The 57,671-nt window shown below is 43.2% G+C and carries 38 protein-coding genes and 1 pseudogene (2 of these 39 running past the window's edge); 22 read left to right on the forward strand and 17 right to left on the reverse strand.

Annotated features, from left to right (window positions below; translation table 11 throughout):
• A protein-coding gene (locus KKZ03_RS00555) for a UDP-2,3-diacylglucosamine diphosphatase (protein WP_243219246.1) crosses the window boundary here: on the forward strand, positions 1-311 show its end. It extends 415 nt beyond the left edge of the window; only the last 311 of its 726 coding nucleotides appear in the window; its start codon lies beyond the left edge, outside the window; the stop codon is at positions 309-311.
• A gap of 382 nt (positions 312-693) precedes the next feature.
• Positions 694-2,619: a PQQ-dependent dehydrogenase, methanol/ethanol family gene (locus KKZ03_RS00560; protein ID WP_243219253.1), complete on the forward strand. Its 1,926-nt coding sequence runs from the start codon at positions 694-696 to the stop codon at positions 2,617-2,619.
• A gap of 637 nt (positions 2,620-3,256) precedes the next feature.
• On the opposite strand, the gene KKZ03_RS00565 is transcribed toward KKZ03_RS00560, so the two are convergent.
• The 3 genes from KKZ03_RS00565 to gcvT all read right to left on the reverse strand — a co-directional run bounded on the left by KKZ03_RS00565 (position 3,257) and on the right by gcvT (position 8,551).
• Positions 3,257-4,138, reverse strand: a complete 882-nt coding sequence (locus KKZ03_RS00565; protein WP_243219254.1) for a hypothetical protein — start codon at positions 4,136-4,138, stop codon at positions 3,257-3,259.
• Positions 4,139-4,568: 430 nt separating this feature from the next.
• On the reverse strand, positions 4,569-7,463 hold the full coding sequence (gcvP, locus tag KKZ03_RS00570) for an aminomethyl-transferring glycine dehydrogenase (protein ID WP_243219257.1): 2,895 nt from the start codon (positions 7,461-7,463) through the stop codon (positions 4,569-4,571).
• A gap of 5 nt (positions 7,464-7,468) precedes the next feature.
• Entirely contained in the window at positions 7,469-8,551 is a 1,083-nt protein-coding gene (gene gcvT, locus KKZ03_RS00575) for a glycine cleavage system aminomethyltransferase GcvT (RefSeq protein ID WP_243219259.1), read from the reverse strand.
• Between the two features lie 360 nt (positions 8,552-8,911).
• Here gcvT and KKZ03_RS00580 point away from each other — a divergent pair, with 360 nt between their 5' ends.
• Positions 8,912-9,733 carry a nucleotidyltransferase domain-containing protein gene (locus KKZ03_RS00580; RefSeq protein WP_243219260.1) on the forward strand — a complete coding sequence of 274 codons (822 nt, stop codon included), beginning with the start codon at positions 8,912-8,914 and terminating at the stop codon, positions 9,731-9,733.
• Between the two features lie 754 nt (positions 9,734-10,487).
• Positions 10,488-13,274 (forward strand): metallophosphoesterase, encoded by a 2,787-nt coding sequence (locus KKZ03_RS00585; RefSeq protein ID WP_243219263.1) that lies wholly within the window; start codon positions 10,488-10,490, stop codon positions 13,272-13,274.
• 93 nt (positions 13,275-13,367) lie between these two features.
• On the opposite strand, the gene alr is transcribed toward KKZ03_RS00585, so the two are convergent.
• Together alr and dnaB are read right to left on the reverse strand one after the other, a co-directional pair.
• A complete protein-coding gene (gene alr, locus KKZ03_RS00590; protein ID WP_243219266.1) occupies positions 13,368-14,519 on the reverse strand; it encodes an alanine racemase in 1,152 nt (383 codons plus the stop codon).
• The gene (gene dnaB, locus KKZ03_RS00595) at positions 14,516-15,913 is read right to left on the reverse strand and encodes a replicative DNA helicase (protein WP_243219267.1); all 1,398 of its coding nucleotides are present in this window, start codon (positions 15,911-15,913) and stop codon (positions 14,516-14,518) included. Before dnaB ends, alr begins: the two co-directional genes overlap by 4 nt.
• Positions 15,914-16,490: 577 nt before the next feature.
• Between dnaB and KKZ03_RS00600 the strand changes: the two genes are divergently transcribed.
• Together KKZ03_RS00600 and KKZ03_RS00605 are read left to right on the forward strand one after the other, a co-directional pair.
• Entirely contained in the window at positions 16,491-17,756 is a 1,266-nt protein-coding gene (locus KKZ03_RS00600) for a dicarboxylate/amino acid:cation symporter (protein WP_243219268.1), read from the forward strand.
• A 226-nt stretch (positions 17,757-17,982) separates the two neighbouring features.
• Complete coding sequence (locus KKZ03_RS00605) at positions 17,983-19,269, forward strand: dicarboxylate/amino acid:cation symporter (RefSeq protein WP_243219269.1); 1,287 nt, start codon at positions 17,983-17,985, stop codon at positions 19,267-19,269.
• A gap of 478 nt (positions 19,270-19,747) precedes the next feature.
• On the opposite strand, the gene selD is transcribed toward KKZ03_RS00605, so the two are convergent.
• A complete protein-coding gene (selD, locus tag KKZ03_RS00610) occupies positions 19,748-22,015 on the reverse strand; it encodes a selenide, water dikinase SelD (protein WP_243219270.1) in 2,268 nt (755 codons plus the stop codon).
• Positions 22,008-23,093: a tRNA 2-selenouridine(34) synthase MnmH gene (mnmH, locus tag KKZ03_RS00615; RefSeq protein ID WP_243219272.1), complete on the reverse strand. Its 1,086-nt coding sequence runs from the start codon at positions 23,091-23,093 to the stop codon at positions 22,008-22,010. Before mnmH ends, selD begins: the two co-directional genes overlap by 8 nt.
• A gap of 236 nt (positions 23,094-23,329) precedes the next feature.
• Between mnmH and KKZ03_RS00620 the strand changes: the two genes are divergently transcribed.
• Positions 23,330-24,253: a hypothetical protein gene (locus tag KKZ03_RS00620; protein ID WP_243219273.1), complete on the forward strand. Its 924-nt coding sequence runs from the start codon at positions 23,330-23,332 to the stop codon at positions 24,251-24,253.
• A 341-nt stretch (positions 24,254-24,594) separates the two neighbouring features.
• Here KKZ03_RS00620 and KKZ03_RS00625 read toward each other — a convergent pair whose 3' ends face one another.
• The gene (locus tag KKZ03_RS00625) at positions 24,595-24,885 is read right to left on the reverse strand and encodes a hypothetical protein (protein ID WP_243219274.1); all 291 of its coding nucleotides are present in this window, start codon (positions 24,883-24,885) and stop codon (positions 24,595-24,597) included.
• 1,333 nt (positions 24,886-26,218) lie between these two features.
• A complete protein-coding gene (locus KKZ03_RS00630) occupies positions 26,219-26,626 on the reverse strand; it encodes a hypothetical protein (RefSeq protein WP_243219275.1) in 408 nt (135 codons plus the stop codon).
• A gap of 687 nt (positions 26,627-27,313) precedes the next feature.
• On the opposite strand from KKZ03_RS00630, the gene KKZ03_RS00635 reads away from it, so the two are divergent.
• The 8 genes and pseudogenes from KKZ03_RS00635 to KKZ03_RS00665 all read left to right on the forward strand — a co-directional run bounded on the left by KKZ03_RS00635 (position 27,314) and on the right by KKZ03_RS00665 (position 39,333).
• Complete coding sequence (locus KKZ03_RS00635) at positions 27,314-28,336, forward strand: carboxynorspermidine decarboxylase (protein WP_243219276.1); 1,023 nt, start codon at positions 27,314-27,316, stop codon at positions 28,334-28,336.
• A gap of 28 nt (positions 28,337-28,364) precedes the next feature.
• On the forward strand, positions 28,365-29,357 hold the full coding sequence (locus KKZ03_RS00640) for a zinc-dependent alcohol dehydrogenase family protein (RefSeq protein WP_243219277.1): 993 nt from the start codon (positions 28,365-28,367) through the stop codon (positions 29,355-29,357).
• A 348-nt stretch (positions 29,358-29,705) separates the two neighbouring features.
• Positions 29,706-32,081 (forward strand): penicillin-binding protein 1B, encoded by a 2,376-nt coding sequence (gene mrcB / locus KKZ03_RS00645; protein ID WP_243219281.1) that lies wholly within the window; start codon positions 29,706-29,708, stop codon positions 32,079-32,081.
• Positions 32,082-32,098: 17 nt separating this feature from the next.
• Complete coding sequence (gene lolA / locus KKZ03_RS00650) at positions 32,099-32,728, forward strand: outer membrane lipoprotein chaperone LolA (RefSeq protein WP_243219285.1); 630 nt, start codon at positions 32,099-32,101, stop codon at positions 32,726-32,728.
• Between the two features lie 135 nt (positions 32,729-32,863).
• A complete protein-coding gene (locus KKZ03_RS00655) occupies positions 32,864-34,162 on the forward strand; it encodes a replication-associated recombination protein A (RefSeq protein ID WP_243219287.1) in 1,299 nt (432 codons plus the stop codon).
• 139 nt (positions 34,163-34,301) lie between these two features.
• Positions 34,302-34,436: a DUF2905 family protein gene (locus tag KKZ03_RS21930; protein WP_371744916.1), complete on the forward strand. Its 135-nt coding sequence runs from the start codon at positions 34,302-34,304 to the stop codon at positions 34,434-34,436.
• A 344-nt stretch (positions 34,437-34,780) separates the two neighbouring features.
• Positions 34,781-37,870 carry a type I polyketide synthase gene (locus KKZ03_RS00660; protein WP_243219289.1) on the forward strand — a complete coding sequence of 1,030 codons (3,090 nt, stop codon included), beginning with the start codon at positions 34,781-34,783 and terminating at the stop codon, positions 37,868-37,870.
• Positions 37,871-37,972: 102 nt separating this feature from the next.
• Positions 37,973-39,333: pseudogene (locus KKZ03_RS00665) on the forward strand (IS4 family transposase).
• 9 nt (positions 39,334-39,342) lie between these two features.
• Here the strand turns inward: KKZ03_RS00665 and KKZ03_RS00670 are convergent.
• The 3 genes from KKZ03_RS00670 to KKZ03_RS00680 all read right to left on the reverse strand — a co-directional run bounded on the left by KKZ03_RS00670 (position 39,343) and on the right by KKZ03_RS00680 (position 46,664).
• Positions 39,343-40,173, reverse strand: a complete 831-nt coding sequence (locus KKZ03_RS00670; protein WP_243219291.1) for a hypothetical protein — start codon at positions 40,171-40,173, stop codon at positions 39,343-39,345.
• Between the two features lie 998 nt (positions 40,174-41,171).
• Positions 41,172-43,919 carry a pyruvate, phosphate dikinase gene (gene ppdK, locus KKZ03_RS00675; protein WP_243219293.1) on the reverse strand — a complete coding sequence of 916 codons (2,748 nt, stop codon included), beginning with the start codon at positions 43,917-43,919 and terminating at the stop codon, positions 41,172-41,174.
• Positions 43,920-44,354: 435 nt separating this feature from the next.
• Complete coding sequence (locus KKZ03_RS00680; RefSeq protein WP_243219297.1) at positions 44,355-46,664, reverse strand: DNA translocase FtsK; 2,310 nt, start codon at positions 46,662-46,664, stop codon at positions 44,355-44,357.
• 208 nt (positions 46,665-46,872) lie between these two features.
• On the opposite strand from KKZ03_RS00680, the gene trxB reads away from it, so the two are divergent.
• The 4 genes from trxB (at position 46,873) to infA (ending at position 49,617) form a co-directional block, all read left to right on the forward strand.
• Positions 46,873-47,826: a thioredoxin-disulfide reductase gene (gene trxB / locus KKZ03_RS00685; protein WP_243219298.1), complete on the forward strand. Its 954-nt coding sequence runs from the start codon at positions 46,873-46,875 to the stop codon at positions 47,824-47,826.
• A gap of 94 nt (positions 47,827-47,920) precedes the next feature.
• On the forward strand, positions 47,921-48,616 hold the full coding sequence (gene aat, locus KKZ03_RS00690) for a leucyl/phenylalanyl-tRNA--protein transferase (RefSeq protein WP_243219300.1): 696 nt from the start codon (positions 47,921-47,923) through the stop codon (positions 48,614-48,616).
• Positions 48,613-49,314: an arginyltransferase gene (locus KKZ03_RS00695; RefSeq protein WP_243219302.1), complete on the forward strand. Its 702-nt coding sequence runs from the start codon at positions 48,613-48,615 to the stop codon at positions 49,312-49,314. The genes aat and KKZ03_RS00695 overlap by 4 nt, the downstream gene beginning before the upstream one ends.
• Positions 49,315-49,398: 84 nt before the next feature.
• Complete coding sequence (infA, locus tag KKZ03_RS00700) at positions 49,399-49,617, forward strand: translation initiation factor IF-1 (protein ID WP_243219304.1); 219 nt, start codon at positions 49,399-49,401, stop codon at positions 49,615-49,617.
• 56 nt (positions 49,618-49,673) lie between these two features.
• Here the strand turns inward: infA and clpA are convergent, their stop codons facing one another.
• Both clpA and clpS read right to left on the reverse strand, forming a co-directional pair.
• Positions 49,674-51,938, reverse strand: a complete 2,265-nt coding sequence (gene clpA / locus KKZ03_RS00705) for an ATP-dependent Clp protease ATP-binding subunit ClpA (protein ID WP_243219306.1) — start codon at positions 51,936-51,938, stop codon at positions 49,674-49,676.
• A 13-nt stretch (positions 51,939-51,951) separates the two neighbouring features.
• Entirely contained in the window at positions 51,952-52,275 is a 324-nt protein-coding gene (gene clpS / locus KKZ03_RS00710) for an ATP-dependent Clp protease adapter ClpS (protein ID WP_243219312.1), read from the reverse strand.
• 224 nt (positions 52,276-52,499) lie between these two features.
• Between clpS and KKZ03_RS00715 the strand changes: the two genes are divergently transcribed.
• From KKZ03_RS00715 to purB, 3 genes are all read left to right on the forward strand, one after another.
• A complete protein-coding gene (locus KKZ03_RS00715) occupies positions 52,500-52,967 on the forward strand; it encodes an NUDIX hydrolase (RefSeq protein WP_243219314.1) in 468 nt (155 codons plus the stop codon).
• The gene (mnmA, locus tag KKZ03_RS00720) at positions 52,960-54,075 is read left to right on the forward strand and encodes a tRNA 2-thiouridine(34) synthase MnmA (RefSeq protein WP_243219317.1); all 1,116 of its coding nucleotides are present in this window, start codon (positions 52,960-52,962) and stop codon (positions 54,073-54,075) included. Before KKZ03_RS00715 ends, mnmA begins: the two co-directional genes overlap by 8 nt.
• A 73-nt stretch (positions 54,076-54,148) precedes the next feature.
• Complete coding sequence (purB, locus tag KKZ03_RS00725; RefSeq protein WP_243219320.1) at positions 54,149-55,513, forward strand: adenylosuccinate lyase; 1,365 nt, start codon at positions 54,149-54,151, stop codon at positions 55,511-55,513.
• Between the two features lie 53 nt (positions 55,514-55,566).
• On the opposite strand, the gene KKZ03_RS00730 is transcribed toward purB, so the two are convergent.
• From KKZ03_RS00730 to KKZ03_RS00740, 3 genes are all read right to left on the reverse strand, one after another.
• Complete coding sequence (locus KKZ03_RS00730) at positions 55,567-56,571, reverse strand: cytochrome-c peroxidase (protein WP_243219322.1); 1,005 nt, start codon at positions 56,569-56,571, stop codon at positions 55,567-55,569.
• 222 nt (positions 56,572-56,793) lie between these two features.
• The gene (locus KKZ03_RS00735) at positions 56,794-57,024 is read right to left on the reverse strand and encodes a TIGR02450 family Trp-rich protein (protein WP_243219324.1); all 231 of its coding nucleotides are present in this window, start codon (positions 57,022-57,024) and stop codon (positions 56,794-56,796) included.
• A protein-coding gene (locus KKZ03_RS00740; RefSeq protein WP_243221715.1) for a TIGR01777 family oxidoreductase crosses the window boundary here: on the reverse strand, positions 57,017-57,671 show its 3' portion. The gene runs 248 nt beyond the window's last position; 655 of the gene's 903 nt are visible here — the last part of the coding sequence; the start codon falls outside the window, past its right edge; it ends in the stop codon at positions 57,017-57,019. Before KKZ03_RS00740 ends, KKZ03_RS00735 begins: the two co-directional genes overlap by 8 nt.

The raw sequence follows: 57,671 nt of genomic DNA on the forward strand, positions 1-57,671 counted from the left end.
GGCAACAGTCCGTCTTATCAAAACCGCTCCTGCTAAGGCTATTGGTTGCTCGCTGGTACCGTATCCGTAGCTATTTTCATAAACGCAAAAAATCTCAAAGTATCATGGACGTCAATCAGGATACCGTAATTAAAGTGATGCATGAGCACCAAACTTTACGCTTGATTCATGGCCATACGCACCGCCCTAACATTCATAACTTTGAAATAAACGGACACTCTGCTCAACGCTTTGTGTTGCCTGCATGGAGTAAAGATGCTGGCGGCTTATTATGCTGGAACAGCAAAGGCTATCAACTGGAAAGCATTTAAAAAAAACCGGCTCACTCAGTTAAAATACAAAATCAGTCAAGCCGTTTATATCACGATAATCCCATCTTAAAGGTAGCCAAAAACCGACCTTGAAATAGTTGACTTTGAATTATTATGCATTAAGTTAACAGTTGAAAAAATAGTATCTCAGGTGCGTGGTTAAAGAGCAGACAAACCTGATTACTAGCGTATTTTGCCTTGGCTCTTCAACATCGAGTCTTTTAAAAGTTGACTTTTTAGGCAAAATCATTAAATCTAGTCGCTTGGCGTGAAAAATTCCTGCCTTTTAGGATCGAAGAATCACCCAAAAAAACTAATATTAGTCTTAAAAAATCATAATCAGTATTTTGTCTAATTAACAGGGTACCAGGAGAACTATAATATGAAGAAGCCTTTAAAAAATTGGCTACTTGCTTCAAGTGTAGCGGCATTATTAGCTGCACCAGCAATTTTAACTGCTAACAGTAATGTTGAAGCCCTTACCAAAGATCCAGCTAACTGGGCCACTTGGGGTGGAGATTACGCAGGTACTCGTTACAGTACAATTGATGATATCAATGTTGACAACGTAAAGAACTTGCAACCTGCATGGTCTTTTTCAACAGGTGTTTTACGTGGCCACGAAGGTGGACCATTGGTTATTGATGATATTATCTACATCCAAACGCCTTTTCCAAACACGGTTTACGCACTTAACCAAAAAACCCAGTCTGTTATTTGGGAATACACACCAACACAAGATGCTGATGTAACTGTTCCAGTTATGTGTTGCGATACTGTGAATCGTGGTTTGGCTTATGGTGATGGCAAGATTTTCTTGCAACAAGCTAATACTGTTTTAACCGCACTAGACGCCAAAACCGGTAAACGAGTTTGGAGTGTACAAAACGGTGACCCTAAACTTGGTATGACCAACACTAACGCACCGTTAGTTGTTAAAGATACTGTGTTAACCGGTATTTCCGGCGGTGAATTTGGTGTTCGTGGCTTTTTGGCTGCTTATGACATCAAGACTGGTAAATTGAAATGGAAAGGTTACAGTGTTGGTCCTGATAAAGACATGCTGATAAACCCAACCAAAACAACTACTTGGGAAAACGGTAAAGTCACCCCGGTTGGCGCAGAATCAAGCTTAAAATCTTGGGAAGGCGACCAATGGAAAATTGGCGGCGGTACAACTTGGGGCTGGACCAGTTACGACTCTAAATTAAACTTGATCTATTACGGATCAGGCAATCCATCAACATGGAACCCAACACAACGTCCGGGTGACAACAAGTGGTCCATGTCTTTATGGGCACGTGATGCTGACACTGGCGAAGTTAAGTGGGTCTATCAAATGACACCACATGATGAGTGGGACTTTGACGGTATCAATGAAACGGTTCTGGTTGACCAAGAAGTTAAAGGTAAAATGCACAAAACCATCGTGCATTTCGACCGTAACGGTTTTGGCTATACCCTGGATCGTGAAACAGGTGAATTGTTGGTTGCCGAGAAATTTGATAAGTCAGTTAATTGGGCATCACACGTCGACATGAAGACCGGTCGTCCAGCAGTGGTAGCAAAATTCAGTACTGAACAAAACGGCGAAGACGTTAAATCAGAAGGCGTTTGCCCTGCTGCGTTAGGTAGTAAAAACCAACAACCGGTTTCTTACTCACCACAAACCGGCTTGTTCTACATTTCAGCCAACCATTTGTGCATGAACTACGAACCTTTCGAAGTGACTTACACAGCCGGTCAGCCTTATGTTGGTGCAACGTTGGACATGATGCCTGCTGGTGCGGATGTTTTGACCGGAAAACCTGACAATACCACCAACTTGGGTCAGTTCACTGCATTTGATGCCAAAACAGGTAAAATTGCCTGGTCAAACAAAGAACCCTTCTCGGTTTGGTCCGGTTCATTGGCTACTTCAGGCGGCGTCGTATTTTACGGCACACTGGAAGGTTATTTGAAAGCAGTTGATGCTAAAACAGGTAAAGAATTATATAAATTCAAAACACCTTCCGGCATCATCGGCAACGTTAATACCTGGAAATACGAAGGCAAACAATATATCGGTGTTCTTTCCGGTATTGGCGGCTGGGCAGGTATTGGTATAGCTACTGACTTTGGTAGAATGTTGGAAGAAGCACAAGCCAAGGCTGCTGCAGAAACCGATCCAGAGAAAAAAGCGGCATTGGAAAAAATAGCTGTGAAAATATCACAAGAAGGCTTGGGTGCCAACGGCGCTTACGCAAGCTTGGCATCTTTCACAAAACAAGGTGGTACGTTCACTGTGTTTACATTGCCTAACAAATGATTTATCTGATTTTTTAGATTGATTATTAAAGCCCTGGTTAGTCATTAACCAGGGCTTTTTTTTGCCTGTTGTTTACTATAATACTGTCAATTTTTAGCCCGTAGACCGAAATATGCCTTTTTTGGGCATCAGCGAAAACAAGCATTTTCGATATACCTCACAATATTGTTGATTAATGATTCCAAGCCAATGATCACCAGATTTGTAAGAAATAAAACAATTTTTATTTCATTCTGGTTACGCTTACAGATACCTTCTTAAATGATGTGGTTGTATGACACTTGAGGATATTTAATTTTTAATCCGACCCTAACACTTTCTGACTGTTTGGGTACAACAAAAGGAATTCCTCGCGTTAGCCGATCCTGCCAAGTCGTGCGTATTTAAACCGCTCTCGATTACCAGAAACGGCTGGAACAGCAGAATATCATTTTGAATTTAGACTTCAATTCAGGCGCCAGTACACAGTCAGCATTGATATGTCGGGTAAAATTAGCGCTAAAAACCCGAAATTACTGATATAGCACCAACATAATCAGATTGACTGAATATTAGTCAACAACAACCTTGGCAGCCTGGATGCTAGTTTTGTAGTTATAATGTCACCCCAGGATATAGATAGCGGGCATTGTTCGGACTAAAAAGCTTTGTTGATTGAAACAGTGACTTCATTAGTTATAAAGGATTGTTTTGTTTGAAGATAATTTGTTCCAACACTTGTCTCACCAGAAACGGTATTCGTAAAAGCTCCTGAATAATTAGTGGTTTTTTGTGCAGTAACCCCAAGAGAATAATTGACATCTACGAACCACGATTTGTTAATGTAATATGAACCACCCAGCTCAAAGGCTCCGCCCATTACCCATTCCGTTGATGAGTAATTAGCTGGAGTACCAGTAATACTGATTATTGTCGGTGGTGGTATATAGGCGTAGCCAACATTTCCATTTATATTTGTTTGTATTTGATAAGCAGCGGGGCCAGCTCCAAAATAAATACGACTATTGCCAAAAGATTTTCCAAAGAAAGCGAGTAGTCCTAGCTGGCTATTAACACTCGTTTTAAGGGAGTCGATTGTTTCAAAACCAGTAAAAGGCGTTACTGCACCATCAGGAACCGCAACATGGTAACCAACTTGTGGCACTACCACATTCTTCTGATTTGAAGTTGTGCCAAAGTAGCGGTACAAGAATTTCGAACCCCATAACCAATCACTATCACCGAAGTGTTGGAAATACCCAACTTGTCCAATAGGTGCAAATGTACTTTGATTGTTGCTCCAATTGCCGGTGCCATCTTGAGCTGTACCTATTGATACCAAGCTACCTGTAGTGGCGTCATAGACATTTGAATCGCCTTTGGCCCAAGTACTCTGAGTTAAATCTGCATTACCATAACCTCCACCTATACCTACGAAAAAAGCTGATTTTGCCGGAGCATTTTCGTCATCAGCCATTAATGGAGTTGTCAAAGTACTTAAAGAGAATGCAACAAGTGCACTCAAATGGATATTGTTCATTTTGGAATGCCTATACATAAGTTGTTGAAAAAATTAAGTGTGAGAAATAATTGCTCTTAATTATTTTTCATAGGATATACACTAATCGATTATGATTCAATCAATTGAAATGCTAATAACGTAAATTTCAACTAAACCGCTAAAGTACTTCTCAAAAAATTAAAAACTGCGAGACACACGAGTAAAATCATGCATAAATGTGGTTCATGGAAAACATAACCCTATCACCAAGCAGTTAACCTCATCAACCTGCCGCCTGATGCGGCTGCACTAAACCGGACAAACATATTAAAATAACCTGAAATACAGGAAGTGTGTCGAAAATAAGTCAAGATGCAGCTAAAATCTGCTTAACTTTGTGCCCGGAAAAGTATTGATACATCACTGCGCTTGGGTGTTCTTATTTCGTCCTACACCCGGATCGTATTAATCACTCATAATCCGATAACGGCGGACAACTGCACACCACATGCCGATCCCCATAGACATTATCAATACGGCCAACGGGCGGCCAGTATTTATCATCATGCTGATGATTATCAGGGAAAAAAGCCTGTTGTTTCGAGTAAGGCAGCGTCCATTCTTCCAACAATAACCGGTGGGTATGCGGCGCGTTATGCAGCACATTATTTTCAGTATCGGCACTACCCTCTTCAATGGCCTTAATTTCCTGACGTATTGAAATTAACGCCGCACAAAAACGATTAATCTCGGCTTTACCCTCACTTTCTGTCGGCTCAATCATCAACGTATCAGCAACCGGAAACGACACGGTGGGCGCATGAAAACCATAATCAATCAAGCGCTTGGCAATATCTTCAACCGTTATGCCACAGGATTTTTTAAAAGCATGGCAATCGATAATACACTCATGAGCAACCCAACCATTTTTGCCGGTATATAAAATTGGATAAAAAGCTGCCAGACGTTTGGCAATATAATTGGCATTTAAAATCGCCGTTAAAGTAGCACGCTTTAAACCTGCGGCCCCCATCATGGCGATATAAGCCCACGAAATGGTATAAATACTGGCAGATCCCCACGGTGCAGCAGATACGGTGCCGATAGTGCCATGCCCGCCTTTGGCAGGATTAACGCCCTCAACGACCGGATGATCAGGCAAGAAAGCCGCCAGATGTGCGCCGACTCCAATCGGACCAACACCCGGGCCACCACCGCCATGCGGAATACAAAATGTTTTATGCAAATTAAGATGGGCAACATCCGCGCCAATTTTGCCCGGACGACTTAAACCCACCAAAGCATTAAAGTTGGCACCATCCAGATAAACCTGTCCGCCATGCTGATGAACAAGATCACAAATTTCCCTGAAGGCTTCTTCAAAAACACCATGCGTAGACGGATAAGTAATCATTAAAGCAGCTAGCGTATTTTTGTATTCCGCCAGTTTTGCGTGTAAATCATCCAGACTGATATTGCCGTTTTCATCGCAGGCAACCACCACTACGTCAAGACCGGCCAGCGTTGCACTGGCAGGATTGGTGCCATGTGCAGAAGCCGGTATCAGGCAGATAGTGCGCTGCGTCTGACCTGAGACCTCATGATATTTACGGATCACCAGTAAGCCGGTGTATTCACCTTGGGAACCGGCGTTGGGTTGCAGTGAAAAAGCATCAAAACCGGTCAGATCACATAACATTTCTTCCAGTTCGGCAAACATTTGCTGATAACCATGAGTCTGGTACAACGGCGCGAACGGATGCAAGCCGTTAAATTCATGGTAAGAAATAGTTTGCATTTCAGTGGCTGCATTCAGCTTCATCGTACAAGAACCCAACGGTATCATGGAACGATCCAACGCTATATCGCGCCGCGCCAGTCGGCGCATATAACGCATCATTTCCGTTTCCGAATGATAGCGCTCAAATACCGGATGTTGCAGAATTTTATCGCTACGTAATAACCGTTCCGGGATGCAGTCAATGATACCGGCATCAAGACTGTTAATATCTGGAAGGCCTGCCGTAGCCGAGGCAAAAACCTGCCAAACATCTCTTAAATTTTTTCGTGTCGTAGTTTCATCTAACGAAATACCTAAGTGGTCTGCGCCAATGATACGAAAATTAATGATGGCTTCCTCGGCATTTGCAGCAAAACGTTTGGCCCTATTAGGCACATAAATCACCAGCGTATCAAAATAACAATCACTGACAACCGTATGGCCCAACTGCGTTAATCCCGCTGCCAAAATTTGCGTGTAGCGATGCACGCGACCGGCAATCAACCGCAAACCTTCGGCACCGTGATAAACCGCATAAAATCCGGCGATAACGGCAAGTAAAACCTGCGAGGTACAAATATTGCTGGTCGCTTTATCCCGGCGAATATGCTGCTCGCGGGTTTGCAACGCCAGTCGCAGCCCAATCTCGCCGTGACTGTCTTTGGATACGCCAATAATCCGACCCGGAATCGCGCGTTTATAAGCCTCCCTGGTGGCAAAAAAAGCGGCATGCGGCCCGCCATAACCCATAGGTACACCAAAGCGCTGAGAACTGCCGACCACAATATCAACACCAAAGGCCGCCGGTGGTTTTAGTAATACCAGACTTAATAAATCCGCCGCCACCGTAATCAGCGCACCTTTGTCATGCGCCATGACCGTCATGTGGCCAAGGTCTTTTATTTCTCCGGTAGTACCCGGATATTGTACGATCAGGGCAAAAAAATCCTGCTGTTCCAGCTCATGACAAGGGTCACCAACAATAACGTCATAACCTAATGAACGGGCGCGGGTTTTAATAACAGCCAGTGTTTGCGGGTGGCAATGCTGATCGATAACAACATTATTGGACAAACTTTTCGACAAGCGCCGCGACATGGTCATTGCTTCTGCCGCCGCCGTTGCTTCATCAAGTAAGGAGGCATTGGCCAGCTCCATGCCGGTTAAATCGATAATCACCTGCTGAAAATTTAACAATGCCTCCAGCCTGCCCTGACTAACCTCGGCCTGATAAGGCGTATAAGCGGTGTACCAACCAGGATTTTCCAGCACATTACGCTTAATCACCGCCGGCATCACCGTGTCGTAATAACCCATACCAATCATTGAGGTAAACACTTTATTACGGCCGCGCATATCACGCAAAAGTTTGATAACCGCACGCTCACTGATCGTTTCGGTAAGTTTTAACGGCTCATGATTAAGAATATTGGCAGGAATGGCTTGCTCGATAATATCATCCAGCTCGGTTAAACCCAGCTCAGTGAGCATTTCCTGAATTTGCTGTGGATTGGGACCAATATGACGCTGAATAAAATTACCGCGCATTTCTAACTTGTCCAGACTAACACGAGAGATTGGCATAGTGTTTACCTAAGGTAGCGGTGGGGAATAAAAGGCAATTTTGTTACTGTAACCGGAATCTTTCGCTCCCGTACCAAGGCGTACAAAGTATTGCCCAGAGTGGCGGCGTTACGCTCAAGCAGTGCCATGGCAACGGGTTTACCCAAACTGGGAGAAAAACTGCCACTGGTCACAATACCAAGCGCCTGATCGTCGTTATTAACAACAACACTGCCCTCTCTTACCGGTATTTTGCTTTCGACCAGCAAGCCGGTACGGATTTTTTCAGGGCCGTGCTGCAACTGTTGTAAAATTTTATCCGCGCCGGGAAAGTGCTTGTGGCCTTTTTTAAATAGCCATTGCAACCCGGCTTCAACGGGCGTGATGGCTTCATTAAGTTCATGTCCATAAAGACATAAACCCGCTTCCAGCCGCAAGGTATCGCGGGCGCCCAAACCAACTGCCTCAACGTCTTCTTCTGCAAGTAACCAACCAGCCAGTTGCTCGGCATCTTGATTGGCGACTGAAATTTCAAAACCATCCTCACCGGTATAACCGCTACGGCTAATGCTACAAGCCAGCCCGTTAATGGTGGCTGCACAAGATTGCATAAATAATAATCCCGCAGCTTCCTTTGAAAATTTGGCCATTACGCTGGCAGCAGCCGGGCCTTGAAGCGCTAATAAAGCCTGATCAGGCAAGTCTTTAAACGTACATCGACCGAATAAGCGATTTTTTAACCAGCTAAAATCCTTATCTTTACAGGCAGCATTAACAATAATCATCAACCCGGCCTCAACACGGGTAATGATAATGTCATCGATAATACCGCCCTCATTATTGGTTAAGACGGTATATTTTTGGGCTCCCATGTTAAGCCCGGTAATATCACTGGGCGTTAACTGCTCAAGCTCACTGGCTGCGTTATCGCCTAAAATCAGGCATTGCCCCATGTGGGAAATATCAAAAAAACCCGCATGGCTGCGGCAATGCAAATGTTCATGAATAATACCCTGGCCATAGTGCACAGGCATTTGATAACCGGCAAAAGGCACCATTTTGGCACCCAGCTTAAGATGAAGATCACAAAGCGGCGTCTGTTTTAACATGGCAGTTATTTATCTCGGCAGATAAGTAAGGATCTTTAGTGTAACGCTGAAAAAATGTTAAGCCAAGCTGGTTAAAAACATTATTCACCACGAAGACACGAAGTACACGAAGAAAAACAATTACTTTTATCGATGCCGGTCGGGATTTGTAACCCACGTCACGCTTGGAATTTAGCCGTAGGATGTGCTGAGGAATGAAGCGCATCGTTTGTCATTGGTAGTTATTCACCTCCTCCTTTAAACAAGGGGGATTGAGGAAGATTTATCTAATAAAATCTCCCCTGTCCCCTCTTTTTCAAAGAGGGGACTGAATAATGTAAAATACAAAGTCATGACTCTATAACTTACTACCCTCACTCTATGATTCCTGCTGACGTTCACACTGAAATTATGCATCGTTTGGCTAAAACCGAGCACGAACAAGGTGTACGAATTTTACTGGCGGTTGAATCAGGCAGCAGGGCCTGGGGCTTTGCCTCTGCCAATAGCGATTTCGATGTGCGTTTTATTTATGCCAGGCCAACGGCTTGGTATCTTGCAGTAGATCTTGAAGAACGGCGTGATGTGATTGAATACGCCATCACCGATGATATTGATCTCAATGGCTGGGATGTGCGAAAAACGTTACGCCTGTTATGGAAATCAAACCCCACTATTGTGGAATGGCTGCAATCGCCATTTATCTATAGCGAAGTTGGTGGCTTTACACAAAACGCCAGAGCATTATTGCCTACAGTGTATTCGTGCGCAAGCGGGATTTATCACTACCGCAACATGGCAAAAACCAACTACCGTGGTTATTTACGTGCTGACTTGGTACCACTCAAAAAATATTTTTATGTGCTGCGCCCGTTATTATCGGTACGCTGGCTGGAGCGCTATGGTACTCCTGCCCCGATTGAGTTTTCCAGGTTACTGCACCTGATTGAAGGAGAGCCTGAGTTACTGGCTGATATAGCAATCTTGCTTGAAAAGAAAAGCGCATCGGCAGAGTTGGGGCTGTCAAAACCCTTTGCCGGTATCAATGCATTTATCGTCGCTGAATTGGAACGTCTGGAAGCTATGGTGCCCATACATAGGCAAAAGCCGGAACCACTTGGTCAACTTAATGCCTTGTTCCATGCCACGTTAGACGAAGCGCTTTCTAAATCAGAAACCAACCTAAATAGCCAAACTGATTAAGACAATAACAGAAGGTTTTGGAACGGCAGAGGCGTAAAACTCTCCGGTAATGAGCGCTATCCAAAAAACAGATAGCAATCAGAATTTTGATAAACTTTAGATACTAAAGTATTAATGCAAGCATCGGTCGTATTATCAAATCCGTAGGCTAAAAGGGTTTGCCTGAACCAGTTATGTATATGGTGACAGGCACTGAATAGTACCTGATCAGGTAACAGCCACTGTGCTATAAAAACTACCACCATCAAACAGACTGTCACCAAAGACAAAAATATTATTGATCGACATCGCAGATGACAATATTAGAAATAATACGGCCGGAAGAAAAATACAGCAGTTCATTATATTTTGCTTAAAAACAGCCATTTTGATTTTGTAATAAAAATAAGCCAACGAGCGTTGCATGAATTTTGTAAAAATAACTTTTCAAAACCGATAAAGTTTTAAGGAGTTAACAAATAACTTAATTGAACCCACGTCTTAATTTTAAATTAATAGCACAATACAGGAATATTGCTGGTGATTATCATCATCCACCTCAAGACTTCCCCAAACAGTCATCTTTTAAGTGTGTAGGTATTTGTACGAATAGACAAGCGTATGTTTCTTAGTAAAATTTATTATAGCAATGGAATGCGCTAAATTAATTTTTGCTATTGAGCCGGCCTCATCCATTCATATAATCAAACCCAACCTTAACACCACTTCGTCTTCACTCAGGGTATGGTTATCACTTTCTTAAGGAGAAATAGCCATGACTACCATTACCTCAAAAGACTTGGAAATAGTCCGTCCCAATATGGGCAGTCCATTAATTATTGTCCCCAACGGGCTACTGGATTTTGAAATCACTGTCGCCTACTTCATTCCTTGGGAAAAGCCGGAAAAAAAAGAACTTCCAAGCTATCAAGAAGTGTTGGCGCTTATGAAAAATGATCCACCGCAAATCGAATGGGGAGGAAAAAGGTTAACACTAAACGTACTGTCCGTTTATGGCCTGTTTCGTCACCCGAAATATACCGATGATTACGCTAACGTCAAACATGCTGAAACATCGGCCCAGCAACAATACCATGATGGCTTTCGCTGGGAAATGCGCGCCCGTGTTGGCTTGCCACAAACGTCAATACTGGAGCTGAAAGCTGCATTTGGATGGCCATCGTTACTGAATCTCCGCTGGGGAAAAGTAAAGTATCATGCGCTTTATGTACACGAAACATTAACAACCAATAACAAATTTACAATCCTGCACATCACCGATACGCATATCGCGCAACGCAACGACAAGATACCCGAAATACTCTCGACTGTGCGTAATATCAGGGAATGCGAGGATCTATCCAACCGTTATGTTAACTTTAATGACAATTTACGGGCACTCATCAAGGAAGCCAATAAAAGAGCCAAGGCCGGGGAAAATGTTCTCGTGATCCTGACGGGTGATATTATCGATCATTATCACGATGGCTGGATTGATGGCGTGTTTGTTTGTGGACAAGGCAATGACCCCAAAGATAAACGTAGCGAGGTATTTGGTTCGTCCTGGGGTTATTCCAATGTCTCGAAATTTATAGAAATTATCCTCGCCAAAGATCAGCAAGGAGAAGCTTTGAACTGCCCGCTACTCGTGGTTCCCGGTAATCATGATTATCTGATGAACGAAGTGCTGTTAAACATGCATTTTACCGCCGAAGGCTGGATGAAACTGGCGGCAGATATTTTGGGAAAAACCATATCTATTAATAAGAACTCGGCTTCCTCTTTTGGCTTGACTGATAATGAGGGACGAGAATATGACTATTTCTCATTTCCTGGTTATGATAAAAGGAGCAAAGCTGACAGACAAACCTTTAAAAGCAACATTCAGCATAACGATTGGCGCGCGACTATCTCAAATTATTGGCCTTATTGGCTTGCAAAACCAAAATCATGGCAGTTTAGTCAATATCTGCACCAAGTCAGTTACGATCTGGAATTTAATTACCATCTCGGCAATCACCAATTACTTCTGCTTAATACCGGAAACGATCGTTATCCACGATTTGAGGAATTTGCCGGTATTGAATCCACACCGGAATGGGCGTCCGATTATATTCATAATGGCCCCCACAGTCGCGGCATTACTACCAGACACTTGGAAATGACTAAAGAGGCTCTGGACTCAGCATCAAAAGAAGGTCTACTACTGATTTTTCTCCATGCTCCGCTAATGAGCCTGGAGAAAGATGAAACAACCGGTATAGAAGTGCTTTATGAAGACAATCATGCAAAAGCAAAGAAACCCACAGAACAGGAAAAGGGTAATGAAGTTAGCCATAAGCTTGTAGAGTTATACGGTACCGACTGGAAAAAATTACAAGCGAAGGGTTTTCCACTTTTCGGAACAAAATACTTCAAGAAAGGTGAACGAGATCCATGCCTTAACTTTAGCAGTTCAGACGGCGAAGTAGTCAAATTTCTGGATAGTCTTTGTCGGGTTACTGGCGAACCAACCGGCACGCCAACTCTGGTATTCTCGGGACATACGCATAAAGCCCACGAGTTTAGGATTGAAAAAATAGATGATGTCAGCACCCCGAATTCAAAAAATTTCTATTATTATACGGATACCTATTGTCATAAATATTTTGGCAAGACAAGCAATGGCCTGGCACTGATCTTTCGTCTTGAATGGCTAAAAACAAACAGCCCTTTATTATTAACGTCGGCAGCATTGAAGCTGGGGAGTAGAAACCGGCAAGGTGAATGGATAGGTCAACCGCAGTACCGTGAAATTATGGTCGACGGACAGGCCGTGGTAAGCCTGGAAATGAAAGATTTACCAATGGTCGATTTTTTATCAACCGCCAAAATGACACCGGCATGCTGGAATATTGCCTTACGCGCCGATAACGGCATGTACGTCTGTGCGGAACTGGGTGGCGGGCGCGAATTAATAGTAAATCGTACTATGGCAAAAGAATGGGAAACCTTTGAAATGAGCCTGTTGGAAAGTAATTTTATTGCCTTAAAATCCTGGAATGGACAATTCGTTAAAGCAGTTGGTGGCGGTGGCGGTAAAGTGAATGCCGATAGCGCCAGTATTGGCGATCAAGAAACCTTTCAACTCACTCGAATAGGTTCCAATAAGATTGCTCTAAGAACAAAATCCAAGGGTAAATATGTTTGTGCAGAAGCAGGCGGCGGAAGAGAGCTTGTAGCCAATAGAGACCAAATAGGTCCTTGGGAAACTTTTACCCTGATTCCGTTGGATCACCTCTCAACACCGAAAGCTGTTTCAGGAGCAATCATCAGCACTCAACCAAGACGTATAAAATTAATATGGAAAACAGTTATCGGTGCAGCAAACTATAACGTAGAAGTGCAGTATCAATCTGCCGATGGCAAATGGCACTCTGCCGCCACCAAAATCTTGCCGGAAACCGAATGGGTTGTCGATTTCTTGGGCGCATATCCAGGCCAGTGGCGGGTATCTGCTCAAGCTGAATTTGCACTGGAAAGCGAAAAAAGTCCCTGGATGGCATTCAAGTTTACCCAATAAAGCCAACAGCGATGACTACCTGAATAAGCTGTTTAAGCAGGGTTATAGCGATTACCTCGTGAAACCCGCATTTGTTAACCCGACGGTGTATTTTTATGATATCGCTTTATCAACCAAATGCACGCGCTGGGTAACGCCGCACACCAGCGTGTAAGGTATGGTATCGGCACACCGGGCAATTTCTTCAACAGCCAGGCCGTCGCCCCACAACGTTACCGGATCGCCAGGTTTGGCATGAGGTTGTGTTGCCAAGTCAACGGTAATCATGTCCATGGAGACTTTGCCAATCAACGGAACACGCTGTCCGTTAACCAGTACAGGCGTTCCGGCTTTGGCATAACGTGGATAACCATCGGCATAACCAATCGCTACAACGCCCAGTGTGGTCGGCTTTTCACATATCCATGACCCTGAATAGCCTACTTTATCGCCTTGTTCCAGGGTTTTTACTGAAATCAGCCGTGAATGTAAGCTCATAATCGGCTTTAGGCCCAGTTGCTCACCGGTACTATCCGAAAACGGTGAAATGCCATATAACATGACGCCGGGGCGCACCCAATCGGACAAAGCTTCTTTCCAGGCTAAAATACCAGCCGAGTTGGCAATGCTGCATTCGTTAACCAGATGAAGTTTATCTCCGTTACCAAGCTGGAGCTTATCTCCGTTCCCAAGCTGGAGCTTGGGAACGAGTGTTGCCAGTGTATCTTTAAACAGACTGATTTGTTGAAGTGTTGAAGCATCCTGAATATCATCTGCATTGGCTAAATGCGTCATCAAACGAATCGGCTTTTTGATGATGGAGCACTGGTTTAGGCGTTGATAAACGGCGTTAAATTCATGGGGTTTAAAACCCAGGCGATTCATGCCGGTATCGAGTTTTAACCAAATTTCACAAGCGTCTTGCTCTACCCTGCTTTCAAGAATTTCCAACTGGAAAAAAGAATGCACCACAGCATCCAGTTGATAGTTCAGTAATTTATCCAATTCTTCGGCGCAGGTAAAACCTGATAAAATCGCAATCCGGTTTTTAACCCCGGCATTACGCAAACGAATACCTTCATCAACCCGAGCCACAGCAAAACCATCGACATTTTGCAAGGCTTGAGCAATACGCACCAAACCATGACCATAACCATTTGCCTTGATAACGGCCATAATTTTTGCATCCGGTGCGTAATGGCGAACCCTGTCCAAATTATGCTGTAAAGCTTCCAGATTTAATTCAGCATAGGCTGCCGGTATCATTCATAATCTCCTGCGTTATAAGCCGCTCCAGTAAAACTCTCAAATTTTGTATATTGCCCCAAAAAGGTCAGCCTGACGGTTCCCAGTGGACCATTACGTTGTTTGCCGATAATAAGTTCAGCAATACCTTTATCAGGACTATCCTCGTTATACACTTCGTCGCGATAAACAAACATAATCAAATCGGCATCCTGCTCAATAGCACCCGAATCACGCAAATCCGACATTACCGGGCGTTTGTTGGGGCGTTGCTCAAGGTTTCGGTTAAGCTGCGATAAGGCAATGACCGGCACGTTTAATTCTTTGGCGAGTGCTTTTAAACCTCTGGAAATATCAGAAATTTGTTGTACGCGATTGTCGCCACTGGAGGGTGATTGCATCAATTGTAAATAATCCACCACAATCAAGCCCAACTGACCATGCTCACGCGCCAAGCGCCTGGCTCTGGCACGTACTTCAGTCGGTGATAACGCAGGTGAATCATCAATAAACAATTGTGTACCTGCCAGTAAATTAATGGCTGAGGTCAAGCGCGGCCAATCATCATCTTCGAGTTTACCGGTTCTGACTTTATGCTGATCTATGCGGCCCAATGACGACATCATCCGCATGGCGAGAGAGTCGCCAGGCATTTCCATACTAAATACCGCCACCGGCTTATCGCTTTTTAGCGCGACATTTTCGGCTATGTTCATGGCGATGGTGGTTTTACCCATCGACGGCCTACCTGCAACAATAATCAAATCGGCAGGTTGCAAACCGGAAGTTAACTCATCAAGATCGGGAAATCCGGTACTGGCACCGGTGATGGAGCCCTCTTGCTCAAACAGTGTTTCAATTTTATCAACCGCTTTAGCCAGCAATGATTTTATGGATATAAAACCGCCGGCCTGCCCTCTTTGCCGCTGCTCTGCTATTTGAAACACCTGCCGCTCGGCATTTTCAAGCAGTTCAGCAGTATCACGACCCTCGGTATTAAAAGCCGAATCGGAAATTTCAGTACCGATATGAATAAGTTGTCGCAGAACCGAACGATCTCTGACAATATTGGCGTAAGCGACAATATTGGCCGCACTGGGCGTATCTTTTGCCAGCATGATCAAATAAGACAGCCCGCCAACATTCTCCAATTCACCGACGGCTTTTAAGCCATCCGACAGGGTAATAACATCAAAAGGAATTTGCTTTTCGGCGAGCTCTTCAATCTTTTTGAAAATAAGCTGGTGGCTACGGCGATAAAAATCTTTTTCAATAACTTTATCGGCAATGGCATCCCAGGTTTGATTATCCAGTAGTAAACCACCCAAAACTGATTGCTCGGCCTGTATGGAATTGGGTGGAACCTTCATGGCATCAAGTGAATAATCACGTTCCATGGAATAATTATCAGGCATGGCAGTTAACTAAAAAAAAGAGGAATAATACCACGAGGCGGCTTTTCAGTCATTGGCTTGCACTGCCAAAACGTCAATAACGGCCACTAAAAAGCAAAGCATTTAGTCCACGAAAAACACGAAAGGTACGAAAAAAAGCAAAAAAAATATATTTTCAGGTAAATAATTTTTAACTAAATAATATGGGACTTGAATTCAGGGGATTTAACTTCTAAAAGTTTATAGATTAAAAAATAACCGTTTGAAAGTTTTATCTAACGCTCTATATATGGTTTTTTAAAAATGTTTTTCTCTCGCTATTACACTCAACTTAAGGATATCTTACTTTGTAGGGTTTACTATGCTTGCCTTAAGAGTTTAGGTACGCCCCAAATAGTTATGGCAAGTTATTGAGGTGCTCATAAAAGTGCAATAAATAAGTCTGCTTTTTTTTCGTGCCTTTCGTGTTTTTCGTGGACTCTGCTTTTCTTTTCGTGGACTTTACGGCCAGAGGTTGCAAACGACGTGATGCTTGAGTACCCTGAATGTCTGAATCCTGCATACAGGCAATTTCATCATTATTTAGGGAGCTTCACTAATGACTAACCCGCATCAGAAACCACAACCCAATCGCCAGACGCTTTATATCGCTATTGCTTTGGTACTCGGCATTACGGTTGGCGAAGTGCTCAATCTGACCTTGGGTAGCTTAGGAATAGCGGGGCCAAGCCCGGCATTAATACCGATTATTGAAGTATTTTCCAGCTTGACCGATATTTTTCTCAGACTGATCAAAATGATTATTGCTCCTCTGGTATTTTCCACGCTGGTAGTGGGCATGGCTAAAATGGGTGATATTGAAACTGTCGGACGTATCGGTATCAAGGCACTGCTCTGGTTTTTTTCAGCATCCATTTTTAGTTTGTTGTTAGGCATGTTGTTGGTTAATGTCTTTGAACCGGGAAGTTCTTTGCATATCGCATTACCGCCAATTGGCACCGATACCGGATTAACGCTGGTTAAGCCGACACTAGGCAATTTTGTCTCGCACATATTTCCTAAAAGTATCGTCGAAGCGATGGCGACCAATGAAATTTTGCAAATTGTGGTATTTTCCATGTTCTTTGGCATCGCCTGTGCTTCGATTGGCGAACTGGCCAGACCTGCCGTAAAGTTGCTTGATTCAATCGCGCACATTATGCTGAAAGTTACCGGTTATGTTATGTACTTTGCACCGATCGCCGTGTTTGCCGCGATGGCTTCCGTTATTGCCCAACAAGGTATCGGTATTTTATTATCTTATGGCAAATTTATCGGCGAGTTTTATTTGGGTCTGTTGCTCTTATGCACGGCGCTCGGTTGCGTTGGCTTTGTATTTCTGGGTCGAAGAGTCTTCACTCTGCTACGACATATTCGTGAACCCATGTTGCTGGCTTTTGGTACCGCCAGCAGCGAGAGCGCTTACCCCAAGTTATTACAACAACTGGAACGTTTTGGTTGTGATGAAAAAGTCTGTGGACTGGTTTTGCCTTTGGGCTATTCGTTTAATCTGGATGGTAGCATGATGTATATGACCTTCGCGGTTTTATTTATTGCCCAGGCTTATGGCATTGATATGGCTTTAGGTGATCAGATTATCATGTTGCTGGTGTTGCTTTTTACCAGCAAGGGCGTGGCGGGCGTGCCCAGAGCATCATTAATTGTTATCGCCGCAACCTTGTCCATGTTTGATATTCCTGAAGCCGGCTTATTACTATTGCTAGGTATTGACCAGATTTTGGATATGGGGCGCAGTGTAACCAACGTATTTGGTAATAGTATTGCTGCAGCATTGGTTAGCAAGTGGGAAAAGGCGTTGAAATAGCCGTATAACTTGAAAGCATTGCACCACGAACGACTGCATGGACAGATATTTGCTCCTGCAATATATGCATTCACCACATCCCTGTGAATTATGCAGAAGGTAAAGCAACGCAAGAAGCAGTTGCCGAGGTACGAAGAGCAAGAAGAAAAGCAAAGACGGAAGAAATTTTGTGTTGTAGCTTATTGAGGTTTTAATCATACCAACCATATAGTCATATTAGATCACCATGCAAACCACTAAACCTGCTAAAAAAATCTATCAACATCTTTATGTTCAGGTGCTGACGGCCATCACTTTCGGTATTTTTCTGGGCTATTTTTATCCTGAAACAGCCACGACAATGAAGCCGCTTGGTGACGGCTTTATCAAACTGATTAAAATGATTATCGCACCGATCATTTTCTGCACCGTAGTCACCGGTATTGCGGGTATGCAGGATATGGACAAAGTCGGACGTGTTGGCATTAAAGCCCTGCTCTATTTTGAAGTGGTCAGTACCCTGGCATTGATTATTGGCTTGATTGTTGTGCATTTGATTCAACCTGGGGTGGGTATGAATGTCGATCCCAGCACCCTGGATACTAAAAACCTGAGTGTTTATACCAACGCGGCAACAACCCACGGCAGCGTTGACTTTTTACTAAATATTATTCCTGCCAGCGTTGTTGATGCTTTTGCCAAAGGCGATATATTACAAGTATTACTGTTTTCGGTACTGTTCGGTTTTTCACTGGCCGCGATGAAAGAAACAGGCTCTGAAGTAGTCGTTTTTATTAGTAAATTTTCGCAGGTGTTATTCGGTATTGTCGAAACCATTATGAAGTTGGCACCCCTTGGTGCCTTTGGCGCAATGGCTTTTACCATAGGCAAATACGGTATTGCCTCATTGGCACCACTGGCAAAATTAATGGGCAGTTTTTATTTAACCTGCTTGTTGTTTATTTTTATTGTCTTGGGATTAATCGCCCGGTTTACCGGCTTTAGCATACTAAAGTTTATCATTTATATAAAAGATGAACTGTTAATCGTGCTGGGCACGTCGTCATCAGAATCGGTACTGCCGCGCATGATGACCAAACTGGAAAACCTGGGCTGCTCCAAATCAGTGGTTGGTTTGGTGATTCCAACCGGCTATTCTTTTAATCTGGATGGAACCTCAATTTATCTGGCAATGGCGGCCATCTTTGTTGCCCAAGCTACCAATACACCTCTGACCCTGATTCAGGAACTAACCATTCTCGGCGTACTGCTATTGACTTCAAAAGGGGCTGCAGGGGTTACGGGTAGCGGTTTTATTACGCTGGCGGCAACGCTTTCAACCATTCCGACTATTCCTGTCGCGGGCTTGGCATTAATACTGGGTATCGACAGATTTATGTCCGAGGCTCGCGCACTGACTAATATTATCGGCAATGGCGTTGCCACGGTCGTTGCAGCTAAATGGGAGAATGAACTGGATGAGCAAAAATTGCATGCCGTGTTGAATCCCGTCAAGATTAAAGAAGAGACTTAAACCAGAGCTTTATATCAACCTATAGCATAGGAGAGGCTCTATTTTTTATTATATATTTTTAACACCCACTCATAAAACCATACCGGTCTGAATAACACTATCCAAACCAATACTATCGGAGTGACAGGAATAGGGCCGACCTCAATAATTGTGATCACCACAAGAGCGAGAAAGCTGAGAATACGCATAAATTTATTTTCTTGTGTGGGACTTGATTATGGTGTCTATTAAAAATCATTATAAGCCGGTTCGACATCAGGATATTTATAATAACCTGATCTGCAGAAATTCTTAATTATGATGCCAAGTGATGACTCAAAAGTCTTTTACTATTACCAAGAGCTTATCCGTAAATAATATCAGCTTGGTTTTGTCTTTTACGAAAAAACATCAAAGAGGTGGCCAGTAAAAAATCGTAATTGTTCATACCTAAATATTTTTATTAACGGTTTATTTACGGATAAAATCCAAAGTTGAATCAAAAAATTATTATTTGATCCTTATCGATAACTTCACCAATAACACAAGCCTTAACACCCTTTTGATAAAGGGCTTTTAGACAGTCTTCGGCCTGGTGAGAAGACACTGAAAACAAAAGACCTCCGCTTGTTTGCGGGTCAAAAAGTGCAGGGAAGTTTTGATTGTTCACCTCAGTACTGAGTACAGAACTTAACGTCTCATAATTATTGCCGGCAATAGAAGCAAAATAACCTTTTTCAAATAACTCGCTTACGCCATCGAATAAGGGAATCGCTTTATAGTCGATTTTAATGCCTAAAGCGTTATCACTATTTTTCCCCAGCATTTCAAACGCATGGCCTAACAAGCCAAAACCGGTAATATCCGTGCAACCGGAAATATCAAAAGCTCTGATCGTTTCCATGGCTGTTTTATTGGATTGAAGCATACTTGAAAGCGCCTCATCCACCAGCTTGCCATTGGCTTGAGCAAGCATATTAGCGGCAAAGATGACTCCCGTACCAATGGGCTTGGTGAGAATTAATTGATTTCCGGGTTGTGTCAGTTGTTTTCTTAAAACTTGCTCCGGCGGGACTTCCCCCTGAACGGCAATTGCAATTGAAAGCTCCGAGCCTTCACCGGTGTGACCGCCAACAAGGGAAGCAGCGCTTTTAGTCAAGATATCCAGCACACCTGACATTACTTGAAAAATATCTTCCCTATGAATCTTCCCGGTAGCAGCGCATAGCGTTAAGCCCACTTGCGCAGTTTTGGCAACGCCGCCCATGGCATAGACATCGCTTAAAGCATGTTGGGTTGCAATTTGACCCAGTAAATAAGGGTCTGAAATAAAAGACCGAAATTGATCAATTGTTTGCAAGCATAAGGTATGCTCGGAAATCTGAGTCAACGCACAGTCTTCTCCCTCCTTAACGCCCAGTAACACAAAATTATCTTGTGGAATCGTCAACTTATTCAGACTTTGTATAAGCGTGGATGCGGCTAATTTACTGCCACAGCCACCGCAAGTGTTATCTTGCCAATCTTCCGGAACGAGAGTGCTTTGGGGCACAGGCATGACTTTATTAAAATGCCGGGGTTTTGTGCTAAACGTTTTAGCCTGAAAACGCGCCATGAAACGTCTGTCGATCCAGTTCTTAGCGGTCCATAGCAGCTCGGGCGGCAGGTATCTCAGGATTGAAACACTATCTTGATGAACAAGGGCTTTCCTATCGCCAATGGTAATTAAAGACAGCACATGTTTTTTAGGACGGAAAGTTTTTAACGTGGATTTGCGGGTAAAAAAGGCGCGTATATTGTGCTCAAGAATCATGCCCTGCCGCACTGCATAAACGCCTGCCTTTTTTAAAGGCAAAGGCGAGAAGTGAATACAATCTCCCGCAGCAAAAAGCGCATTTTCATTGTTAACAAGCAGTTTTTCGGTAACCTTTAAAAAACCATCCTGATTGACCGGAAGCTTTGAATTTTTAAACCACTTTGGTGCTGAAGCTTGTGTAGCGATAAGCGCTCTGTAAAAAACTTCAGTACGAATAAGGCCTTTATCATCTTTAAGCACCAAAGCATTTTCCTGCACTTCAAGTACATCAGTATTTTGGTAGACTTTTATAGCCAATTTTTTAAGGGTTTTTAGTAGCTGTTTCCGGGCTTGATGATCTTTTTCTGAAACCAGATAGTCATGCCGGTGAATAAGGCTCACATTGGCATTCCACTTATTTTGATTGATTAACATTTTCAGAATAATCGAGATTTCAACACCAGCAGCACCGGCACCAACAACTGCCAGTGGTAAGGAATCATTGCCTTTATAATCCTTTAAATCAGCAATCAACTGATCCCAATGCGTAATAAATTGTGAAATCGGTTTAAGCGGGATAATTTTTAAAACCGATTCCTGTGATAATTTCTCTATGCTTCTGGGCTCAATACCGACGTTAATAGACGCACAGTCGTAACTGATTTCCGCCCTATTCTCCAACCGGATTTTTTTTCTTTGCGAATCTATACCGATAATTTTTGCCTTGATAAAGCGTAGACCCAGTTCTTCACAGAGCCTTCTTAAATCAAAATGGCAGTCTTCATAAGTATAAAAGCCAGCCAAATAGCCAGGTATCATCCCGGAGTAAGGTGAATGGGTTTGATCGGATATTAAGGTAATTCGAAGGCCGCCAATGGGGTTCATGGCCATCATTTTTAAGACCAGGATATTGGCATGCCCGCCGCCGAGTAAAACCAAATCTGAAACAATCGGCGCTGAATTTTTATTCATTTTGCAAACTCTTTAAAAAATCCAAACAATCCTGCCAGGAACCTTTATATAAAGTCTTTCGTGATTTTAAAGACAGTGAATGCTGATAAAGTTTGTCGTAGTAATGTGAGAGCAAGCGTTCAATCCAGTCAAGATGAATAACAATATCATCTTCATCCATTGCCTCAGTTTTGAACGCTAGCCTCAGAATACTTTTAATTTTATCGCACTCAAGGCCACCCAACTTATTTCTAATTCTTTCTATATTTTGGGCAAAGCTCTGTTCCAATTCACACAACGGTCTCCCGTTTATAAGAGGTATTTGAATATATTCTTTATAAATTTCTAATGCCCGCAGTCGAACCGGTGTTTCAATCATCACCATGGGCGCAGGAATCATCCGGGCATAAAAGCTGTCAGGCAAGTGACATCGACCAATATTGGGACTTTCATCCTCAAGAACGTAAGTATCAGCAACTTGATAAAGAGCTTGCGCCAACTTGTTTTCAAACGTAGCTTGTTGCGGTTGGCTTTCTCCAAAATATGACCCAAAAGCACTGCCTCTATGCTTGGCAAGGCCCTCAAGATCAACAAAATTGCGGAGTTTATGAATCAAGCGGGTTTTTCCGGATCCCGTCATTCCAGAGAGAATGACAAAAGGAGCAGGATTTTCCAACATATTAAGGGCCTCATGGCGTAAACCTTTATACCCGGAATCAACACGAAAAACTTCACAGCCATTTTGATACACCCAATCTTGGGCTAATTGAGATCGTAGTCCACCCCGCCAACAAAAGATTAAAGCAGGATGTTGAGGATGATTTTTAATCGACTCACACCATTGGTGAATCAGTTGTTCTTTGTAATCGCCGCTGACGAGTTTATGCCCAAGCGCCTTTGCCGCTTCAGAGCCTTCAATTTTGTAGGTAAGCCCTACCTCACGGCGATGTAAATCTGAAAGTATGGGAATATTTAACGTATTCCCAAAGTGAGCTTTTTCATATTCCCCCTGTGACCTGACATCAATGAAAGACATCTTGTTATTTGTGCTAATAAGTCTAAAAGCCTCAGAAGCAGGCACAACAGGATATTTATTCATAATTGGTATGATCCATGGATAGGAATTATGGGGTCAATATTACGCCTTATACAGTAGAAATACCCAACAAAGTGCCAAAATCAGTTAGCCCTGCATTGACAAGAAACCATATATTTGTCGATACCAAAAGATATAGAATTAGGATTCCGGGTAATTATTAACTTAAAGTATGCCAATTAAGAATATTTGCGGAAACTATCGTTTTATTTATCAGGCTTGAAACAGAGGAGGCCACAATGAAAGTAACACTTGACCTAGATAAGCTTCTGGAGGAAGGGAAAATCAACCTGGCTGAATATGAGAAATTTAGTCAGCTTTCTGCTCACAGTACGGCTACTCTCGCTTTCAACATTCTCGTCGGCTTCGGTGTAATCGCCGTCGGCGGCGCTACCCTTGCCCTTCTTCCAACCACTGCGACAGCTATCTCCCTTGGATTAATAATCGGTGCAGCTGGAATTGCAATGATATATGCGCATCATGAACAATGGGTAGTTCTTGCCAACATATGTGTCGTGGTGGGAGCGCTTTTGTTTGGAGGCGGCGTTATCAGCGCTGAAGAAGGAGCTGCCGGCACCTACATATTGATTGCCACAGTTTTTGCAAGTGCGGGTATTGTCGCACGCAGCTCGCTTTTGACTGTTCTGGCGGTACTTGCCCTTTCCTCGTGCCTCGGCGCGAGGACAGGGTATTTACACGCCACGTACTTTCTTGGTATTCAAGAGCCTGCGTTAACTGTAATTTTATTCACTATTTTCTCGGTCGCGACTTACCAATTATCGAGGATAATTACTGCGGACTACAAAGGGATAGCTATAATCGCCTCAAGAACCGGTATATTTCTTGTCAACTTTGGTTTCTGGATTGGTTCTTTATCGGGTGATCGTAGCCAAGGTGGTGAAATTATCATCGCTGATTGGCTTTTTGCGATTTTTTGGGCAATCGCGTTGTTAATTGCCGGAATCTGGGCTTGGCAAGGCAATCGACGATGGTTAGTTAACGTAGTAGCCGTCTTTGGCGGCATACATTTCTACACACAGTGGTTCGAACGACTGGGCGGATCACCAAAAACCGTGTTGATTGCCGGTCTGATTACGCTCGGCTTTGCGCTAGGACTACGAGCCATGAACACCAAATTAATCAAAGGTAACCTACATAAATAGACTATAAGTGTCCATGTTAAACGTCAAGTTGCAACGCTATCTGGCTGGCTGGTAAGGCACGTTTGGAGAAATTAGTCCGGCAAAATCACCTTGCCGGATAGCTAACAGTCGGTCAGGATAGCACTCAACCCTGACCGACCCAGTAAAAAAAGAGCCAACAACAGGATATTTCTCAATTGCGTTTGCAGAGGACGCTTCCGATAAACGGGGATTAATCCAACTCCACCCACGCAATTAACACTATGAAAAATCAGGACAGCTCAAATATCTGTCCTGATCAAACTCCAATAAAGTAAGCAATTATCAGATTACTTGAGCTTTTATTTAACAACACCTTTGTTTTACTGAGCCCGTTGTCTTTGAAGCTCGGAAGGCTCTTGGTGTTCATTGAAGGTGGGTATTTGGTCATTGGTTTGAGCGGGAGGCTCCACAGACATTCTTGCTGGCGCAGTTATAACCGGCCTGTTACGCTCCGCCTTTTGTCTTTGTAGCTCAGAAGGCTCCTGATGTTCATTAAAGGTGGGTATTGGCTCATCATATTCGGGAGCAGATGAAAATTCCGCCAACAAAGGTGCAGAAACAACACCCAGACAAGCAGCCAAGGCCAAACCAAGATAAGTATTTTTATTCATAACCATTCTCTCTTGTAATAATCATTAAAAAACCATTCTTTTATACTGATTCGCTATTGCCATACTTCCTGCTCTATTTCGTGACCACAGATAAGCAAGTCATAGTAACCAAGAACCATAGCTTCGTCAAAAGCTTAAACTCGATCTTTAAGTTTTCTTACTTCGACTTTATAGATCATGGATAACCAACAACACAACGACTAATAAATGTAGGTCGGAACGATTGCGCCAGAAATGCCTCCACGCGCTACGCACTTCAATAAGCTCAGGACAGGCTTGGGTAGCCTTATTCCAGGCTATGCCTAATGGTTGTTATCAGTGAATTCCCCGAAATTAAGAATTAAAAACTTGAAGATTGACTTAAAGGCACTCTAATTGAAAAACCAACTGCAGTCAGTACGTTATCACGCATAAGGATTTATTGAAGCATTCATATGTAGCGTCGCCGCTATGCTGCCCTGGTTGTCCACCTTGCATTTGACCATCTGCTCATATTGCGAAACTTCATTCTGCTTTGATCACTACCATAAAACGACCTGCCAAAACTCACCGAAATCTCACGTAGAGAGGCCTGTAGATTTTTATATATGATGATTATTAGGAGTTACGCATTGATAAATAGAGACAATTATAAATCAATGACTTAAGATTTTAAAAATCGCAAAAAACGTACATATTAAAAACATAACTCATTGATTTTATTATACTGTAATTTGTCAATGCGTAACTTCTAATTATTTAGAAACCAGAGAATTATTTGAAGATGAGTTCTTTCTGTCCGTAGCCGTTGATAACCCGTCAGCATCTAAAAATCATGGGACAAACAGAGCCAGTTGATCAGCAGTTATTATTGCAGGATGAGGGGTATTGCTTGCGTGACCAGACATTAAAATTTTGTCACTTAAACGGTGCAGAAAAATAGCAGATTTTGCGAGTTACAGGATTTGAAACGTCAAGGCAAATGGTCAGGGGCAGCAACAGAAGTGATATTTAGACCAAAAATTGCCATCAATTAACCTATGATGGTATTTGCTATATCTCTTTTGTGGAGCCGGTTATCAGGATACCATCGGCATGGTTTGGCACAAAACCAGTGCGAGAAATGAATTGATTGAACGACTAATAAAACTGATGTCAACTTAAGGCGCTATCTTATAAAAAGAAAACCAAAAAACGTTAGAAGTTATATGAGTGGTGTACCTGGATTATCACTGTTGTAGCAACCCAATCCTACCATTACGCATGAGCACTAGAAAGCAGATGCACACCCGAAATAGTCTGGACTAGATTACAAACAAGGCTGAATATTACCAACCCTTAAATCTACTGATTTTTATAAAGATTTATACAGTTCTAATGCCTTTGCCAACTCGACAGTTGATTTTTCCTTGTTACCTTGTTTAACTTGTATTTGTCCTTGAATAACAGATGAATTAGCTTGCTTTAAAACATCCTTATTGCCGGTAATGCTTTCAGCAGATTCACGCGCCGATTTAATGTGCAACAGAGATTCAGAAAAATCACCTTGTTGTGCTTTGGCTAAAGCTTCTTCAACATGGCTAATAGTTTGTGTAACACTTGCCGCTGAATCAGCAGCAGGCGCAGCAACAGCTTCTGCTGCGAAAGCAGTAGTACTAATTGCACCTAAAGAGATTGCCATAAACAAAGTTAATGCTGTTTTTTTAATAAAATTCATAATATTTAAAAATCCTCTTATGTAATTAAAATAGGTAGTATTCATCAATAAATACGTGAAAAGAAAATACTCTCCAGTTCTTATCATATAGGATTAACAAGTCTGTTATATGACTATTTTCAAATTTATAGCAAAATACACCAAGGGAAATTGATGATTAAGGCTTTTTAATAAGCGCCATAAGCCATCATAACAAGCTGATTTAAAACAATTAAAACAAAATAGCCAGGCTCGAAATTGTTATTTAAATTTAGTTCTCATTAGTTCTATATTAACCACTAATATCCGTCATGCCTATTTGTCTATTGGACTTTAATCACACCAAAAGCTATATAAATCCAATACAAGCAATCACAAAATACGCCGGATAATTGCGTATATCGTTAATATTAAATGGGTAATTCAGGGAAATAACAGGTGATTTAATCACCATAAAAATACGTCCTGCTGAGTGACAGAAAAATCTCACAGATCCGCAGATTAAAGCAAATAAACTCGCTCCTTGAATAATTTTAATAACTAAGTGGTGACTTTAAATATTGCTTTTTACCAAAGCTGTCAATCTGTGTATTATCTGGGTAACTTATTTTGGGACTACCAGTTTTCTAATTAATGGATTTTAAACTCATAAAAGACAGCATTTCTTCCTCACCTGCATTTATTTTAGATACAGATGAGATTATAAGCACCTTAAAAATTTTAAATACGTTACGCCACCGGTCTCGGTGCAAGGTGTTATATTCAATCAAGTCCTTACCTTTAGCCCCGATTTTGGAACTGGTAAAACCTTTTATTGACGGCTTTTCCGCCAGTTCTTTATTTGAAGCACGACTGGCAAATGAAATTTTGGCAGGACAAGGTGATATTCATTTAACAACGCCAGGTATAAGACCGGATGAGTGGGATGATATTGGGCGTTTGGTGACCCATCTCAGCTTTAATTCGACAACACAATATCAGCGTTTTTCAGGTACGGCCAAAACATCGGCATCAATTGGTTTACGGGTTAATCCCAAACTGTCTTTTCTTAAAGATGACCGGTTTGATCCCTGTCGACCCTATTCAAAACTGGGAATCGATATTGATGAGTTATGGCAATCCTCCTGCCTTGATCAAGTTAAGGGACTGCATGTTCATAATGTTTATTCCGCTACTGACTTTACACCACTCATTAAAACAGTAGAAAAACTGCGCAGTTATTTTGGCAAGAGTCTGGCTCAACTTGAATGGCTGAATCTGGGTGGTGGTTATTTATTTAATCAGATACCGGATCATCGCCCCTTTATTGATCTGGTAAGCCAGCTAAAAAAAGATTTTAATCTTGATGTGTATATTGAGCCGGGAAAAGCCGTAGTCGGTAGTGCAGGATATCTGGTAAGCACGGTTATTGATAGCTTTGTCAGTGATGGTAAAACCATTGCCATACTGGATACATCGGTCAATCATAATCCCGAAGTATTTGAATATCAGCGCCAACCTGAACTACATGAACACGACACCAAGGGCAATTATTCTGCAATTTTAGCCGGCTGTACCTGCCTTGCAGGTGATGTGTTTGGAGAATATCAATTCAACAAGCCTCTTTCTGTTGGCGATAAAGTTACTTTTAAAAACATTGGCGCTTACAGTCTGATCAAAGCCAACCGCTTTAACGGCTACAACTTCCCGGATATTTATAGCTATCAAGAGCTACGCCTAACAAAGCTGAAACACTATTCTTACCAGGATTATCGCCAGCAATGGCTGGCTGATTGATTCTGTTTAATACCTCAGGAGTTTACCCATGAAAGCAATATTAATGACTGCCGTTGGCAAAATCGATGTTTTAAAATATCAGGACATACCCGAGCCGGAAATTTCAGAAGCAACACACATTAAAATTAAACTGCAAGCGGCAGGCGTTAATCCTGTTGATACTAAAGTCCGTCATAATGGCCTGTTTTTTGATCGGCCTTTGCCGGCAGTATTAGGTTGTGATGGTGCCGGTATCGTTGTTGAAACAGGTACCGCAGTTAGTCAATTTAAAGTGGGTGATAAAGTCTGGTTTTGTAATGGTGGACTGGGCCGCGAACAGGGAAATTATGCGCAATACACGGTACTTGATCAGCGCTGGGTTAGCTTAAGACCCAAGACCTTTTCGTTTATAGAAGCCGCAGCAGCGCCCTTGGTATTAATTACCGCATGGGGGGCTTTGTTTGACAGGGGCGGTTTGCAGGCAGGTCAAACTGTGCTGATCCACGCCGGAACAGGAGGCGTCGGACATGTCGCCATACAACTGGCAAAGCTAAAAGGTGCCAAAGTTATTACTACAGTAAGTTCCGAACAAAAAGCCGACTTTGTTAAAAACCTGGGTGCTGATGAAGCTATTATTTACACACAGCATGATTTTGTCGCTGCGGTAAATGAGCTTACCGACGGCAAAGGTGCTGACCTGGTTTTCGATACGGTCGGTAACGCTGTATTTGAAAAGAGTATTGCAGCAACCGCCCATTTTGGTCGCTTGATAACGTTACTGGACCCGGGTGAATTAAACTTGAATGAAGCCAGAATACGTAATTTGTTAATCGGCTTTGAACTGATGCTGACACCCATGCTCAGAGACCTGCCTGAAGCCAGAGACAAACATGTCGATATATTAAATAACTGCGCGCAATGGGCTGATCAAGGTCTGTTAAAACTCCATGTCAGCAAGCAACTGCCCCTCGAAGAGGCAACTATTGCCCACCAGTTAATTGAAACGGGACATACGACAGGAAAAATTGTTTTATCTATTTAAATATACTTCGCGCGGTCATGTTTACGGAATTTATGATCGAGTTACTTTATTCGATAGCGGCGGAACTCGTTCACTTGATGTTCATTTTATAACGATAGAGTCATCCTAACTAAATCCGGCTATCCTGATTTATGTATAATAGGCATCAACGATAGAGACAAGGTGATATCCAAGAAATAATATTCCCCAACTGGCGCAGGATTTTTTTTATTTATACGGCGAAAAAATAAGCACGTAACTGGCTACGTAACTATTTTGACAACACAGTAAATGAATAAAAAGACCAGCATACCGGGTATATTATTCCGGGAAAATCACCCAATTAGAATAATGACACGATAAAAGGCTATGGCAGAAATTAGAAACAGGCGCAATTCTCGATACAACAAAAAAAAACCGACTAATCATTGGTTTAGAAACCTGTTTCTGATTTTTTCAGCGGTTGGTTTATTTATGTTTGCCAGTTACATGGGGTATCTGGATTATAACGTTCGCAATCAATTTGAAGGCAAGCGCTGGGCTATTCCTGCCAGAGTTTATGCCAATCCTGTTGAACTCTATGCCGGTCGTGCCTTATCGCCCGCAAAATTTGAAGCGCTCTTAAACATATTACATTACCGCCTGGATGCCGGATTATCCTCAGAAGGGAGCTACTTTAAAAAAGGTTCAGAAATTACGGTAAAAACACGTGCTTTCGCTTTTTGGGATCAGCACCAACCCAGTATGTCGATGCAACTGAGCTTTATCGAGTCAGGCATAGAAAAAATCACCGATTTAACAAACACTCAGGATGTTGCCATTATTCGTATGGATCCCGTGCAAATAGGCAGTTTTTATCCGACTATCAAAGAAGACAGAGTACTCATCAAACTGGAAGAAGCACCGGACACACTGGTTAAAGGCTTGCTTGCCTCGGAAGATCGCGATTTTTATCAACATTTTGGCGTTTCACTGAAAGGTATTGCCAGAGCCATGTGGACCAACGTTCGTGCTGGCGGCATGGTTCAAGGTGGCAGTACCATAACCCAACAATTGGTCAAAAACTTTTATTTAACCAATGAGCGACGCTTGTCCCGTAAAGTCAAAGAAGCCTTAATGGCGCTAATTTTAGAATATCGCTACACTAAAAATGAAATTCTTGAAGCTTATTTGAATGAAATATATTTAGGTCAAAATGGCTCAAGTGCCGTTCACGGCTTTGGTCTGGCCAGTGAATTTTATTTTGGCAGCACCTTAAAAGATCTTCCAATGGAACAAGTCGCATCCTTGGTGGCATTGGTGCGAGGCCCTTCTGAATATGATCCAAGACGCTTTCCTGAGCGCGCGCTACAACGGCGTAATCTGGTACTTAATGAAATGGCAACGGAAGGCTATATAACAACAAATGAGGCAAATGAAGCAATAGCCAAGCCGTTAAATATAATTCCGCGCATGCAACGTTCATCCAATCGCTATCCCGGCTTTCTTGATCTCGTTAAACGGCAATTAAAGCAGGATTATCGCGAAGAAGATTTAACGTCCCAAGGTCTGAGAATTTTTACTACGCTAGACACCCAGATTCAGGATGTACTGGAAAAGACCGTTGCCAACAAGCTAACTCAACTGGAAAAGACGCCTCGCGTTAATAACCTTGAAACAGCGGTCATCGTTACCCGCAGGGATAGCGGTGAAGTTACGGCCTTGACCAGTGGTCGTGAAAACCTGGCTGGTGGCTTCAATCGCGCATTGGATGCAGTTCGCCCTATCGGCTCATTAATCAAGCCGGCAATTTATTTGACGGCACTGGAATATCCCGAAAAATACACCATCACTACAAGAGTCAGCGACTCGACGATTGTCGTTAAAGGACAAAATGGAACTGACTGGATACCTAAAAACTACGATCATAGGGAACATGGCAGTGTCGCCTTGCATACAGCCTTGGCAAAGTCTTACAACCTGGCCACCGTCCGTGTAGGCATGGATATTGGCGTAGCCAAAGTAGCCAATACCTTAAAAAACATGGGCGTCACCAGACCACTTGATCTGTTCCCTTCATTATTACTGGGTGCGGCATCACTGACACCCATAGAAGTTACCCAGATGTATCAAACATTAGCCGGAGATGGTTTTTCAACACCCATAAAAAGTATCAGAGCGGTCGTTGACACCGATGGCAAACAATTGCAAAGTTATCCCTTCACTGTCAAACAAGCCGTAGATCCGGCGGCAACCTATATTATCAATACCATGTTGCAAGAAGTCATGCACGAAGGTACCGGACGATCAGCTTACTCATCTTTCCCTGAAAACTACGGTCTGGCAGGTAAAACAGGCACCACTAATGATGCCAAGGATAGCTGGTTTGCAGGATATACCGGAGATTACTTGTCAGTGGTTTGGATAGGTCGGGATGACAACAAATCGATTGGTCTAACTGGTTCAACGGGAGCGCTGCCTATCTGGACATCATTAATGCAGCAGATATCAACCCAACCCGTTAATTTATTTCCACCTGATAATGTCAATCTGGTATGGGTTGAGCCTGGCAGTGGTTTATTAACGCGTAAAGGTTGCGGAGGCGGCAAGGAATATCCCTATATATCGGGTTCAGAGCCAACTGCCTACTCAAATTGTGGCCAAGAGACTCTTGATCAGGATAAATCATGGTTTGAAGATTTTTTCGACAGCGATACCCAGCAAACTGAACCAGGTCAAAATGAAAGTGTGCCTCAACCCCAATGAATTATAAAAGAGTATCTATGAATAAAATAATTGTTTTTCGCCTGATTTTTCTGGCCTTCTTTTTTACCAATAGTATCAGCTATGCAGCAGATGAACCAATCAAACAATTGCAGGCTTTTTTAAAAGCATCGACGTCATTAACTGCGGATTTCAAACAGGTATTAATAAATGAGGCCGGTGATCCTTACCAGACCAGCTCCGGAATTTTTTACCTGCAACGGCCTGGAAAATTTCGCTGGGATTATTTAAAACCGTTTCAACAACAAATTGTCTCTACTTCAGGAAAAGTCTGGTTTTATGATGCCGATTTAGAACAAGTAACCGTTAAAAAGCTCGATGAGTCAGTAGGTTCAACGCCCGCATTACTGTTAAGCGGTAATATATCACTGGATGATAATTTCACTATGGAAAACCAGGGCGGCGAAGGGGATTTACAGTGGATTAAATTATTACCCAAGAATCAGGAAAGCAGCTTTAAATACATTCTGATAGGCTTGAATAAAGGCGCATTGGCAGGTATGGAGTTGAATGATAATTTTGGCCAGTTAACGCGTATCTATTTTTCCAATGTCCTACTAAATCCCCCCATAAAACCCACCGTATTTGAATTTAAAGCCCCTACGGGTGCTGATGTATTTTCTGATTAGGAGATTTTTTTATTCACCACGGAGACACGAAGATGACGAAGAAAGAAAAAACTTCGTGTCCTTCGTGTCTTCGTGATGAAAAGCTTTTAAACTAAAGCCACAAGCCTTTAACCTTTTTTCTTGCACCTGCCCTCAATGTTTGATGATTTAACCAAGCCACTGGCTGATCGAATGCGGCCACAATCGCTGGACGATTATGTAGGACAACAGCATATTCTAAAACCCGGCAAACCGCTCTATGAAGCTGTGGTATCCGGAAGGCTGCATTCCATGATTTTCTGGGGACCACCGGGAACCGGTAAAACCACACTGGCACGTCTGATTGCCCTGCACTCTGATGCAGAGTTTATGCCGATTTCTGCGGTATTGTCCGGTGTTAAGGAAATCAGAGCCGCAGTTAGCGCCGCCAAAAAAATCCAACTTGAACAACACCGGCGCACTATTTTATTTGTCGACGAAGTCCATCGCTTTAATAAGTCACAACAAGATGCTTTCCTGCCCCATGTCGAAGATGGCACTGTTTATTTTGTTGGCGCAACAACTGAAAACCCTTCATTTGCCCTCAACAACGCACTGTTGTCCCGCGCTCGTGTTTATGTGCTTAATGCTTTAACCAGTGAAGACTTGCAGGATGTTTTAAACAAGGCACTCACAGATAGTCATAAAGGATTGGGTAGTCTTGGCATTGAAATGGCCGAGGATATTAAACAACAATTTGCCGAAGCTGCTGATGGCGATGCCAGAAGGCTGTTAAATTTACTGGAAATCGGGGTAGAGCTTGCCGCCGCAAAGCATAGCAGCATTATTAATGAAGCCTGTGCCAGAGAAGTGCTTTCCGGTGGCGTTAGACGCTTTGACAATCAGGGCGAAGAATTTTATAACCAAATTTCGGCCCTGCATAAATCAGTAAGAGGTAGCTCGCCTGACGCTTCGCTCTACTGGTTGTGTCGCATGATGGATGGCGGTTGTGACCTGGCCTATTTAGCCAGACGTATCGTCAGAATGGCCTCCGAAGATATCGGCAATGCCGACCCCAGAGCCTTGCAAATCGCTATTAATGCCTGGGAAGCCCAAGAACGCCTGGGCAGTCCCGAAGGCGAGCTGGCCCTGGCGCAAGCTATTGTCTATTTAGCCTGCGCCCCTAAAAGCAATGCCGTTTATAAAGCTTACAATGCCGCCATGCGCGATGCCAGACAAAGCGGCAGCCTGGGTGTACCTGTACATTTAAGAAATGCACCCACCAAACTCATGAAATCGCTGGATTATGGTAAAGAATACCGCTACGCCCATGATGAACCGGAAGCCTATGCCGCCGGTGAAAACTATTTCCCGGATCAACTTATCGGAACCCGTTATTACCAGCCGGTCGATCGAGGCCTGGAAATAAAAATCAAGGAGAAGCTTAGGCACTTGCAAGAGTTGGATAAAGGCTAAATTAACTTTTCTAAATCGCGGGATTATATTGAATTATGCTGGAGGATTGAATCATGTCATTTGGCAAATTACTGATCATCATCGGCTTTATTTTTGTAGTACTCAGACTTATTCATAACTATTCCCCCCCTCTACGCTAATAAGCTGGTTTGGTAAATTATCGAGTGACATTAATTTTGAAGATGATAATAAATGGATATTTATCTCAATTACTTCCATACCTATAGTTAGTATAACTATAACAATCATTGTACATCTGTTTTTTCATAAATAATGCCTTTTGACAAGATAGTCAATCCTGAATCAAATAGGATGGGAACAAAGGCGTTGCACACCCTAAGAACAAAATCATCGTATCAACCAATCCAGGAATAAAGCTCAATACATTCAGTAGGCTCTGATGGCGGCATGCGTTGTTTTTAGCAAAATATGCAAAATTAGCCATTAATAATCATATGGTTTTAAAAATTACCAAACTGAGGCCGTGAGCATCAAATTTAATCTTTCAGAAACCACTTTGATTTTCGCGGTACAATAATGGATTCGCATTGAGCGGTTCACTTTTCAAGCCCCCGGCTTTGCCTAAGGCTTTTAACATAAGAAAAATAAACAAGGACAATGGCAAAACGAGTTGCAATTACCGGCTTTTCATTCAGGTTTCCAGGTACGACCAACAGCGATTATTGGCAAAATTTGCTTGACGAACGCGATCTGGTGACAGAAGTTAATTCAGGTCGATGGGCAAAAGACAGCTTCCTCCATCCCAATAAAAATCACCAGGGGACCAGCTATACCTTGGCTGCCGGCTCTATCGGAGATATTACAACTTTCGATGCCGGATTCTTTGGCATTTCTCCACGAGAAGCCATGCAGATGGATCCCCAGCAGCGGTTATTACTGGAAATGAGTTGGGAGGCACTGGAAAACTCAGGCATTAAGCCTTCCACTATTCGTGGCAGTCAATGTGGCGTTTTTATCGGTATTTCCGGCACAGATCACGCTTCTCGGACATCCGATGATCTTGCCGTAATCGATGCATCAGTCGCTACCGGTAATAACTTAAGCATTGCAGCTAATCGCATTTCTTATGTCCTTGATTTGCAAGGCCCCAGCATGGCAATTGATACCGCCTGCTCATCTTCCATGGTGGCCTTTCACCAGGCTTGCCGCTCTATTTTGTCGGGTGAAAGTACGCAGGCGTTGACCGGTGGTGTCGCACTGCATATGTATCCTTATGGCTTTATTATCTTTGCCAAAGCCTCCATGCTATCCCCTCGAGGACGATGTAATCCCTTTGATGCTGATGCTGATGGCTATGTTCGTTCCGAAGGCGGAGGGGTTTTTTTTCTTAAAGATTATGATCAAGCGGTAGCTGATGGCAATCCTATTCTGGCCGTTGTTGCAAATTCTGCGATTAACACAGATGGCAAAAAATCAGGACTTACCTTGCCTAGCTCCAAAGCCCAAGCCGCCTTACTAAATCAGGTATACCGACAGGCCGGCATTGATCCTTCGGCGATTGATTACATCGAAGCTCATGGCACCGGTACAGCCGTCGGTGACCCTGTTGAAGCACGCGCCATTGGCGAGGCATTGGGAAAGCTACGGCCTTCTAACAACCCGCTACGCATCGGTTCGGTAAAAAGCAATTTAGGTCATCTTGAAGTAGCTTCAGCTGTGGCTGGCTTGGTAAAAGCACTTTATTGCATACAGCATCGGCTAGTCCCGGCAACTATTGGTATCAAAAATCTTAACCCAAACATTCCTTTTGATGAGCTGAACATTGAAGTTGTTACCAAAAAACAGTCTCTTAAAAAAACCGGCAAACTTGTTATCGGTATAAATTCCTTTGGTTTTGGTGGTGCCAACGCCCATGTAATTCTGGAAAGTCATGAGCCACTTAAATTATCCTCACCCGAACATGCCAACACTTCCCCTCTGCCTATCATTCTTTCCGCCAAAGATCCTCTCGCACTAAAAGCTGCAGCCCTTGATTTTTCTAACTTTCTAAAGAATCAATCTGAGTCTGAGCTATACAACATTGCCTACAACGCCGTATTTTGTCGGGAATGGCATGAGCACCGTGCAATAGTTTACAGCACCACAACAAAAAATCTCGCCAAGGAACTGCTTGATTTTGCCAATGATGAATCAGGGCAACACCTGGTAGCATCAGGATCTGCCTTAAAAGCACCTTCCGGCCCGGCTTTTATCTATTCAGGAAATGGTTCCCAGTGGGCGGGAATGGGCAAGCGCCTTCTAGAAGAAGATTCGTTGTTTAGGGATACGATCAGAGAAATTGATGCAATATTTAGTCGCTATGCTGATTTTTCATTGGAAGATGAGCTGGCCGGCAGGAATGGCGAAGATCGTTACCAATATACGGAAATTGCGCAACCTGCCCTGTTTGCGCTTCAAGTTGGAATTACACGAATGCTGCAACGCCAAGGTATTATGCCTGTTGCTGTAACCGGTCACAGTGTAGGCGAAGTAGCCGCAGCCTGGGCATCAGGTGCATTAACACTTGAAGAGGCAGTGGCAGTTATCTATCACCGTAGTGAACTACAAGGAACGACCAAAGGCAAAGGAGCAATGACCGCTGTAGCACTAAGCCATCAAGCGATTCAACAATTGCTTGTCGAACTGAATCTTGCTTCAACATTGACCATTGCAGGAATCAATAGCTCCCATGGGGTGACTATCGCCGGCAGTCCACAACTGCTTAGCCGCCTTGAAGCGACTTTAAGCGCACGTAACATTTTCAATAAGCGACTGGATCTTGATTATGCTTTTCACAGCCCGATCATGGATGAAATTGAAAGCGGTATCAAACAGAAGCTGGCAGAACTCCATTTGCAGGAAACCCTAGTACCCTTTTACTCGACAGTAACCGGAGCACTGTTAAATGGAACCGAGCTTAATGCAACATACTGGTGGCACAACATTCGCAAACCTGTATTGTTCGAGCAAGCCATCAAAAGTATTATGGGCAGTGATATCAATATTTTTATTGAAATCGGCCCCCATGCCGTCTTACGCAGTTACATCAATGACTGCGTAAAAGACGTAGAGACAGAAAGTCGAATTCTGTCAACAATTACCCGAAACAATGATGACCCGGAACTGGTCTGGAAAACAGGTAGCCAAGCACTAATTGCCGGTATAAATTTCGACTGGTCGCCTGTTTTTTCAACGCCAGGTCAATTTATCCAACTACCAAACTATCCTTGGCAACGTGAGCGCCATTGGCACCCGGTAACACCCGAATCAATTGGCTTACTTTATCGCCATAAAATTCATCCTCTGCTGGGTTACCCATTACAACAACATGACCTCACATGGGAAAACCAACTCGATACCAAACTTAATCCCAGCCTGGCTGATCATGTGGTCGGGGGGGCTATTGTATTTCCGGGCGCAGGCTTTTCCGAACTGGCTCTGGCTGCTACCTTGGCTTGGCATCCTGGTGATTTCGCCGAAATAGAGGATTTAGAAATTCACTCGCCATTATTGCTAAGCGCCGACCACACAAAAGTCGTTCGCCTGAAGATTGAAGCAAAAGATGGTAGCTTAACCATAAAGGCCAGAAAATATTGTGGCACAGAACCTTGGACGGTGCATGCTGTAGGCCGTATACTGACAAAACCTGATGACATTTTACTGCGCCAGGAAAGCCTCTTAATACTAATACTGCTACCGCAAATGTAATTAATCTATAAGTTACAGTTAGATACGCAAATAATAAGATAAAGATCAAGCACTATTCTGGTAGAATTTTGAGTATTACAAAGTCTGATCAATAACTTAACCATGCCAGCTATTAAAAAAAACCGTATTCAGCAGCAAATTGACCGCTTCAAAAAGTCATTTTTGCAATCCCAAGGACTAGGTGTTGAGGATTTTTTTCAGCCGACAGCATTACCAACATTATCGCCAATACCCCGCATAAACGCTCCTCGGTGTTCTTGCCCTTAGTCACGCTTAAAGCTTTCATTTTCCAAGTATTAAGTGATGACGGTTCCTGTAAACAGGCAGTGGCAGGCGTATTGATTGATCGTATCGTCGATGGACAATCAGCCAATACGGTTAACACGGGACCTTACTGTAAAGCCCGACAACGCTTACCACTAAAGGAACTCAGAGCAGCCACCACAGCTGCTGGTTTGCGTCTTCATAACCAGTCTCTGGCCGCGTGGCGATGGAAGGGTTATAACGTTGTCCTTACTGATGGAGCAACGGTGCAAATGCCAGATACACCAGAGAATCAGGCAGACTTTCCTCAGCTGGATAGTCAAAAGCCTGGTTTGGGCTTTCCGATTGCTCGCATGGTTGTGTTGATTTCTTTGGCTGCAGGAACCGTGCTCGACTATAGCCTGGGAGCCTATCAAGGCAAAGGAACTGGCGAAACATCGTTACTCAGTCAACTGTTTGGCAGCCTGTCAGTTGGCGACTTGCTGATGGCGGACCGCTATTACTGTACCTTCGCCATTATTGCGCTCTTGCAGGCTCGTGAAATTCCTGTGCTATTTCCACTACATGCCCGGAAAAAAGTAGATTTCAGCTTGGGTGTCTACCTGGGTGCAAGAGATCATTTGATTGACTGGACGAAACCCAAACGGAAACCGGTGTGGATGTCCAAGCAGGACTATAGCGACTTGCCGGAATCGATTACCGTCCGAGAGTTTGCGGTAAACGGCAGAATCTATTTGACCACCTTACTAAATGCAAAGGGCTTTCATAAGCAAGAGCTGGCTATGCTTTATAAGCAGCGCTGGAAAATTGAGCTGGATTTTCGTTCCATCAAAACCAATATGGGCATGGAAATATTACGGTGCAAAAAACCTGACATGGTAAGCAAGGAGATAGCTATCCACTTATTGGCATACAACATCATTCGTGGCAATTTGGCACAGGCAGCCAGCCTGCATGAGAAGATACCCCGCCAACTGAGTTTCAGGTCAGCAGTGCAACTGGTCATTCAAGCCGCCAAGCAGATGGTAGGCTTGACAGGGAACCAACTCATAAGCGCCTTGCGTGAATTATTAAAAGCGATGGCATCAACGGCCATTGGAAAACAAAAACGTAAGAGCCAGCCAAGAGCAGTCAAACGCCGACCAAAACCCTTTCCTTTGCTGATGGTGCCAAGAAACGAGGCATGTTTAAGCCTCTGACTTTGTTTTTTATATTTGCGGTAGCAGTATTAGTATCTGAGGGTTGTTTTTGGCAAAGGTTTGCAGTTGTACAAGCTGTGCTTGTGCGGCAATCAATTCACCTTGCAACTTGGCGACTTGTTCCAACTCGATAGAGGTTTGCTGTTCCGGGTCAAATACACCTTTCTGGTTACGGTAAGCGGATAAAACCAGAGCGGCAGCTTTGGCTTTTTGTTCCGCAGTGCTTACTTCGCCAGCGGCAAAGCGGATCATGTCTTGGCGCCCGGTTTCATTAAGCTGATTAATCAGTGCTTCACTTATCTCTATCAGTTGCTCATTAATTTTAAAAGAATCTTCTGCGGTAAAGCTTCTTACTGTCAGGGTAGTAATTGAGGATAGCGGATCCAGCTCAACCTCCACTTTCTTTTGGTAATATTTGTACAGGGCTTCAAAACTGGTATCCCACCTGTCCAGGCCTGCAAAGCGGCTGAAGATATCCACATCGGTGCTGGCAAAAGCTTTGCCTATATTCAGTTTGTCATTAAGTGACGAAAGGGCGTCGCGTGACAGTATGTAATCCTGAACGGTGTAGCTGTCGTCTTGCGAACTGGAAAAGCCGGTGCCTTTAAGAAGCATACCCAAAGGGGATGCTGTTTGCCGCTCGGGGCTACGCACGACAAAACTGGATTCTGAAATGTAAACGTCAGAGGCAATAAAGCCAAAATAAACAATGGATAAAAAAGTAGGTATGACAACCGTTAAAAGAAACAGCCAATTCAAATCTTTGATACGAGCAACAAGCCCTTGTTTGGGTTGATTAATAATTTTCTTTGAGACAGGGTCAATCAATAGGGTATTCACAATTTTTTTGATTCAGTTAGTTCAGGGGTTGTGTAGATATCCAGATAAGTTCTGTTCGCTTGGTGTTTGTATTCCCGTAGTTTTGAAATTACCCCGTAAGTTAACTGTTACCCGAGAGCAACAAATGTTTATTCTGCTGTTAAAAATAGCCGATTGCCAGAAATGACAGGAAACAAGTGTAGCATAATAAAATAAATTTACAGTATTCAGTAATAATAACTAATTTGATAGATCATACTACAGGTAGTTACCGTTGCGGATTTTTAATATAAATTCTCAGATAAATAATATCGATGTTTACAGATATCATTTCTTCAAAAATAGCTGCATTTACACAAATAAAAGCAGTGTTAATTCAGTACGTAGGGCGCAATAGGTGGTAGCCGTGTTGTGTCGTTCTCGCTTTGACTTTGAAGGCGTGCCCTACAGAAAAACAAGGTCGCTTAATCAACTTTTGACTGATGCGTGACGGGGTTTGTAACCCCGTTGCTTACGTTTTACCAGCTATTGACGCCTTCAAACGTTTCGGTCAGGGTTGCAAACCCAAACCGGCATATGGGAAGGAAAGGCGGTTAAATGACGTGGATTTGTGAAGCGTGACGGGGTTTGTAACCCCGTTGCTTACGTTTTACCAGCTATTGACGCCTTCAAACGTTTCGGTCAGGGTTGCAAACCCAAACCGGCATATGGGAAGGAAAGGCGGTTAAATGACGTGGATTTGTGAAGCGTGACGGGGTTTGTAACCCCGTTGCTTACGTTTTGCAAGCTATTGACGCCTTCAAACGTTTCGGTCAGGGTTGCAAACCCAGACCGGCATATGGGAAGGAAAGGCGGTTAAATGACGTGAATTTGTGAAGCGTGACGGGGTTTGTAACCCGTTGCTTACGTTTTACCAGCTATTGGCGCCTTCAAACGTTTCGGTCAGGGTTGCAAACCCAGACCGGCATATAGCGCCCTACAGAAAGCAAGGTTGCTAAATCAACTTTTGACGCTATTCATCAACCAATATTGTAATCATCTTCCAGCAATTTCGCATGGGCGGCAGCCAGTCTGGCGATGGGTATGCGTGGTGCCGAGCAGGAAACATAATCCAGTTTGATATGATGACAAAAACGTATCGATTGCGGATGTCCGCCTTGTTCGCCGCAGATACCTATTGACATACCGGGACGGGTTTTGCGTCCGGAATCAGCGGTCATTTTCATTAACTGACCAACGCCTTTGGCATCCAGCACTTCAAACGGGTTGTCTTCAAGTAATCCGGTTTCATTATAAAGCGGTAAAAATTTGTTTTCTGCATCTTCACGTGAAAACGAGAAGGTTGCCTGGGTTAAGTCGTTGGTGCCGAATGAGAAAAACTCGGCCACTTGAGCCAATTCTCCGGCACGGGTACAAGCCCTGACTGTTTCCACCATGGTTCCGAATTTAAACTTTAAAACAATACCGTACTGACTTTCGACTTCTTGCTGAATTTGGTCGACGTAGACTTTTACTTTAATTAATTCCTGTACGGTAATAACCTGAGGCACCATAATTTCGGGAGAAATAACGGTGCCTTGTTTGGTACAGAGCGCCGCCGCTTCCAGAATTGACCGGATTTGCATCTGATAAATTTCCGGATACGACATACCTAATCGCACACCCCGATGGCCCAGCATGGGATTGACTTCATATAACTCTTTAACTTTCTTGAGCATCAACTCTTTTTTGGCAATCGCTTTATTAACGACTTCTTCGTTTAGTTGATTAAACGGTATCGGTAAGGCAATATGCGCACCCAAAGTGTCCAAAGCAACCTGCTGCCCCTGAATCATCACTTTATAAAAATTTAAGGCTTTAATTTCATCTTCCAACTGGTGCTCACTCGGCAAGAACTCATGCATCGGTGGATCAAGCAAGCGCACTGTTACCGGATAAGGTGACATGGCCTCAAAGATTTGTTTAAAGTCATCGCGTTGAATGGGAAATAATTTTTCCAGCGCTTCCTCCCTGACTTCTTTGCTGTTGGCCAAAATCATATCAATCACTAACGGCAGACGGTCTGAGGCATTAAACATACGCTCGGTACGGCACAGACCAATACCGGTTGCACCATAGCTAAGTGCCATGCGTGCACGTTCCGGCGTATCCACATTGGCATGAACTTCCAACTCGGCAAATTGATCGGCCCACGATAACAAGGTTTTTAATTCTTCTGAAAATGCCGATTCAATCGTTGCAATTTTACCCAAATAAATAAGCCCGGTGCTGCCATCAATAGTGATAATGTCGCCTTCACGGATATGCAGATCGCCAATGACAGCTTGGCGGGCACGCACATCTATTTTTATGTCTTCAGCGCCGGCAATACAAGCTTTACCCATCCCTCTGGCAACCACCGCAGCATGTGAGGTTTTACCGCCACGACTGGTTAAAATACCTTGCGCGGCAAAAAAACCATGAATATCTTCCGGCTTGGTTTCTTCTCTCAGTAAAATAACAAGCTCTCCTGCACGACCCATTAATTCGGCGGTATCGGCATCAAACACACATTTTCCGAAAGCAGCACCCGGCGAAGCAGGCAAGCCTTGAGCCACCGGCTTGGCTTTATTTTCCGGATCAAGTTGTGGATGCAGCAACTGTTCCAGTAATTCAGGGTTAATACGCAATAAAGCCTGCTCCTTACTAATCAGACCTTCAGCAACCATCTCCACAGAAGTGCGTACCATTGCCGCTGCATTCATTTTGCCGTTACGCGTTTGCAGGCAATACAGTATGCCGCCTTGAATGGTGTATTCATAATCCTGAACTTCTTTGTAATGCGCTTCAAGTTTGTTGCGTAATTCAACCAACTGCTGGTAAAGATCCGGCATTTCATGAGCCAGTTCATGCACCGGCTTTGGCGTTCTAATACCGGCAACAACATCTTCACCTTGGGCATTAACCAGATATTCGCCATACATTTCATTAACGCCGGTACCCGGATTACGGGTAAAACCGACACCGGTTGCGCAATCATTACCCATATTACCAAACACCATGGCAACGACATTAACCGCTGTACCGTTAGCCATTTTAGGGGTGATATGAAATTCGCGTCGGTAATCGACTGCACGCTTGCCCGTCCAGGAATTAAATACCGCTTTAATAGACAATTCCAGTTGTTCATATACGTCTTCAGGGAAAGGCTTGCCGGTTTCTTCCTGCACTACCTGTAAAAACAATTCACTGATTTGGCGTAAATGTTCGGCATCCAAACCTACATCGGCTTTAATCCCTGCTTGCTTTTTGATTGCAGCAAAATGCAGGTCAAATTTTTCATCATCAATACCCAAGGCAACCTTGCCAAATAACTGGATAAAGCGGCGATAGGCATCGTAGGCAAAACGTGCATCGCCAGTTTGCTCAATCAAACCAATCAGTGTTTTGGCGTTAAGGCCAAGATTTAAAATAGTGTCCATCATGCCCGGCATTGAAATAGCAGAACCGGAGCGTACCGATACCAACAACGGGTTATGACTATCACCAAACCGTTTACCTGAAAGTACTTCAACTTCGCCAATATGGACTTTAACCTCGGCCAACAAACTTTGGGTTAATTGATGGCTTTCAAGATAATCGAGACAAGCTTTGGTAGTAATGACAAATCCTGGCGGGACATTAAGTCCTATCTGGGTCATTTCGCAAAGATTGGCACCTTTACCGCCCAGCAATACTTTATTTTTTCCGTCGCCTTTTTGGAATGAATAGATATATTTTTCAGTCATGTTTTTTCCCAAAGTTGAATAGATGAAGATAACCGCACAATTATAAAGTAATTTAATTTAGCTTTTATGACAACTTTTAAAACAAACCCCGTCACGCCTCAGCAGCATAGGTATCTACATAAGTTCTACTGCTCCTTCTCCAAAGGGAGAAGGTCGGGATGAGGGGAATGTAACTGCTTGATTTTACTCCGATGCCGGTCGGGGTTTGCAACCCCGACCGAAACGTTTGAAAACTTCAATAGCTTTCAAAACGTGAGTATCTGTGTCGGGTTACGGCTGGCGCCTAATCCGACCTACAAAGATTATTAGCATCAATAAGTATTGAAGCAGGTGATATCGTAACCCGGCCTTATTGATTGATTTGTTGAGCTTCGCTATCACTTGGCAATAGCGCAACCCAATCAGGTAATAATTGCTCTTTATATAGTATAGCTATTAATCTTTAACAGGTGGTGGTGCCAGTACAACTCTTGAGCCATTAGATTCTGCGGAACTGACAATCCCTGCCGCTTCCATGTCTTCTATCATGGTGGCGGCACGATTATAACCTACCTTAAAACGGCGCTGGACACTGGATATTGATGCCTTGCGGGATTCAGTAACAAACATGACCGCTTCATCGTATAAAGCATCAGACTCTGAATTATTACCGCTGTCACCGTTCATACTATAACCCTCACTGGAATCTGAGGATTCGCGGGTTATATCTTCCAAATAATCAGGTGGCGCGGTTTGTTTTAAAAATTCAACAACTCGATGTACTTCATGATCATCGACAAATGCCCCATGAGCACGGATAGGAATACTGGTGCCTGATGGCAAAAATAACATATCACCATTACCTAACAACGTTTCAGCGCCGCCTTGATCAAGAATAGTTCGTGAGTCAATACGCGATGAAACCTGAAAAGATATACGCGTGGGTACGTTGGCTTTAATCAGTCCGGTTAACACATCAACCGATGGACGCTGCGTTGCCAAAATTAAATGAATACCGGCAGCTCTGGCTTTTTGCGCCAAACGGGCAATTAACTCTTCAACTTTTTTACCGACAATCATCATCATATCGGCTAATTCGTCAATAACGATGACGATACTGGGTAATTTGTTTAAGACCGGAAAATATTCACCGTCTTCCAGCGGGTTTAACAGTTGAAACATGGGGTCTCTAATGCTCTCCCCTCTTGCATCTGCCTCATCAATCAAATGATTAAATCCCGCCAGATTTCTAACGCCCATTTTGGACATTAATTTATAACGTCTTTCCATTTCAGCAACCGCCCAACGCAAGGCGTTACTGGCTTCCTTCATATCAGTTACTACTGGCGTCAATAAATGCGGTATACCTTCATAAACAGATAACTCCAGCATTTTAGGATCGATCATAATCAATCGTACTTCTTCAGGCGTCGCTTTATAAAGCAAGCTAAGAATCATGGTATTGATGGCAACCGATTTTCCTGATCCGGTAGTACCGGCAACCAGTGCATGAGGCATTTTACCCAAATCGGCTACCAAAGGTGCACCGGCAATATCCTTACCCATTGCCAAGGTCAACATGGATTTAGCCTTTTCAAAAACAGGCGCTGCCAACAATTCGCGCAGTGTGACCATTTCCCGTTCCCTGTTAGGGATTTCGAGGCCGACCACTGATTTACCCGGAATAATTTCAACAATACGTACGCTGGTAACCGACAAAGCCCTGGCCAGGTCTTTGGATAAACTACTAATACGACTAACTTTTACACCGGCGGCAGGCTGCAACTCAAAACGGGTAATAACAGGACCAGGATGAAAACCCACAACTGCCACGGCAACATTAAAATCGGCAAGAATATCTTCTACCAATCGAGACATTTCTTCCAAATCTGCTTGCGAATAACCGACAACCCGGGTGTCTCTTTCATCCAGCAAATCTAAAGAAGGTAATACATCTTCCCCGGCATTATATTTGGGGGCAGTTTTTTGTTGTGGTTGTGTTTGTAGTTGACTGCTGTTTTTTTCAAACTGCACTACCTTTTTTTCGATAACAGGGGCTAAAACTTTAGGAATGGATATGGCTTTAACAATCGCTGTTCTTAATGTCTCCGGCTTTACAGGATCATTATCAAACGACTCAACAGAGTGTTCAGTGGGTGCCCGCCATAAATTAGTTACGGTGCAGCCAACAGCACCGCATAAAGATACCGTATATTTACCGATAAGATCAATAAAGGCCAGCCAGGATAACTCGGTAGTCAGGGTAATTCCGGACAATAGTAAAACAATTAAAAATAAGGTGGCTCCTGAATTGCCAAATAAGATCAATACCGCATCGCCAATTTCCTGACCTACAATACCGCCGGTACTACCTGGCAGCTGGACACCCACTCTTAATACATATAAATATAATAATGCCGCACCAGAAACAATGATCGCTATAGACCCTAACCACTGCAAGGCTATCGTCATTTTTTGCTGTCCTTGTCTGGCCTGACCATATAACATATAGCCATGCCAAGAGAGGATAACCGGAAACAAATACGCAATCAAACCAAAAAAGCTGAGTGTAAAATCAGCGACCCATGCACCAAAAACACCACAGGCGTTAGTGACTGTCTGCACAGAACCACTATGGGTCCAGCCAGCATCCTCTTTACTAAAAGTAATCAAGGAAATTAAAAAAAACAAAGCAATCCCAAAAAAACCCAGGACTGCAATTTCGCGTAAACCTCGAAATGTTTTTTCTTCCATTACCGCAGACATAAATTATAGCTCAACATAGATTTATACAAATAAAACAGGATTATAGATCAATGATTAAACATTCTACATTAATATTGATCACAAAAAAAACCCACTTGTTTTTAGTTCTAAAAAAGTTGATTTATACACACAATAATATTTACGAAACCTTGTTTCACCGGCATACTTTTTTACATTTAACCCAACATAGCTCCCGTAGAGATTTTTTATGAATAATCCCAAACACTGTCGTCTTTTAATTCTTGGCTCCGGTCCTGCAGGTTACACCGCTGCTATTTATGCCGCACGTGCCAACCTAAAACCTGTAATCATCACCGGCATGCAACAAGGTGGGCAATTAACCACCACCACAGAAGTTGATAACTGGCCAGGTGACGTTGAAGGCTTGCAAGGCCCTGATCTCATGGAAAGAATGCGTCTGCATGCAGAACGCTTCGAAACAGAGATTATTTTTGATCATATCCATACTGCTGATTTATCAGCGAGACCCTTTACATTAACAGGTGATTCAGGCACTTATACTTGTGATGCACTCATTATTGCGACCGGTGCTTCAGCTCGCTATTTGGGTCTGGAGTCTGAAGAAGCATTTAAAGGCCGGGGCGTTTCTGCTTGTGCAACCTGTGACGGATTTTTCTACCGCAATAAACCGGTAGCCGTTATCGGTGGCGGCAATACAGCCGTTGAAGAGGCACTTTATTTGGCCAATATTGCTTCAACAGTCACTGTTGTTCATCGCCGCGACAAATTTCGTTCTGAAAAAATTCTGTCTGATAAATTGATTGAAAAATCAAAAAACGGCAATGTCGTTATTGAATGGAATTCCTCTCTGGATGAAGTACTTGGCGATGACATGGGCGTTACCGGTATCAGAATTAAAAATACGCTTGATAACTCAACCAAAGATCTGGATGTACATGGTGTTTTTATTGCCATTGGACACACCCCTAATACCGGAATTTTTGAAGGCCAACTGGACATGGATCACGGCTATATTAAAGTAAAAAGCGGTATTACCGGAAATGCTACGGCAACCAGCGTGGAAGGGGTTTTTGCTGCGGGTGATGTGATGGACTCTGTTTATAAACAAGCAATTACTTCAGCTGGCGCAGGGTGTATGGCAGCTCTGGATGCAGAAAAATTTCTTGATGAATTAGTTTAGGCAGGTTCAAGGTAAAAGAGGAAAGGCGAAAAACGAAAGTTTTTACGCTTCGAACCTTGTACCTTGTACTTTCTTACTTTAACCTTCTAAAAATATGCAACTAACTGTTCTTGACCCTGATAACCCGGAGCAGGATTTTCCTGCCTTAAATAAAGCTCTGCGCGAACCGGACGGGTTACTTGCGATTGGCGGTTGCTTGTCAGAAAAACGTTTGTTAAATGCTTATCGGCATGGAATTTTCCCTTGGTATAATCCGGACGAGCCCATTCTGTGGTGGTCACCCGATCCCAGATTGGTTTTATTCCCGGATAAATTAATTGTTTCTCGGAGCCTCCGAAAAACGCTACGCAAAAATGTCTTTACAGTGACCTTTGACCAGGCTTTTAACAAAGTTATTGCTGCCTGTGCAGAACCTCGGCAGGAAAGTGCAGGCACCTGGATAACAGAGGATATAGAGCAAGCTTATAACATACTCCATCAACAGGGTTTTGCCCATTCTGCAGAAGCCTGGCTGGACGGTGAATTAGTTGGTGGTTTATACGGTGTTGCTATAGGACGGGTTTTTTTTGGCGAATCCATGTTTCATACCAAAACAGATGCCTCAAAAGTTGTTTTTGCCAGCCTGGTTGAGCAGCTTAAAATCTGGGATTATCAATTAATTGATTGCCAGGTACACACAACACATTTAGCAAGCTTTGGTGCGGTAAACTGCGATCGTAATAATTTTATAAAGTTACTCAATAAATATTGTGATAATCCTGCCGACTCATCAGCCTGGCACTTAAAATGACATCCATTCCGTTATTTCTTAGTCAGAAACATCCTTGTAGCTATCTTGATGGCGAGCAGGCTCAATCAGTGTTTGTTCATCCTTCCTACCCGATAACGCCATCAATTTATGCTCAACTAATAGCACGAGGTTTTCGTCGCAGTGGCGATGAAGTTTATGCACCGCATTGTTCTCATTGCTCTGCCTGCATTCCGGTAAGACTGCCGGTCAAAAAATTTAAACCCAGCAGAAGTCAGAAACGCTGCCTGCACAAGAATATTGATACACAAGTCACCGTCAAGCCCGCTATTTTTGAGCAAGCACATTATGACATGTACTTGCGCTATCAAAATGTCAGGCACAGCGAGGGATCGATGGCTGATGCCAGCCCTGATGATTACCTTGATTTTCTTGGGAGTTCGTGGTGTGACACCCGGTTCATCGAGTTTTCCATCGATAATGAACTGGCAGGCATTGCTGTTATTGATCAGTTTGACCAGGCATGGTCAGCGGTTTATACCTTTTTTGAGCCCAAATTTTCTGACTACAGTCTCGGTGTTTTTGCCGTTTTATGGCAAATTGAACAAGTACTCCTGCAACAAAAAGAATTCTTATATCTGGGATTTTGGATAAAAGCCTGTAAAAAAATGGCTTATAAAAGTGATTATCAACCGATAGAGCTCTTAATTGACAATCAATGGCTTGAAATGACTGTTTAAAAAAAACAAATATCCACACTCTTATGTTGTTAGAAATCAGCTTATGTTATAATGCGTTATTTTAATTGCGGGGACTAAATACAAATGGCTAAAGAAGATCAAATTGAAATGGAAGGCAAGGTAATCGATACCCTTCCTAATACCATGTTTCGCGTCGAACTGGAAAACGGTCACGTTGTGACTGCCCATATTTCCGGAAAAATGCGCAAACATTATATTCGCATTCTCACCGGCGATAGCGTCAAAGTTGAAATGACACCTTACGATTTAAGTAAAGGTCGCATCACTTTCCGTATGCGCTAACCCCATTAATACCATGGGGCAACGCCTAAGATTTCTTATTTCACTGGACCGCTCTATTAAAAATCAGTTTCAGAAACAACCAATTCATTGCTTTCTATAGCAAAAGCCATTTCATCATTTTCCACATAAATTCTGACATGACCACCGTGCGCAAGCTTGCCAAACAGCAAGTCATTAGCTAGAGGTTTCTTGATTTTCTCCTGAATTAATCGCGCCATTGGTCTTGCCCCCATCTTTGGATCACAGCCATGCTCGGCCAACCACAAACGGGCCTCAGCATCTAACGTAATCGTTACATGCTTATCGGCAAGTAAGCCCTCTAATTCAAAGATAAACTTATCAACCACATGCCCGACAATTGAAATATCCAACGGTTTAAATTGGATAATGGCATCAAGGCGATTTCGAAATTCAGGCGAAAAGCCTTTTTCTATCACTTTCAAACTGTCGGTTGCATGATCCTGCTGAGTAAAACCTATCGAAGCACGACTACCCTCCTCCGCACCAGCATTTGTGGTCATTACCAAAATAATGTTACGAAAATCAACTTTACGCCCGTTATTGTCGGTCAATGAGCCATGATCCATAACCTGCAATAACAGGTTAAAAACATCAGGATGCGCTTTTTCCAATTCATCAAGCAACAACACGGCATGAGGGTGCTTGGCAACCTGCTCGGTTAGCAGTCCGCCTTGATCAAACCCCACATAACCTGGGGGCGCTCCTATCAGCCTGGAAACAGTATGACGCTCCATATATTCAGACATGTCAAAACGAATCAGCTCAACGCCTAGTACTTTAGCAAGCTGACGAGTCACCTCTGTTTTACCAACTCCGGTAGGCCCTGCAAATATAAACGAACCAATGGTTTTTTGAGCATCCCGAAGACCTGCACGCGATAATTTTATCGCCGAAGCTAACGCCGAAATTGCTTCATCTTGACCAAAAACCAGCATTTTCAGATTTTTTTCCAAATTGGCCAACTTGTCTATGTCATTGGAAGACACTGATCGCGCAGGTATTCTGGCAATTTTCGAGACAATGTCTTCTATTTCGGCAACACCAATTTCCTGCTTACGACTAGCTTCCTCTGTCATCCGCTGTTTTGCACCCGCCTCATCAATAACATCGATGGCTTTATCCGGTAAATGTCTATCGGTAATATAGCGATCCGATAATTCTGCCGCTACACGCAAAGCCTCAGCCGTATATTTAACGTTATGATGCTCTTCAAAGCGTGACTTAAGACCTTTTAATATCAGAATAGTATCTTCAACTGAAGGCTCCAGCACATCGACTTTCTGGAATCGGCGAGCCAAAGCATGATCTTTCTCAAAAACCCCGCGATATTCCTGATAAGTCGTAGAGCCAATACAGCGCAATTGACCGGAAGCAAGCACAGGCTTAATCAAATTGGAAGCATCCATAACCCCACCGGAAGCAGAACCTGCACCTATAATGGTATGAATTTCATCAATAAACAAAATTGAATCCGGTTCTTTTTTGAGCTGATTCATCAACGACTTAAGGCGCTTCTCAAAATCACCGCGATATTTTGTACCAGCAACCAGAGCCCCCAAATCCAGCGAATAGATCACGCTATCTTTCAAAATTTCAGGTACGTTTTCTTCAACTATTCTTTTTGCCAAGCCTTCAGCAATCGCTGTTTTACCAACACCCGCCTCGCCAACCAATAAAGGATTGTTTTTACGTCTTCGGCAAAGCGTCTGAATCGTTCTTTCAATCTCAAGCTCCCTGCCAATTAAGGGATCAATACGACCCTGCCGGGCCTCTTCATTAAGATTGGTGGTATATTTATCTAAAGGACTGCCTGCTTCAGCATCAACCGCTTCCGATGCTGATTCACTTGGGGACTCGTTGTCTTGATCGGTTTTTGAAATACCGTGCGCCAAATAATTAACGACATCCAGTCGTGAAATATCTTGTTTGTTCAATAAATAGACCGCATGAGAATCTTGCTCGCTAAATAAAGCGACAAATAAATTCCCTCCGGTCACTTCCTTTTTATCAGAAGCCTGAACATGGAAAACAGCCCGCTGCAATACCCGTTGAAATCCCAAAGTAGGCTGAGTCTCTCGCTGAACTCCCAAAGGAATCAATGACATGGTCTCATCAATAAATTGGGCCAATTGCACGCGTAGCGTGTTAATATCACATCCGCAAGCCTTCATTATGGCTTCTGCAGAACTGTTATCGAGCAATGCCAGTAATAAATGCTCAACCGTGATAAATTCGTGACGTTTATCATGCGCGTTTTTAAAGGCGGTATTTAACGTAACTTCAAGTTCTTTGCTTAACATAAACGCTCCAAATTTACACTTCTTCCATCGAACACATCAACGGATGCTGATGTTCCCGTGAATAATCGTTGACTATATATACTTTAGTTTCAGCAACATCTTTAGAATAAGTTCCACAGACACCTACCCCTTGAGTATGTATTTGCAGCATGACCTGTGTTGCCTTTTGTTCGGTCATGGCAAAAAACCCCATCAAAACATCAATGACAAAATCCATGGGCGTAAAATCATCATTTAACAAAATAACTTTATATAGCGGCGGTCTTTTTAACTTAGGCTTGGCTTCTTGAACAACCAAGTCTTCATCATTATATTTTAACGGATCAAAATCGGGCATAATAACCAAATCATCAAATAATATATTACTTTAAGTGTCCAATATGGTGCCAATACTAATATATTTCAAGCTTTTGCACATAACAAATTAAATCATACAAATTATAAAACACCAGACCCATGCTTATATCCACGCTTTAACTTTACCCTGTAAAACCTTTTTTACCAACATAAGTTCTTAATATCTAGTAACATGTTAATTTTTATTAAAACCGGAAATTATCAATGGTTTGGAAACCACGCGTTACCGTTGCAGCCGTTATCGAACGAGATAATCGATTTTTACTCGTTGAAGAAGAGACGCCTCGCGGACTACAGTTTAATCAACCTGCCGGACATTTTGAAAAAAACGAGGATCTGATTGCCGCTGTCAAGCGCGAAGTGAATGAAGAAACAGCCTGGCATTTCGAGCCCGAACATCTTATTTCCGTCCAACTTTGGCGTAAAAACCCTGAGTTACCCACCTTTATCAGGGTTTGTTTTTCCGGTCACTGCCATAGCCATAATCCCGATCAACAACTGGATGAAGGCATAGTCGCAACACACTGGCTAACACGTGACGAAATTGCCGCACAGCAGCATCGGCTACGTAGTCCTTTAGTTCTTATTAGTGTAGACGAATACCTGAATGGACACCTTTATCCTTTATCACTAATACAATCATTTCTCGATCTTGATCATGATCATGAGTAAAAATATAATCGTTGGTATGTCTGGCGGTGTTGACTCTTCGGTAACTGCCTTGCTATTACAAGAACAAGGGCATCAAGTCACCGGTTTATTCATGAAAAACTGGGAAGAAGATGACGGCACAGAATATTGTACTGCCATGGAAGACCTTGCCGATGCGCAACAAGTCTGCGATAAACTGGGTATAGAACTTAAAACCGTCAATTTTGCCACCGAATACTGGGATGAAGTCTTTGAAGTTTTCTTGTCTGAATTTAAAGCCGGACGGACACCAAATCCCGATATTTTGTGTAATAAGCATGTAAAATTTAAAGCCTTTCTAAATTATGCCATTGAAGACCTGGGTGCAGAATACATCGCTACTGGTCATTATGCCCGTGTTGCAAACTCACCAAACCGGAGTGATAAAAACAAGGATGAGTTTTTCTTGTTAAAAGGACTCGATCCTAATAAAGAGCAAAGCTATTTTCTTTATACGCTGGGACAAAAAGCCTTGTCAAAAACCCTGTTTCCCATCGGTCACCTGCACAAGCCCGAAATCCGGCTATTGGCAGACAAGGCGGGGTTTGCCAATAGTCGTAAAAAAGACAGTACCGGTATCTGTTTTATCGGCGAGCGTAAATTTACCGAGTTTCTTCAGCGTTATCTCCCTACCCAGCCAGGTGAAATGCGCACGCCCGAAGGTCAGTACATTGGCAAACATTCCGGCTTAATGTATTACACCTTTGGTCAACGCCAAGGAATGGGCATAGGCGGCGTTAAAAATACCCCTGATGAACCGTGGTATGTACTCGACAAAGATCTGGAAAATAATATATTAATCGTGGGCCAGGGCCACGATCATCCACTCATGTTGCATAACACGCTGGAAGCCGGCCAACTGGATTGGTGCAGCAATGAATCCTTAACAGAACCGCTACGCTGTACCGCCAAAACCCGCTACCGACAGGCAGATCAGGATTGCCACGTCGAACCACTAACAAACGATCGCATCAAAGTCAGTTTTGATCAACCGCAAAGAGCCATTACACCCGGACAATCCGTGGTTTTTTATGACGGTGAAATATGCTTGGGCGGCGGAATTATTGAATCCAAATACAATACAAATTAAGGCGATATAGCTAGACCCGAATTACGCAGAATATCGCCTAAAACACCTCATAACAGCACCAGGATAATTAACCATGACTAACTTTGCCTTAACCGCAATATCTCCAATCGACGGTCGCTATGCCGACAAAGTTGAAAAACTGCGCCCCGTATTTAGCGAATACGGCCTGATTCGTTTTCGGGTATTAGTCGAAGTGCGCTGGCTGCAAGCCTTGGCAAAACATCCGCTGATTACTGAAGTCAGTCCGTTCAGCGATTCTGCAACAGAACTGTTAAACAGTATCGTTAGTGATTTTTCTCAAATTGATGCGCAGCGCGTTAAAGACATAGAAAAAACCACCAATCACGATGTTAAAGCCGTTGAATATTTGTTAAAAGAAAAAATTACCGGCTGCGCTGAACTGGAACAGGTTAGTGAATTTATTCATTTTGCCTGCACATCAGAAGACATCAACAATCTGTCTTACGCATTAATGCTGAAAGAAGGTCGTGAAATAATCATGGCACAAATCAGTGACTGTATAGAGGCTTTAAAAAAACTGGCCTTGGAAACTGCAGATCAGCCCATGCTGTCACGTACCCACGGGCAATCTGCAACGCCGACTACCGTCGGCAAAGAATTTGCCAACGTTGCCGCCCGTATGTCGCGCCAAAAAGATCAACTGGGCGCAGTTGCCTTGTTAGGCAAAATAAATGGCGCAGTGGGCAATTATAATGCGCATTGCATCGCTTATCCTGATGTTGACTGGGCTGAATTTGCCAAGCAGTTTGTCGAATCCTTGGGATTGCAATTAAATCCGTATACCATCCAGATTGAACCGCATGATTATATTGCCGAATTTTTCCATGCCCTGTCACGTTTTAATACCATTCTGCTGGATTTTGACCGGGACATCTGGGGTTATATTTCCTTGGGCTATTTCAAGCAAAATACCATTGCCGGTGAAGTTGGCTCTTCCACCATGCCACATAAAGTCAACCCGATTGATTTTGAAAATTCAGAAGGTAACTTAGGTATTGCCAATGCCTTGTTTGCTTTTTTGGCAGAAAAATTACCGGTATCAAGGTGGCAACGTGATTTAACTGATTCTACCGTACTGAGAAATATCGGTGTCGGCATCGCTCACACCAGTATCGCCATACAAGCCAGTTTAAAGGGTATTTCCAAATTACAGATTAATGCAGATGCGATTGAAGCAGATCTAAATGCTAACTGGGAAGTGCTGGCAGAACCCATACAAACGGTAATGCGTCGTTATGGTATCGAAAAACCCTACGAGAAACTCAAAGAGCTAACCCGTGGCCAGCGCATTACACCGGAACAACTACAGGCATTTATTGAAACACTGGAAATTCCGGCTGACGCCAAAGCTGATTTGCTGAAATTAACACCGCGTAATTACACGGGTTATGCTGAAAAACTGGCTAAGGATATTTAAGGTCATATTGAATAAATAGGTAGAGACGCGAGCATCGCGTCTCTACCGTATTATTAATTAAACGACTTACCTGGTGTAGGTGGCAAAACGGGCATTGTTTGCTTGGGAAACTCACCTGTCAAACCATTAAGAAAGGCGACAATGTCGGCAATCTCTTCTTTGGACAAATCTTTATCCAACTGCGTTTTTCCCATGACCGTTACTGCTTCATCAAGAGTTTTTGCCGCCCCATTATGAAAATAAGGTGCCGTCAAAGCGATATTGCGCAAGGTAGGCACCTTCCACAAATGTTCATCGTCTGCTTTTTTGGTCACTTCGGCTAAACCTTTATCATCTTTGAAATGGTACTTGGCAGCATAAAAGCTATTGCTATGTACAGGAAATTTCTGGAACATCCCAGGACCATTGAATGCCGGGCCACTATGACAACTGGTACAACCTAGTTCAGCAACCTTGTTCATACCGCGCACTTGTTGCTCGGTTAACGCTGATTTATCACCGGAAACGTATTTATCATAAGGGCTATTGGGCGTAATCAAGGTTCTTTCATAAGCGGCAATGGCTTTGGTTGCATTGTCTTGAGAAATGGCGTCTTTACCAAAAGCCTGTTCAAAGGCGACCTGATAACCTTCAATAGATTTTAAGCGGACAACGACATCATCCCAGTTTTTCATGCCCATTTCAATAGGATTGGTCACCGGACCTGCGGCTTGCGCTTCAAGAGTCGCCGCTCGTCCATCCCAAAACTGTACGGCATTAAACGCAGAGTTCCATACCGTTGGTGAACTACGACCACCAGTCTGACCATTAACCCCCATAGAGTTAGGTCTGTTATCCTCACCACCCAACATTGTGTTATGGCAAGAAGCACAAGAAACCGTGCCGGTAGAAGACAAGCGAGGGTCATGGTATAACATTTTTCCCAGCTCAACCTTTTCTTCAGTAGTCGGGTTATCAGACGGTGCCGGTGCTACTGTAGGCAATGCTTCCCAAGCCGAAGCCACCGAAATGGAACCTGTTAACGCCAGTGCAATTACCAGCGAACGAATTTTAAACATACTATCCTCCAAATATTATTATAGTTATCATAAATTGCGACAAATCTAGCACTCCACAGCTTATAAGTCGACTAATTACCGTTATATCTTTTTTGAATTGTAAAATAGAACGCCAGCAAGATACAATTAAATCCTGATAGAAACACCCATCACGTTGTTATTAAGTCTTATGTAAAGAGCCACTCTACAAAGATGTTTTACTCAAGCAACTCCCAATAACAGTTAAAGCCACCCTGGTAACCAAATGGATGCATCTTTTAATAGATGCCAGTCCAGTTCAATTTCACGATGATTAATAACAGCTTCCAGCACACAAGCAACAACTATTTCCTGCTCATCTCTAACAAGCCGTGTTACTAAAAAATGCTTCTCTTTATTGGCAGGTTGCACGGCAGTCCACTTGCTTAACAGCAGTTTTTCGGGATTTATTTGCCGGCTTTTCATTTTATTCATGACTGAGTACTTCGGTTAAGGCACTGGAAAGATCGTTGTATTGAAACTTGAAGCCTTCAGCTAACAAGCGCTCTGGCAATACTCGCTGACTGCCTAAAACCAATGCTGACATCTCACCCAACAAAAGCTTTAACAAACACGCCGGAACAGGAAGTAATGCAGGGCGCTTTAAGCCGTCCGCCAAAGCTTTAGTAAATTCACTATTAGTCACCGGATTAGGCGCTGTTGCGTTATACGCACCCTGCATGGATGCATTCGTTATCATTTTATTGGCAATAGCGATCCAGTCCTCCCGATGAATCCAGGACATCCACTGCTGTCCATTGCCTAAGCGCCCACCCAAACCCAGACGAAAAGGCAATAACATGCGTTGCAGTAAACCGCCGCTATCACCAAGTACCAAGCCGGTTCTAATGATGCATACTCTGACACCTAATAGTTCGGCTTTTTTTGCTTCAGCTTCCCAATCCGCACACAGTTGCCCGGAAAAATCGGTATAAGTTGCCGATTGCTCGGTTAATACAGTATCGCCATGCTCACCATAATAACCGATAGCAGAACCACTGATTAATAGTACTGGCTTAACTATCATGGCAGCCATACACGCAACCAGTTGGTTAGTCAGATTGATTCGACTATCACGAATA

Source organism: Methylobacter sp. S3L5C (assembly GCF_022788635.1).
Taxonomy (GTDB): domain Bacteria; phylum Pseudomonadota; class Gammaproteobacteria; order Methylococcales; family Methylomonadaceae; genus Methylobacter_C.

Coding starts and splice junctions, on each gene's coding strand:
- KKZ03_RS00605 (WP_243219269.1), top strand. CDS start 17,983: ATGCAAACCACTAAACCTGCTAAAAAAATCTATCAACATCTTTATGTT.
- gcvP (WP_243219257.1), bottom strand. CDS start 7,463: ATGCCAATCTCTCGTGTTAGTCTGGACAAGTTAGAAATGCGCGGTAAT.
- purB (WP_243219320.1), top strand. CDS start 54,149: ATGACTAACTTTGCCTTAACCGCAATATCTCCAATCGACGGTCGCTAT.
- KKZ03_RS00640 (WP_243219277.1), top strand. CDS start 28,365: ATGAAAGCAATATTAATGACTGCCGTTGGCAAAATCGATGTTTTAAAA.
- clpS (WP_243219312.1), bottom strand. CDS start 52,275: ATGCCCGATTTTGATCCGTTAAAATATAATGATGAAGACTTGGTTGTT.
- KKZ03_RS00680 (WP_243219297.1), bottom strand. CDS start 46,664: ATGTCTGCGGTAATGGAAGAAAAAACATTTCGAGGTTTACGCGAAATT.
- KKZ03_RS00600 (WP_243219268.1), top strand. CDS start 16,491: ATGACTAACCCGCATCAGAAACCACAACCCAATCGCCAGACGCTTTAT.
- KKZ03_RS00695 (WP_243219302.1), top strand. CDS start 48,613: ATGACATCCATTCCGTTATTTCTTAGTCAGAAACATCCTTGTAGCTAT.
- KKZ03_RS00620 (WP_243219273.1), top strand. CDS start 23,330: ATGAAAGTAACACTTGACCTAGATAAGCTTCTGGAGGAAGGGAAAATC.
- mnmA (WP_243219317.1), top strand. CDS start 52,960: ATGAGTAAAAATATAATCGTTGGTATGTCTGGCGGTGTTGACTCTTCG.
- KKZ03_RS00565 (WP_243219254.1), bottom strand. CDS start 4,138: ATGAACAATATCCATTTGAGTGCACTTGTTGCATTCTCTTTAAGTACT.
- trxB (WP_243219298.1), top strand. CDS start 46,873: ATGAATAATCCCAAACACTGTCGTCTTTTAATTCTTGGCTCCGGTCCT.
- ppdK (WP_243219293.1), bottom strand. CDS start 43,919: ATGACTGAAAAATATATCTATTCATTCCAAAAAGGCGACGGAAAAAAT.
- aat (WP_243219300.1), top strand. CDS start 47,921: ATGCAACTAACTGTTCTTGACCCTGATAACCCGGAGCAGGATTTTCCT.
- KKZ03_RS00630 (WP_243219275.1), bottom strand. CDS start 26,626: ATGAATACTACCTATTTTAATTACATAAGAGGATTTTTAAATATTATG.
- KKZ03_RS00715 (WP_243219314.1), top strand. CDS start 52,500: ATGGTTTGGAAACCACGCGTTACCGTTGCAGCCGTTATCGAACGAGAT.
- KKZ03_RS00660 (WP_243219289.1), top strand. CDS start 34,781: ATGGCAAAACGAGTTGCAATTACCGGCTTTTCATTCAGGTTTCCAGGT.
- KKZ03_RS00730 (WP_243219322.1), bottom strand. CDS start 56,571: ATGTTTAAAATTCGTTCGCTGGTAATTGCACTGGCGTTAACAGGTTCC.
- KKZ03_RS00735 (WP_243219324.1), bottom strand. CDS start 57,024: ATGAATAAAATGAAAAGCCGGCAAATAAATCCCGAAAAACTGCTGTTA.
- infA (WP_243219304.1), top strand. CDS start 49,399: ATGGCTAAAGAAGATCAAATTGAAATGGAAGGCAAGGTAATCGATACC.
- KKZ03_RS00625 (WP_243219274.1), bottom strand. CDS start 24,885: ATGAATAAAAATACTTATCTTGGTTTGGCCTTGGCTGCTTGTCTGGGT.
- KKZ03_RS00580 (WP_243219260.1), top strand. CDS start 8,912: ATGATTCCTGCTGACGTTCACACTGAAATTATGCATCGTTTGGCTAAA.
- dnaB (WP_243219267.1), bottom strand. CDS start 15,913: ATGCCTGATAATTATTCCATGGAACGTGATTATTCACTTGATGCCATG.
- KKZ03_RS00585 (WP_243219263.1), top strand. CDS start 10,488: ATGACTACCATTACCTCAAAAGACTTGGAAATAGTCCGTCCCAATATG.
- KKZ03_RS00560 (WP_243219253.1), top strand. CDS start 694: ATGAAGAAGCCTTTAAAAAATTGGCTACTTGCTTCAAGTGTAGCGGCA.
- KKZ03_RS00655 (WP_243219287.1), top strand. CDS start 32,864: ATGTTTGATGATTTAACCAAGCCACTGGCTGATCGAATGCGGCCACAA.
- lolA (WP_243219285.1), top strand. CDS start 32,099: ATGAATAAAATAATTGTTTTTCGCCTGATTTTTCTGGCCTTCTTTTTT.
- mrcB (WP_243219281.1), top strand. CDS start 29,706: ATGGCAGAAATTAGAAACAGGCGCAATTCTCGATACAACAAAAAAAAA.
- alr (WP_243219266.1), bottom strand. CDS start 14,519: ATGATACCGGCAGCCTATGCTGAATTAAATCTGGAAGCTTTACAGCAT.
- clpA (WP_243219306.1), bottom strand. CDS start 51,938: ATGTTAAGCAAAGAACTTGAAGTTACGTTAAATACCGCCTTTAAAAAC.
- gcvT (WP_243219259.1), bottom strand. CDS start 8,551: ATGTTAAAACAGACGCCGCTTTGTGATCTTCATCTTAAGCTGGGTGCC.
- selD (WP_243219270.1), bottom strand. CDS start 22,015: ATGAATAAAAATTCAGCGCCGATTGTTTCAGATTTGGTTTTACTCGGC.
- mnmH (WP_243219272.1), bottom strand. CDS start 23,093: ATGAATAAATATCCTGTTGTGCCTGCTTCTGAGGCTTTTAGACTTATT.